General features: G+C 65.0%; 47 protein-coding genes (1 of these 47 cut by a window edge). 31 read left to right on the forward strand and 16 right to left on the reverse strand.

The features are described from left to right. Nucleotides 1–729, reverse strand: partial view of a septum site-determining protein MinC gene (gene minC, locus AC1MHZ_RS18195; protein ID WP_084854876.1) — the 5' portion only. It extends 33 nt beyond the left edge of the window; 729 of the gene's 762 nt are visible here — the first part of the coding sequence; the start codon lies at nt 727–729; its stop codon lies beyond the left edge, outside the window. A 110-nt stretch (nt 730–839) separates the two neighbouring features. Between minC and AC1MHZ_RS18200 the strand changes: the two genes are divergently transcribed. Then, nucleotides 840–1,775, forward strand: a complete 936-nt coding sequence (locus AC1MHZ_RS18200; RefSeq protein ID WP_084854877.1) for a lipid A biosynthesis lauroyl acyltransferase — start codon at nt 840–842, stop codon at nt 1,773–1,775. A 130-nt stretch (nt 1,776–1,905) separates the two neighbouring features. Further along, entirely contained in the window at nt 1,906–3,054 is a 1,149-nt protein-coding gene (locus AC1MHZ_RS18205) for a patatin-like phospholipase family protein (RefSeq protein WP_084854878.1), read from the forward strand. 156 nt (nt 3,055–3,210) lie between these two features. On the opposite strand, the gene AC1MHZ_RS18210 is transcribed toward AC1MHZ_RS18205, so the two are convergent. After that, nucleotides 3,211–4,023: an MlaA family lipoprotein gene (locus tag AC1MHZ_RS18210; protein WP_143515163.1), complete on the reverse strand. Its 813-nt coding sequence runs from the start codon at nt 4,021–4,023 to the stop codon at nt 3,211–3,213. Continuing rightward, a complete protein-coding gene (locus AC1MHZ_RS18215) occupies nt 4,016–5,314 on the reverse strand; it encodes an alpha/beta fold hydrolase family protein (protein ID WP_084854880.1) in 1,299 nt (432 codons plus the stop codon). The genes AC1MHZ_RS18210 and AC1MHZ_RS18215 overlap by 8 nt, the downstream gene beginning before the upstream one ends. A gap of 222 nt (nt 5,315–5,536) precedes the next feature. On the opposite strand from AC1MHZ_RS18215, the gene AC1MHZ_RS18220 reads away from it, so the two are divergent. Next, nucleotides 5,537–5,899 (forward strand): hypothetical protein, encoded by a 363-nt coding sequence (locus AC1MHZ_RS18220; RefSeq protein ID WP_482966748.1) that lies wholly within the window; start codon nt 5,537–5,539, stop codon nt 5,897–5,899. Between the two features lie 49 nt (nt 5,900–5,948). Here the strand turns inward: AC1MHZ_RS18220 and AC1MHZ_RS18225 are convergent, their stop codons facing one another. After that, nucleotides 5,949–7,505 (reverse strand): glycoside hydrolase family 17 protein, encoded by a 1,557-nt coding sequence (locus tag AC1MHZ_RS18225; protein WP_465002215.1) that lies wholly within the window; start codon nt 7,503–7,505, stop codon nt 5,949–5,951. A gap of 205 nt (nt 7,506–7,710) precedes the next feature. On the opposite strand from AC1MHZ_RS18225, the gene AC1MHZ_RS18230 reads away from it, so the two are divergent. The 10 genes from AC1MHZ_RS18230 to AC1MHZ_RS18275 all read left to right on the forward strand — a co-directional run bounded on the left by AC1MHZ_RS18230 (nt 7,711) and on the right by AC1MHZ_RS18275 (nt 21,549). Further along, complete coding sequence (locus AC1MHZ_RS18230; RefSeq protein WP_084854882.1) at nt 7,711–8,559, forward strand: glycine betaine ABC transporter substrate-binding protein; 849 nt, start codon at nt 7,711–7,713, stop codon at nt 8,557–8,559. 218 nt (nt 8,560–8,777) lie between these two features. Continuing rightward, entirely contained in the window at nt 8,778–9,089 is a 312-nt protein-coding gene (locus tag AC1MHZ_RS18235; RefSeq protein WP_084854883.1) for a DUF485 domain-containing protein, read from the forward strand. Further along, entirely contained in the window at nt 9,086–10,753 is a 1,668-nt protein-coding gene (locus tag AC1MHZ_RS18240; protein WP_084854884.1) for a cation acetate symporter, read from the forward strand. Before AC1MHZ_RS18235 ends, AC1MHZ_RS18240 begins: the two co-directional genes overlap by 4 nt. A gap of 292 nt (nt 10,754–11,045) precedes the next feature. Then, nucleotides 11,046–12,218 (forward strand): hypothetical protein, encoded by a 1,173-nt coding sequence (locus tag AC1MHZ_RS18245; RefSeq protein WP_465001812.1) that lies wholly within the window; start codon nt 11,046–11,048, stop codon nt 12,216–12,218. Nucleotides 12,219–12,444: 226 nt separating this feature from the next. Beyond that, entirely contained in the window at nt 12,445–13,068 is a 624-nt protein-coding gene (locus AC1MHZ_RS18250; protein WP_084854886.1) for a response regulator transcription factor, read from the forward strand. A 10-nt stretch (nt 13,069–13,078) separates the two neighbouring features. Further along, nucleotides 13,079–16,279 carry a transporter substrate-binding domain-containing protein gene (locus AC1MHZ_RS18255; RefSeq protein ID WP_482966749.1) on the forward strand — a complete coding sequence of 1,067 codons (3,201 nt, stop codon included), beginning with the start codon at nt 13,079–13,081 and terminating at the stop codon, nt 16,277–16,279. Between the two features lie 134 nt (nt 16,280–16,413). After that, on the forward strand, nt 16,414–16,896 hold the full coding sequence (locus tag AC1MHZ_RS18260) for a CS1 type fimbrial major subunit (protein ID WP_084854888.1): 483 nt from the start codon (nt 16,414–16,416) through the stop codon (nt 16,894–16,896). Nucleotides 16,897–16,995: 99 nt separating this feature from the next. After that, on the forward strand, nt 16,996–19,491 hold the full coding sequence (locus AC1MHZ_RS18265; protein ID WP_465001814.1) for a CS1-pili formation C-terminal domain-containing protein: 2,496 nt from the start codon (nt 16,996–16,998) through the stop codon (nt 19,489–19,491). A gap of 67 nt (nt 19,492–19,558) precedes the next feature. After that, nucleotides 19,559–20,293: a pilus assembly protein gene (locus AC1MHZ_RS18270; RefSeq protein WP_084854890.1), complete on the forward strand. Its 735-nt coding sequence runs from the start codon at nt 19,559–19,561 to the stop codon at nt 20,291–20,293. A 41-nt stretch (nt 20,294–20,334) separates the two neighbouring features. After that, nucleotides 20,335–21,549, forward strand: a complete 1,215-nt coding sequence (locus tag AC1MHZ_RS18275) for a hypothetical protein (RefSeq protein ID WP_143515164.1) — start codon at nt 20,335–20,337, stop codon at nt 21,547–21,549. Nucleotides 21,550–21,554: 5 nt separating this feature from the next. On the opposite strand, the gene AC1MHZ_RS18280 is transcribed toward AC1MHZ_RS18275, so the two are convergent. Continuing rightward, nucleotides 21,555–21,707, reverse strand: a complete 153-nt coding sequence (locus AC1MHZ_RS18280) for a DUF3309 family protein (protein WP_084854892.1) — start codon at nt 21,705–21,707, stop codon at nt 21,555–21,557. Between the two features lie 161 nt (nt 21,708–21,868). Between AC1MHZ_RS18280 and AC1MHZ_RS18285 the strand changes: the two genes are divergently transcribed. Further along, nucleotides 21,869–22,201 (forward strand): YnfA family protein, encoded by a 333-nt coding sequence (locus tag AC1MHZ_RS18285; RefSeq protein WP_084855136.1) that lies wholly within the window; start codon nt 21,869–21,871, stop codon nt 22,199–22,201. 117 nt (nt 22,202–22,318) lie between these two features. Continuing rightward, a complete protein-coding gene (csrA, locus tag AC1MHZ_RS18290; protein WP_084854893.1) occupies nt 22,319–22,534 on the forward strand; it encodes a carbon storage regulator CsrA in 216 nt (71 codons plus the stop codon). On the opposite strand, the gene AC1MHZ_RS18295 is transcribed toward csrA, so the two are convergent. The 5 genes from AC1MHZ_RS18295 to mnmC all read right to left on the reverse strand — a co-directional run bounded on the left by AC1MHZ_RS18295 (nt 22,531) and on the right by mnmC (nt 29,908). Beyond that, the gene (locus AC1MHZ_RS18295; RefSeq protein ID WP_084854894.1) at nt 22,531–22,758 is read right to left on the reverse strand and encodes a YheU family protein; all 228 of its coding nucleotides are present in this window, start codon (nt 22,756–22,758) and stop codon (nt 22,531–22,533) included. The genes csrA and AC1MHZ_RS18295 overlap by 4 nt on opposite strands. Before the next feature lie 136 nt (nt 22,759–22,894). After that, the gene (locus AC1MHZ_RS18300) at nt 22,895–24,076 is read right to left on the reverse strand and encodes an osmoprotectant NAGGN system M42 family peptidase (RefSeq protein ID WP_084854895.1); all 1,182 of its coding nucleotides are present in this window, start codon (nt 24,074–24,076) and stop codon (nt 22,895–22,897) included. Nucleotides 24,077–24,255: 179 nt separating this feature from the next. Beyond that, complete coding sequence (ngg, locus tag AC1MHZ_RS18305) at nt 24,256–25,998, reverse strand: N-acetylglutaminylglutamine synthetase (RefSeq protein ID WP_368829850.1); 1,743 nt, start codon at nt 25,996–25,998, stop codon at nt 24,256–24,258. A 3-nt stretch (nt 25,999–26,001) separates the two neighbouring features. After that, complete coding sequence (locus AC1MHZ_RS18310; protein WP_084854897.1) at nt 26,002–27,789, reverse strand: N-acetylglutaminylglutamine amidotransferase; 1,788 nt, start codon at nt 27,787–27,789, stop codon at nt 26,002–26,004. 142 nt (nt 27,790–27,931) lie between these two features. Continuing rightward, nucleotides 27,932–29,908 (reverse strand): bifunctional tRNA (5-methylaminomethyl-2-thiouridine)(34)-methyltransferase MnmC2/FAD-dependent 5-carboxymethylaminomethyl-2-thiouridine(34) oxidoreductase MnmC1, encoded by a 1,977-nt coding sequence (gene mnmC, locus AC1MHZ_RS18315; protein WP_482966750.1) that lies wholly within the window; start codon nt 29,906–29,908, stop codon nt 27,932–27,934. Nucleotides 29,909–30,108: 200 nt separating this feature from the next. Between mnmC and pap the strand changes: the two genes are divergently transcribed. Both pap and AC1MHZ_RS18325 read left to right on the forward strand, forming a co-directional pair. Continuing rightward, entirely contained in the window at nt 30,109–31,602 is a 1,494-nt protein-coding gene (pap, locus tag AC1MHZ_RS18320) for a polyphosphate:AMP phosphotransferase (RefSeq protein ID WP_084854899.1), read from the forward strand. 196 nt (nt 31,603–31,798) lie between these two features. Then, the gene (locus AC1MHZ_RS18325) at nt 31,799–32,767 is read left to right on the forward strand and encodes a DMT family transporter (protein ID WP_084854900.1); all 969 of its coding nucleotides are present in this window, start codon (nt 31,799–31,801) and stop codon (nt 32,765–32,767) included. 152 nt (nt 32,768–32,919) lie between these two features. On the opposite strand, the gene AC1MHZ_RS18330 is transcribed toward AC1MHZ_RS18325, so the two are convergent. Beyond that, nucleotides 32,920–34,314: a class II fumarate hydratase gene (locus tag AC1MHZ_RS18330; protein WP_084854901.1), complete on the reverse strand. Its 1,395-nt coding sequence runs from the start codon at nt 34,312–34,314 to the stop codon at nt 32,920–32,922. A gap of 154 nt (nt 34,315–34,468) precedes the next feature. Here AC1MHZ_RS18330 and AC1MHZ_RS18335 point away from each other — a divergent pair, with 154 nt between their 5' ends. The 7 genes from AC1MHZ_RS18335 to AC1MHZ_RS18365 all read left to right on the forward strand — a co-directional run bounded on the left by AC1MHZ_RS18335 (nt 34,469) and on the right by AC1MHZ_RS18365 (nt 42,351). After that, nucleotides 34,469–34,996, forward strand: coding sequence for a DUF2059 domain-containing protein (locus AC1MHZ_RS18335; protein WP_084854902.1), 528 nt, complete (start codon nt 34,469–34,471; stop codon nt 34,994–34,996). 10 nt (nt 34,997–35,006) lie between these two features. Beyond that, nucleotides 35,007–35,303: a BolA family protein gene (locus AC1MHZ_RS18340; RefSeq protein WP_196145737.1), complete on the forward strand. Its 297-nt coding sequence runs from the start codon at nt 35,007–35,009 to the stop codon at nt 35,301–35,303. 218 nt (nt 35,304–35,521) lie between these two features. Further along, the gene (gene trhO / locus AC1MHZ_RS18345) at nt 35,522–36,454 is read left to right on the forward strand and encodes an oxygen-dependent tRNA uridine(34) hydroxylase TrhO (RefSeq protein WP_084854904.1); all 933 of its coding nucleotides are present in this window, start codon (nt 35,522–35,524) and stop codon (nt 36,452–36,454) included. A gap of 4 nt (nt 36,455–36,458) precedes the next feature. Continuing rightward, nucleotides 36,459–37,091: a DsbA family protein gene (locus tag AC1MHZ_RS18350; RefSeq protein WP_416767749.1), complete on the forward strand. Its 633-nt coding sequence runs from the start codon at nt 36,459–36,461 to the stop codon at nt 37,089–37,091. Further along, nucleotides 37,084–38,916, forward strand: coding sequence for an ABC transporter ATP-binding protein (locus tag AC1MHZ_RS18355; protein WP_482966751.1), 1,833 nt, complete (start codon nt 37,084–37,086; stop codon nt 38,914–38,916). Before AC1MHZ_RS18350 ends, AC1MHZ_RS18355 begins: the two co-directional genes overlap by 8 nt. Before the next feature lie 148 nt (nt 38,917–39,064). Continuing rightward, nucleotides 39,065–41,521, forward strand: coding sequence for an EAL domain-containing protein (locus tag AC1MHZ_RS18360; protein ID WP_324816952.1), 2,457 nt, complete (start codon nt 39,065–39,067; stop codon nt 41,519–41,521). A gap of 44 nt (nt 41,522–41,565) precedes the next feature. After that, nucleotides 41,566–42,351, forward strand: a complete 786-nt coding sequence (locus AC1MHZ_RS18365) for an iron-containing redox enzyme family protein (RefSeq protein ID WP_324816950.1) — start codon at nt 41,566–41,568, stop codon at nt 42,349–42,351. A gap of 110 nt (nt 42,352–42,461) precedes the next feature. On the opposite strand, the gene AC1MHZ_RS18370 is transcribed toward AC1MHZ_RS18365, so the two are convergent. The 4 genes from AC1MHZ_RS18370 to AC1MHZ_RS18385 form a co-directional block, all read right to left on the reverse strand. Continuing rightward, nucleotides 42,462–43,202 carry a YciK family oxidoreductase gene (locus tag AC1MHZ_RS18370; protein ID WP_084854909.1) on the reverse strand — a complete coding sequence of 247 codons (741 nt, stop codon included), beginning with the start codon at nt 43,200–43,202 and terminating at the stop codon, nt 42,462–42,464. Nucleotides 43,203–43,283: 81 nt separating this feature from the next. Beyond that, nucleotides 43,284–43,955 (reverse strand): N-acetylmuramic acid 6-phosphate phosphatase MupP, encoded by a 672-nt coding sequence (gene mupP, locus AC1MHZ_RS18375; protein WP_084854910.1) that lies wholly within the window; start codon nt 43,953–43,955, stop codon nt 43,284–43,286. A gap of 2 nt (nt 43,956–43,957) precedes the next feature. Further along, nucleotides 43,958–44,656, reverse strand: coding sequence for a bifunctional 2-polyprenyl-6-hydroxyphenol methylase/3-demethylubiquinol 3-O-methyltransferase UbiG (gene ubiG, locus AC1MHZ_RS18380; protein ID WP_324816945.1), 699 nt, complete (start codon nt 44,654–44,656; stop codon nt 43,958–43,960). A 61-nt stretch (nt 44,657–44,717) separates the two neighbouring features. Next, nucleotides 44,718–46,040: a TRZ/ATZ family hydrolase gene (locus AC1MHZ_RS18385; RefSeq protein WP_482966752.1), complete on the reverse strand. Its 1,323-nt coding sequence runs from the start codon at nt 46,038–46,040 to the stop codon at nt 44,718–44,720. Nucleotides 46,041–46,149: 109 nt separating this feature from the next. Here AC1MHZ_RS18385 and mtnA point away from each other — a divergent pair, with 109 nt between their 5' ends. Further along, complete coding sequence (gene mtnA, locus AC1MHZ_RS18390; RefSeq protein ID WP_482966753.1) at nt 46,150–47,226, forward strand: S-methyl-5-thioribose-1-phosphate isomerase; 1,077 nt, start codon at nt 46,150–46,152, stop codon at nt 47,224–47,226. Between the two features lie 23 nt (nt 47,227–47,249). Here mtnA and AC1MHZ_RS18395 read toward each other — a convergent pair whose 3' ends face one another. Further along, nucleotides 47,250–47,387, reverse strand: a complete 138-nt coding sequence (locus AC1MHZ_RS18395; protein WP_172402952.1) for a hypothetical protein — start codon at nt 47,385–47,387, stop codon at nt 47,250–47,252. A gap of 117 nt (nt 47,388–47,504) precedes the next feature. Between AC1MHZ_RS18395 and gyrA the strand changes: the two genes are divergently transcribed. The 6 genes from gyrA to rpsA all read left to right on the forward strand — a co-directional run bounded on the left by gyrA (nt 47,505) and on the right by rpsA (nt 57,664). Further along, nucleotides 47,505–50,273 carry a DNA gyrase subunit A gene (gyrA, locus tag AC1MHZ_RS18400; RefSeq protein ID WP_324816939.1) on the forward strand — a complete coding sequence of 923 codons (2,769 nt, stop codon included), beginning with the start codon at nt 47,505–47,507 and terminating at the stop codon, nt 50,271–50,273. A 257-nt stretch (nt 50,274–50,530) separates the two neighbouring features. Next, the gene (gene serC / locus AC1MHZ_RS18405) at nt 50,531–51,616 is read left to right on the forward strand and encodes a 3-phosphoserine/phosphohydroxythreonine transaminase (RefSeq protein ID WP_482966754.1); all 1,086 of its coding nucleotides are present in this window, start codon (nt 50,531–50,533) and stop codon (nt 51,614–51,616) included. Further along, nucleotides 51,616–52,710, forward strand: coding sequence for a prephenate dehydratase (gene pheA, locus AC1MHZ_RS18410; protein ID WP_084854915.1), 1,095 nt, complete (start codon nt 51,616–51,618; stop codon nt 52,708–52,710). Before serC ends, pheA begins: the two co-directional genes overlap by 1 nt. 262 nt (nt 52,711–52,972) lie before the next feature. Then, entirely contained in the window at nt 52,973–55,180 is a 2,208-nt protein-coding gene (locus AC1MHZ_RS18415) for a bifunctional prephenate dehydrogenase/3-phosphoshikimate 1-carboxyvinyltransferase (protein WP_482966784.1), read from the forward strand. Beyond that, nucleotides 55,177–55,863, forward strand: a complete 687-nt coding sequence (cmk, locus tag AC1MHZ_RS18420) for a (d)CMP kinase (RefSeq protein ID WP_084854917.1) — start codon at nt 55,177–55,179, stop codon at nt 55,861–55,863. The genes AC1MHZ_RS18415 and cmk overlap by 4 nt, the downstream gene beginning before the upstream one ends. Before the next feature lie 124 nt (nt 55,864–55,987). Continuing rightward, nucleotides 55,988–57,664: a 30S ribosomal protein S1 gene (gene rpsA / locus AC1MHZ_RS18425; RefSeq protein WP_084854918.1), complete on the forward strand. Its 1,677-nt coding sequence runs from the start codon at nt 55,988–55,990 to the stop codon at nt 57,662–57,664. Nucleotides 57,665–57,671 lie beyond the last annotated feature (7 nt).

A 57,671-nucleotide genomic window follows, 5' to 3' on the forward strand; every position in this document is an offset into this window, starting at 1 on the left:
CAGGCTGATCTGCACGCCAGCCCCCCATAGCGGGTCGCGACGCAGGTCCTCGCAGACCTTGTACTGGCCGGCGATGGATACCATCTCCGCGGTCATCTGCTGGCAGAAGATGCGCGCCCGGGTATTGCCCTTGATGCCCGCCAGTGCGCGGCCACGCATGGCGCCGTACACATGGATGTTGCCATCGGCGAGAAGTTCCGCACCCGGGCTGACCGAGGCGGTCACCACCAGGTCGCCGCCCTGGGCGTAGATCTGCTGGCCGCCGCGCACCGGCGCGGTGATGATGCGGGTTGGGCGCACTTCGGGTTCGGCCGGCGTCGGTGGCGGCGCAGGGGCGGGTTCGGGCTTCTTCACCTCGGGCTCCGGTTCCAGCGGCCGCTCACGGGCACCGGAGGGGGGCAGCACCGGCAGGTCGATGGCGATCGCCGCGGCGATGTCCTCGATGCGGCTGGCGCGCACGGCCAGGGTGCGCAGGCCATGGTGGCGGCAAACGCGCATCAGCCCGGCTAGGTCAATGGCGCCGCCGTCGGCCGACAGCTTGTCCAGCGCCAGTACCAACGGCGTATTGCTGAAGAAATTGGGGGCCTGGGCCACTTTCGCCGCCAGTTGCAGGTCGAGGGCTTCGAGGTCGTTGCGCGCCAGTTCCAGCACGGTGATGGCAAGCATGCTGCCTTTGAGCTGGAATACGGGGGCGGTGTCGGAGGTCTGGTTGAGGCTCATGGTCTGCATAGACGGCTTGTTGCGAAAAAAGTGCCCTGACTTATAACGATAAGACCCGTTGGCCGCAACCGCGGGCGAACCGATGTAGAATGCCCACCTTTGTCTTTCCGGAAGCTTCAATGGAACGCCCGCGTTTTCGACTTTATTTCCTTCACCCTCGGTTCTGGGGCCTGTGGCTGGGCCTGGGCCTGCTGTGGCTGGTGTCGCAGCTGCCGTACCGTGCGTTGCTGTGCCTGGGCCGTGCCCTGGGCGCGCTGATGTACCGGGTCGCCGGTGAACGTCGGCGCATCGCCGCGCGTAATCTGGAGCTGTGTTTCCCCGAGCTTTCCGGCGACGAACGGCAGCGCCTGCTCAAGGAAAACTTCGCCTCCACTGGCATCGCCTTCTTCGAAATGGCCATGAGCTGGTGGTGGCCCAAGCCACGCCTGGCGCGCCTGGCTCACATCGAGGGCCTGGAGCACCTGCAGGCCGCCCAGCGCGAAGGCCAGGGTGCGATCCTCATGGCCGTGCACTTCACCACCCTGGAGATCGGCGCTGCACTGCTGGGCCAGGCCCATACCATCGACGGCATGTACCGTGAGCATGGCAACCCATTGTTCGACTACATCCAGCGCCGTGGTCGCGAGCGTCACAACCTCGACTCGCTGGCCGTGGAGCGTGACGACGTGCGCGGGATGCTCAAGCTGCTGCGCGGCGGTCGGGCGATCTGGTACGCCCCGGACCAGGACTACGGGGCCAAGCAGAGCCTGTTCGTGCCGCTGTTCGGCATCCCGGCGGCGACCGTCACCGCCACCACCAAGTTCGCCCGCCTGGGCAAGGCCCGGGTGATCCCCTTCACCCAGAAGCGCCTGGAGGATGGCAGCGGCTATCGTCTGGTGGTCCATCCGCCGCTCGAGGACTTCCCGGGCGAGACCGAAGAGGCCGACTGCCTGCGCATCAACCAATGGGTGGAGAGCGTGTTGCGCGAATGCCCCGAGCAATATCTGTGGGCGCACCGCCGCTTCAAGTCGCGCCCGCCAGGAGAGCCGCGGTTGTATGACAAGAAAAAGCGCTGACAGGTGATTCGTCTGCCTTGCCCCTATCGCCGGCAAGCCGGCTTCCACAGAAGCCTGGTTAAAACCCGTGGGAGCCGGCTTGCCGGCGATAGGGCCAGGGCAGGCAGCGCATCCCTTCCAGGAGAACTTCATGGCTCCACCCCGCACCACCGGCCTGATACTCTCCGGCGGCGGCGCCCGGGCCGCCTACCAGGTAGGTGTACTGGCGGGCATCGCCGAGCTGTTGCCGCCGGGTGCAGCCAACCCGTTCCCGGTGATCGTCGGCACCTCCGCCGGCGCAATCAATGCTGTCACCCTGGCCAGCGGCGCCACGCGTTTCACCGAGGCGGTGCAGCGCCTGACCACCTTCTGGCAGCACTTTCGCAGCCACCTGGTATTGCGCAGCGACTGGCCGGGGGTGATCCGCCAGGCCAGCCGTTTCGTCAGTCACAACCTGCTGGGCGTTGGCGGCCAGGTGCCGGTGGCGCTGCTGGACAGCAGCCCGCTGCGCACCCTCCTGCAGTCGCACCTGGACCTGGACGGCATTGCCCACTCCCTGGCGGCCGAGCAGTTGCGTGCGGTGGCCATCACCGCCTTCGGCTATGAGTCGGGCCAGGCGGTAACGTTCTACCAAGGGCGCGGTGCCATCGAGCCCTGGCTGCGTCATCGGCGCATTGGCGTGCCCACTTCGTTGACCATCGACCATCTGCTGGCCAGCTCGGCGATCCCGCTGCTGTTCGCCCCGGTCAAGCTCGACGAGGAGTACTTCGGCGACGGTGCGGTGCGCCAATCGGCACCGATCAGCCCGGCGCTGCATCTGGGAGCCAGCCGGGTGCTGGTGGTCGGCGTCAGCGGCAACCCCCAGCGGCCGTCGGCACCCATGCCGACCCAGCGCGTCTTCAGTGGCCAGCAGCCGAGCCTTGCGCAGATCGGCGCGCACATGCTCAACAGCACCTTCATCGATAGCCTGGAAGACGACATCGAGCTGCTCCAGCGGCTCAACCACCTGAGCCACCTGATCCCTGCGCACCTGGATGCCCGGCGCCTGGGGCTGGCGCCGATCGAGGTGCTGGTGGTGGCGCCTAGCCAACCGCTGGACGAAATCGCCGCCCGCCACCGGCGCGAACTGCCGGCGGCGCTGCGCGTGTTCCTGCGCGGCCCGGGCGCCACCCGCACCAGCGGGGCAGGGGTGCTCAGCTACCTGCTGTTCGAAGCCAGCTATTGCAGCGAGCTGATCGAGCTGGGACGCAAGGATGCCTTGGCCAAGCGACGGGAGTTGTGCCAGTTCCTGGGATTATGAGGGTGTTTTCGCGGGCCCAATCGCCGGCAAGCCGGCTCCCACAGGGATCGCGCACATTGCAAGACAGATGCTCCCACCTGCCCGGCACGGTTTTCACAGGCACCGCCGAGCCTGTGGGAGCCGGCTTGCCGGCGATTGGGGCGTAGGGCGGCCCCGTCACTCGGCAATCTGCAGCTTGCGCGCCTGGGTATACACGTACCGCACCTTCTCGTACTCGAACGGCGAATTGAGCTGCCCATAACGGAAGTTGGTGCTGTAGCGCTTGTCCACTGCCCGCAGCACGGTGATCTCCGGGTGATCGCTGCTGGCCTCGGCCACGTTGAGGAAGTTCGCCTCGCGTTCGCCCACGTAGTCCACCGCCAGCCCAGCGGTATCGCGCAGGTTCGAAGGCCCAAGGATCGGCAGCATGATGTACGGCCCATCGGGCACGCCGTAGAAGCCCAGGGTCTGGCCGAAGTCCTCGCTCTGGCGTGGTAGGCCCATCTTGGTCGCCGGGTCCCACAAACCGCCCACGCCGATGATGGTGTTGAACATCAGGCGGGCGGTGATCTCTGCCGAACGCTTGGCCTTGAGCTGCAGGATACTGTTGAACAAGTTGGGCACGTCGCCCAGGTTGTTGAAGAAGTTGGTCACCCCAGTGCGCACGAAGCGCGGGGTGACGTAGCGGTAGCCGTCGACCACTGGCAGCATCACCCATTGGTCGAAGCGGTAGTTGAAGTGGTAGATGCGCCGGTTCATCGACTCCAGCGGGTCGTACACGTTCAGGGCGGTGAGCGTCGAGCGCTCGAACTCGCGCTGGTCCAGCCCGGGGTTGAATTTCAGCTCGCGCAACGGGTCGAGAAAACCGTCGGCTTCGGCCGTAGGTGCGGGCTTGTCGGCTTCGACCACGCTGGTGCGTGGCGCGGTTTCGGCCGCCAGGGCATTGCCGGCGGCGAGCAGGGCGGTGACGAGCAGCAGTTTGTTAACCACGGAAGAACTCCAGCATCGCGTCGCTGTTGACGCGGTAGTTGAGGTTGCCGCAATGGCCGCCATGGGGATACAGGGTCAGGCGATCGCCGAACACCTTGCGCAGGAAGCCGATGTCGCCAGGGCCGAGGATCACATCGTCGGCGTTGTGCATCACGGCGACCTTCGGACTCTCGCGCAGGTAGTCGGCCAGGGCGTACAGGCTGACCTGGTCGATCAACTGCAGCACGCTGCCACCGTCGGTGCGGGCGCGCCACATGGGGATCACCTGCTCGGTGATGTAGCACTCGAAGTCGCATTGCAGGGCGCGCTTGAAGAACGGCGTGAGGCTGCTGCCTTCGGTGATCGGGTACTTGGGTGGGGTGATCAGGCCACGGTTGTTGACCAGGTCCGAGGTGAAGGCGATGTCGGCCGCCGAGAAGCGGAACGAGGTGCCGATGAGCATGGCCATCTGTTCGTTGGACAGGTGCTGGCGCGACTTCTGGAAGTCATAAAGCAACGCCTCGTTGAGGTCGATGTAGCCCTTCTGCTGGAAGTACAGGGTCAGTTTTTCCAGCATCAGTTCGTAGAACGTGGTGCTGTGGTCGATGCCCTTCACGCGGGTCTGCACCAGTTTGTCCAGGTTGCTGACCGAGGTGTAGAGGTTGACCGGCGGGTTGAGCAGCAGCACACGCTTGAAGTTGAAGCTGCGCCGGGTTTCGTCCAGGTGGCTGACGAAGGCGGCATCGAGGGCGCCGAGGCTGTAGCCGGTGAGGTGGAACTCGCTGACCGGCAGGCGTGGGTGCTGGGCGCGCACGGCCTGCATCACCCGGTACAGGTCCTCGGCATCGTCCTGGGTGATGCCGGGGGTGGCGAAGCGCGAGGCGGCGCTCATGAAGTCCCAGCTGGTGGGCGAGGACAACTGCACCACATGGAAGCCCGCCTGGTAGAACAGCTTCTTCAGGTATTCGTTGATGGTGCTGGAGTAAGGGGCTCCGGTGCCGGCGATGATGAAGATCAGCGGAGCCTCGTGGTCTTGGTAGGCCAGGCGGTACTTGAGTTTCTTCACCGGCCAGAAGTTATCGGGCAGGGTGAAGGCCCGCTCCGGGCGCAGGTTGAGGCTGTAGTCGGACTGGCTGATGTCCTCGTCGCTGGGCAGGGTAGGGCGCTGCTCCGGCGGCGTGGTGGCGATGGTCGCCTCGAACGGGTTGGTCAGCGGGTAGCCGTAGCTCGCGGCGTCAATATCCTGCGCCGAAGCGGCCGCAGCCAGGAGCAGGCCACCGAACAGGGCAGCGAGGCGCAAGGGTCGAAGCATGGGATCCCCCAAAAAGTACATAAGGCAAAGCGCTATCTAGGACCATGGTTGGCCCGGCAAAGTTGCCTGGCACCCCACTGTTTGTTGCACAAGATAGTGCCGCGACTGTCTACGGCGCGGCAATGGAGTTCATTCGAACATAGCTGCAACTCACGGATTTTGCCTTGCGTGGCGCTGCAGGCCGATTATGCTGGCGGCACGTTTCGACCTTTGGAGGCTGTCATGTCCCGTGCGTTGCCCATCGTTGTCATGCTGCTGTTCCTGGCATTGTGGCTGGCGGCCAGTTATGGCGTGCGCTATGGGTTGATGGAGGAGGGCCGTTGGGTCGGGCTGTGCAGTGTGCCGGGAGAACATTGGCAATGCCAGGCCCGTTCGCTGTTGGGCCTGGGGATCCATTATCAGGTGCTGGGGTGGGCCGCGTTGGGCGCCTCGCTCTTGGCACAGGTGATACCGGGACGCGGCGGTTGGTGGCTGGCGCTGCTGGGGCTGGTCTTCGGCCTGCCGGCGCTGGTGCTGTATACCGCGAGCCTTGCGGTGTTCGCGGTGGTGCTGTCGGGGTTGCGGTTGGTCAGGCAATCGGCCTGATACGGGGGTTGCCTGTGAGATCGAGCGCCGCGTGGGCGGCGCTCGATCCTCACGCCTTGCGCAAGCTTCGCCACAACGCCGCGACCATCATCCCGCTCACGACCGCCCAGCCCCACGCCTGCTGGCTCGTCAGCCCTTCGATGAACAACTGCGGCGCGATCCCCGCCCCGACGATGAACGCCAGCAAGGCCACCTCCGCCCGGGGCGCCGCCACCGGCCGCAGCAGGTAGACCAACGCCGGCAGCACCAGCGCTGGGGTAGGGAAGCTGCGATAACGTGCATCGAACACCATCGCCAGCATGCTCACGGCTGCCGCGAAACCTGTGGCCAGCAGCCACCAACCCGCCCGTTGCTCGAGCCAGGCGAACAAGCGTTGACGCCAGCCATCACGCGCCGCCAAGGCCAGCGCTCCATGGGCCAGCACCACCAGGTTCAACCCCGCCAATCCTGCTGCCCACGCCCATTCGGCGGCAAAACGTGCATGGGTGCGCATCAGCTCGCCCCACAACCCCAGGCTGGCTGCGCCTACTCCCGCCAGCAGCGGCAACGCCAGTGCTGCGCGTTGGTTCGCGGGCTGGCCGGCCAGCAACAAGGTGAGCACCATCAAGCCGGCGCCTGCCAGATACCATTGGCGCCAGTAGGGCAGGTTGCTCACTGGGCCTTCGAGTACGCCCTTGTCCTGTCGGTCGGCATCGTACAGCCCCCAGTAGCCGCCCACGGCACCTTCGCTGGCGCGTTTCCATGGCTGGTCGAAGGCTTCGATCAGGTTGTAGCGCCAGCCATTGGCCTCCGCCAGGGCCACGAAACCGCGGATGAACCGTGCCTCGTTGGCCCGGCTCGGCACGGCGGTCTCGCGCTGGCGGCCTTCGCTGGGCCAGCCGGTTTCACCGATGAGAATGTCCTTGGGGGCGAAGCGCTCGCCGAACACCCGACGCACCTGGGCCACGTGGGCGAGGGCGTCATCGATGCCGCGCGGGTCGTCCTCCCAGTAGGGCAGCAGGTGGATGGTCAGGAAGTCCACCGCCGGGGCCACCTGGGGATGCTGCAGCCAGAACTCCCAGACATCGGCGTAGGTCACCGGGACCTTCACCTGGCTTTTCACCCGGGCGATCAGGGCGGCCAGGCGTTCGCCGGTCACTTCCTTGCGCAGCAACGCCTCGTTGCCGACGATCACCGCAGTCACCACGTCGGGGTTGGCATTGGCCGAGGCGATCAAGGCATCGACTTCCTTGTCGGTGTCCACCGGGTTGGCGTTGACCCAGGCGCCGAGCATCACCTTCAGCCCGTGCTTGCGGGCCAGGGCAGGGATGGCCTCAAGGCCTGTCATCGAATAGGTGCGGATGCACTGGAATCGCTCGGCGAGCAGGGCCAGGTCGGCATCCATGCGCGCCGGGCGCAGGCGAAACGGCTGGTCGAACGGCGACTGGTCCTTGTCGAACGGGGTGTAGGAGGCGCACTGCAGCTTGTGTGTCGAGCTGGCCGCGTCGGGTAGGTGAACCGGCCTGCCGAGCCCGTACCAGAGCGCGCCGAGCCCGGCCAGGGCCAGCAGGCAGGCGAGCAGGTACACAGGCAGCAGGCGGGTGGCACGGGGCATCGGGCGGTCCATCATCGGCGGCAAAAGGCTAGATGATAGCTGCAAACGCTCTAGATCAGGCATCTACCATGCAAGGATCACGCAGGGTAGGGAAAAGCTGGCGCACTGATGGCGAAGTGCTGTCGCTGATCGTTCGATAAAGGTCGCGCACAGAGCAGGTCAGCTATTGTGTGAAGTTGATGATGCAACTTCCGAGACCTGACGAGGGGATGCTTTGATGAAAATGCGACGTTTCCTGGGAGTGGGTGCAGCCCTGGTATTGGCCATGAGCGCTGCGCAGGCAATGGCCAAAGAAGTAAGCATTGGTTACGTGGATGGTTGGTCCGACAGTGTGGCAACCACCTTCGTGGCCGCCGAAGTGATCAAGCAGAAACTCGGTTATGACGTGGACCTCAAGCCAGTCGCCACCGGCATCATGTGGCAGGGTGTGGCTACCGGCAAGCTCGATGCCATGCTGTCGGCCTGGCTGCCGGTGACCCACGGGGAGTACTGGGGCAAGAACAAGGACAAGGTGGTCGACTACGGCCCCAACTTCAAAGATGCGAAGATCGGCCTGATCGTGCCTGAGTATGTCAAGGCCGCGAGCATTGCCGACCTCAAGACCGATGCAAGCTTCAAGAACAAGATCGTCGGCATCGACGCCGGCTCCGGTGTGATGCTCAAGACCGACCAGGCCATCAAGGACTACGCCCTGGACGGCTACAAGCTGCAGGCGAGCTCTGGCGCGGCGATGACTGCGGAGCTGGGTCGTGCCTATGCCAAGCAGCAGTCCATTGCCGTGACCGGCTGGGTGCCGCACTGGATGTTCGCCAAGTGGAAACTCAAGTTCCTCGAGGATCCGAAAGGCGTCTATGGCGCCGCCGAAACCGTCAACAGCATCGGCAGCAAGGAGCTGGCGAGCAAGGCACCGGAAGTGGCCGAGTTCCTGAAGAACTTCCACTGGAACTCCAAGGATGAGATCGGCGAAGTCATGCTGGCCATCCAGGAAGGCGCCAAACCCGAAGCCGCCGCCAAGGACTGGGTCGCCAAGCACCCTGACCGCGTGAAGGAATGGACCGGCAAATAATTGCCCTGTAGCCCAATCGCGGGGCAAGCCCGCTCCCACAGGTCCAGCGATTGCACTGGCCCTGTGTGGGGCTTGTCCCGCGATTGGGCTACTTGGGTTGTTACCGATCCTGTAAAACACTTTCTCATCTAAGACTAAGGTCGTCTGGTTGGCAGCCTTCGGCAGCATAAAGTAAGGGCGGGTTCTCCCTTATTTGTGCTGCTGCTAGGACAACAACAATGAACGACAGCATCTACCAATCGATACAGAACAGCCCCCGCTTCAAGGAGCTTGTCACCAAGCGCGAGCGCTTCGCCTGGATTCTCTCGGCGATCATGCTCGGCCTCTACTGCGGCTTCATCCTTCTCATCGCCTATGGTCCTCAGGTACTGGGCGCCAAGCTCAGCCCCGAGTCGTCGATCACCTGGGGCATCCCCCTGGGCGTCGGCCTGATCGTCGCGGCGTTCGTCCTCACCGCCATCTACGTACGCCGTGCCAACGGCGAGTTCGATGAGTTGAACAAGGCCATCCTGAAGGAGGCGCAGCAATGATCCGCCACTCAACCAAAGCCCTGGCCGTCCTGGCCTGCGGCGCTTTCGCACCCGCCGTGTGGGCCGCCGATGCCCTGACCGGCGAGGTGCACAAGCAACCGCTCAATGTCTCCGCGATCGTCATGTTCGTGGCCTTCGTCTGCTTCACACTGGGCATCACCTACTGGGCCTCCAAGCGCAACAAGTCGGCCTCCGACTACTACGCCGCCGGTGGCCGCATCACCGGCTTCCAGAACGGCCTGGCGATTGCCGGTGACTACATGTCGGCAGCGTCCTTCCTGGGGATTTCCGCCCTGGTGTTCACCTCCGGCTATGATGGCCTGATCTACTCGATCGGCTTTCTCGTCGGCTGGCCGATCATTCTCTTCCTGATCGCCGAACGCCTGCGCAACCTGGGCAAGTACACCTTCGCCGACGTCGCCTCGTACCGTCTCGGGCAGAAAGAGATCCGCACCTTGTCGGCCTCAGGCTCCCTGGTGGTGGTGGCGTTCTACCTGATCGCCCAGATGGTCGGTGCCGGCAAGCTGATCCAGCTGCTGTTCGGCCTGGACTACCACGTCGCGGTGATCCTGGTGGGGATCCTGATGTGCCTGTACGTCCTGTTCGGCGGCATGCTGGCCACCACCTGGGTTCAGATCATCAAGGCCGTGCTGCTGCTCTCCGGCGCCAGCTTCATGGCGCTGATGGTGATGAAGCACGTAGGCTTCGACTTCAACACCCTGTTCTCCGAAGCGATCAAGGTGCACGCCAAAGGCGAGGCGATCATGAGCCCGGGCGGCCTGGTCAAGGACCCGATCTCGGCGTTCTCCCTGGGCCTGGCCCTGATGTTCGGTACCGCTGGCCTGCCGCATATCCTGATGCGCTTCTTCACCGTCAGCGACGCCAAGGAAGCGCGCAAGAGCGTGCTCTACGCCACTGGCTTCATCGGCTACTTCTACATCCTGACCTTCATCATCGGCTTCGGCGCGATCCTGCTGGTCAGCACCAACCCCGACTTCAAGGACGCCGCTGGCGCCCTGATCGGCGGCAACAACATGGCGGCGGTGCACCTGGCCGATGCCGTGGGCGGCAGCGTGTTCCTGGGCTTCATCTCGGCAGTGGCCTTTGCCACCATCCTGGCGGTGGTCGCCGGCCTGACCCTGGCCGGCGCCTCGGCGGTGTCCCATGACCTGTACGCCAGCGTGATCTGCAAGGGCAAGGCCAACGAGAAGGACGAGATCCGCGTCTCGAAGATCACCACCATCGCCCTGGGCGTGCTGGCGATCGGCCTGGGCATCCTGTTCGAGAAGCAGAACATCGCCTTCATGGTCGGCCTGGCGTTCTCCATCGCGGCCAGCTGCAACTTCCCGGTACTGCTGCTTTCGATGTACTGGAAGAAGCTGACCACCCGCGGCGCCATGATCGGCGGCTGGCTGGGCCTGGTCAGCGCGGTGGGCTTGATGATCCTCGGCCCGACCATCTGGGTGCAGATCCTTGGCCACGAGAAAGCCATCTACCCGTACGAATACCCGGCGCTGTTCTCCATGCTCATCGCCTTCGTCGGTATCTGGTTCTTCTCGGTCACCGACAAATCCAAGGCTGCTGAAGACGAGCGTGCACTGTTCTTCCCGCAGTTCGTGCGTTCGCAGACCGGCCTGGGGGCCAGTGGGGCGGTGTCGCACTGACCTGTGCTTGCTGTAAAGAAAACGCCCCGCTCGCCGGGGCGTTTTCTTTTGGCCTAGGACGTTTCGTAGCAAGGTAGGAGGTTTCGCCGATTCATTGGGAGCCGTCTCATTCACGCCAGGGCTTGGGCTCATCACGCTTTCCCATTCGGGCGCGTATAGGGCGATAGGAAATTTCATCAAGGTGCCAGGAAGCATCCTATTCGAGTAGCTCGGCGTTTTCCTCATGCTGTTGGTTTTGCTGTGTCGGGCGGTGCCCGGGGCAGGCGAACGGTCGTGAGGAGTCATGAGAAACATGAAGCGACGTGTGGGCGCCCAGGTCGCCAAGTGGTTGCGTGGCGGTTTGCTGGCCTGGCTGGCGATATTCGGTGCGGGCCTGGCCGAGGCCGCGCAGGTGCAGATCAACGTGGTCTACCGTGATGGGAAGCTGCTGTTCGATTCGCCGCCGGCACCTTATTGCAGCCTCTGGCCGGAATTGTGCACCAACGGCCAGACCGTGGCATTGCCGATCAACTACTACAAGACGCTCGATTACAGGGGAGGGCAACGGGACCAGGTGTACTACCAGTTGCCACCCAAGCAAACAGGAACGCTGACAGGCATGACGGGCGACGCCTACCCGTTCGATTTCCAGTTCCTGAACTTGGGCGTGTCGGTAGAAACATCTCGCATTGAGGATAACCCGGCCCATTTGCCTTTTTATGGTAGTTGCTCAGTACTTCGCCGGGGGCCACCCAACGTGACGTGGGCGAAGGTCGTCCTGCAGATCGATAGCAACAGTGGGGGGCCTTGTTACGCCAGCACTCCGCCGCGATCCTACACATACAGGGGGACGGTACGGGATATCGGTGCGTCCTACCACCTGGGCTTACCGCCCCTGCAGCAGCTCAAGCCCGGGCGATACAGCGGCAAGGTTTCCTATCGTGTCGGCGACCGCGGCGACATCGACTTCGGGAACCGGGTGACCATCGCTGATAGCCAGCTGGATGTCTGGGTCGAACTGACCGTCAGCCGCGATATCCAGGTGGACTTTCCGCCAGGCACCGACCGCGCGATCCTGGAACCACCTGGTGGCTGGAACAACTACCCCGGTGGCAAGCCCCCTAAGCTGCTCGCACGCGATATCCCGTTTCGTATTTCCATCGACGGTCCCGTCGGCGTGTACTTGAGTTGCCAGTACACACTCACCGCCGAAAGCTGCGGCTTGCGCAACCAGAATGACCATGAGGTGCCGGTCACGGTGCAGATGACCTTGAACGGGACGACCTCCGAGCGTCGTGGGGCGGTCAGGGTCCCGTTGCCCACTGTCGAGAGCGACAAGCGTCTGTTCGTTCCCAGTCAGCCTTTGCGCAACCAGCCCGGCACGCTGCACTTCAAGGTTGACGGCGAGGACGTATCGCGCATGCTCGAACATCCCGGCAGCACCTACAAAGGGTTCGTCAACGTGATTTTCGACGCAGCCATATAGCGTTTCGATGCTCGTACGATTCGGCACTACGCCGCTGCGACATGCACCTATTGGCTGTTCGAGTGCTGGAAGTTGTCTGACGTAATCATGGGAAATTTCTTACTTAGTTTAGGAGGTGTCCGACTATTCATGCGCATCAATCGGCGAACAATAGTTCCTTGGTAGTCAATTGGCCACTATCAGATTCCTACAAGGCCAAATGCTGATTTGTAAAGGATGACACTCCATGAAAGTTTTGATCGTGGACGACCACCCCTTCATTCGTTCCAGCGTGAGCACTCAGCTGCGCCAGGACCGTCTGGAGGTGGTCGGCCAGGCGGACAACGGCGTCGATGCCGTGCGCCTGGTTCGCGAGTGCTCGCCGGACCTTGTGGTGCTGGACCTTGTCCTGCCGGACATGGACGGGCTGCAGGTACTGGTGCGTATCCGTGAAATGCCGCGGCCGCCCAAGGTGTTGGTGCTCACCTCCCAGTTGGCCGACTACTTTTCCTTGCGCTGCATGCGCGCCGGTGCTTCGGGGTTTCTGTCCAAGAGCGACAACCTGCAGGAGTTGAGCAAGGCAGTGCGAGCCCTGCGTTCGGGCTACAGCTATTTCCCGGACGTGTCGTTCAGCTCCGTCAACCACGGCGACATGGTCGCCAGCGAGGCCCAGCTCATCGCATCGCTGAGCGATCGCGAAATGATCATCCTCCAATACCTGGCCCGTGGCATGAGCAACAAGGCTATCGGTGACCTGATGCTGCTCAGCAACAAGACCATCAGCACCTACAAGACGCGCCTGCTGGAAAAACTCAGGGTGGGCTCGGTGATCGAGCTGGCCGACCTCGCCCGTCGTAATTTCCTGATCTAGAACCCCTCCCGTGCCCTTACGTCTCTTATTGGCGGCCTTGCTCTACAGCATCGCCGTAGCGTTCGCTCATGGCGGACCACTGCTCACCCCGCCCACCCTCCCGGCGGGGGCCAGTCTCGATCTGGACAACCGGCAACTGCGTTGGCTGTGGGAGCACCGGGCCTTGCGCCTGGGCGTGATCGACCAGGAAAACCCGCCACTGGATATCCTCGGCACCGGCTTGTCATTCGAAGGCATCACCGCCGACTATGCCGGCCTTGTGGCTGCGCAGCTGCGCTTGCAGGTGCAGGTCGAGGTGTTCCGCAGCTTCGAGGATGCCGCCACGGCCTTGCGCGCCGGGCGTATCGACCTGCTCGGCTCGGTGACTGCGCAGCGCGCCCTGGAAGCCGGCCTGCGCCTGTCCCGGCCCTATGCCAGCGACCAGCCGACATTGCTTGGCCCGACGCCGAACGGCCATGCCGTGGCCAACGCCGACATGCCGTTCCGCCTGGCGATGCTGGAGGGCTATCGGCCCGTGGCGCAAGTCCGCGCCCGCTACCCCAAGGCGCAGATCCAGACGTACCCATCGCCGGCCAGCGCCCTGGCCGCGCTGGCGCTCGACCAGGCCGACCTCTACCTGGGCAGTGCCTTGGGCGTGCGCTACGTGCTGGGGCGCAACCAGTCCGGGAGCATCGAGGAAATCGGCCGGGCAGGGCTGCCTGAACAGGGCGTCGGGTTTGCCATGGCCGATGATGGCAGCCCCTTGGCGCAACTGGTCGACCTGGCCCTGGAAGGCCTCACGGTGCCCCAGCACCTGGGCGTGCGCAGGCGCTGGCGGCCCATCGTGATCGATACCCACCAACCCGAGCCGCTGCAACTGAGCGAGGCCGAGGAGCGTTGGCTGCATGACAACCCCCGTGTCACGGTGCTGGCGGACGAGCAGCTGCTGCCCTTGAGCTACCGGGATGCCAATGGCAAGTGGCGCGGCATGAGCCTGGATATCCTGCAATTGATCGGTCGCCGCACGGGCTTGCATTTCGATGTACAACCCGGTGGCACCATCGAACAGATGATCAACCGCCTGCGCCAGGGCCAGGCACAGTTGATCGCCGGCTTGCCGGACAGCCCGGGGCGCAGGCGCGAGCTGGCCTTCAGCCGTGCCTACCTGAGTGCATCGCGGGTGCTGGTCACCCGTGACGAACCCGACGCCCCGGTCGAGCTGGCGCAGCTCGAGCGCCGGCGCTTGGCCCTGGTCAAGGGCAGTGCCGTCCAGGATGAGCTGGGGCGACGCTACCCGCTGATTCGCCAAGTACCGATGGCCACGCCGCTGGAGGCCCTGCATGCGCTGGCTCGTGGCCAGGTCGAAGGTGCAGTGCTGACCTTCGATGATGCGCGCCCCTTGATCACCCGCTGGTACCCCGGGCGCCTGAAGATAAGCGCCAGCCTGGCCCTGCCGCCAGTTCACTTCGCCCTGGCCAGCGTACGCGGCGCCACCGAGCTGCAGGGGATCATCAACAAGGCCATGCTCAGCCTGGCGCCACAGGAAATCGACTCGCTGGTGCGCCGATGGCGGAATCCGATGATCGTCGCCGATGGCTTGTGGCCGCGCTATCGCGCCAAGGTCATGGTCGGTTTCGCCGTGGCGATGACCCTGTTGGTCATGGCCATGCTGTGGATCCGCTACCTGCGACGTCTACAGCTGCAACTGCGCAGGGCCAAGCAGGAGGCCGAGCAGGCCAACCAGGCCAAGACCCATTTCCTCACCACCATGAGCCACGAGATCCGTACCCCGCTGCACGCCGTGCAGGGCATGCTCGAGCTGGCCCAGCGCAAGGCCGCCCATGGCGTGCTCGACCGCCTGGCCATCGAAGTGGCCAGCGATGCCGCGCGCGGCCTGCTCGAGCTGATCGGTGACATACTCGATATCGCGCGCATCGAGGCCGGGCACCTGCAGTTGGTGCTCGAGCGCGTACGCCTGTATGACCAGGTGGCGCGGGTGGTGCAGTTGTTCGAGCAGCAGGCCAAGGGCAAGGGGCTGGAGCTGCGCTTGGAGACCCACGGGCAGGTCGACGCCCATGTCATGCTCGACCCGCTGCGTTTCAAGCAGGTGCTGGCGAACCTGCTGAGCAACGCCATCAAGTTCACCCAGCAGGGGCAGGTACGGGTCGTGCTGCAAGCCAAGGCACAGGCGCAACGGCTGCAGGTGGAGCTGCATGTGCAGGACACCGGTATCGGCATCGACGCCTCGGAGATCGAGGCGCTCGGACAATTGTTCCACCAGGCCAGCAACCAGCGCCAGTCCGCGCGCAGCAGCACCGGCCTGGGCCTGGGGATCAGCCGTAGCCTGTGCCAGATGATGGGCGGGGGGCTGCGTCTGCACAGTGTGCTGGGGCAGGGGACGCGGGTAGAAGTGAACCTCGACCTGGCGTTGTTGCCCGAAGGCGAGGCGAGTGAACCTGCCGATGCCCCCTACGTCGCTGGCACCGAGATGCGCCTGCGGATCCTGGTGGTGGACGATTATCCGGCCAACCGGCTGCTGTTGGCCCAACAGCTTGACTTCCTCGGGCACCAGGCGCGGGTGGCCGAAGATGGGTCGCAGGCGCTGCGCTTGTGGCTGAAGGAGCATTTCGACGTCGTGATCAGCGATTGCAATATGCCGCGCCTCAACGGCTATGCCCTGGCTCGGGCGATTCGCGAGCACGAGCGGCGTAGCGGCCGGCCGCGGTGTCGGTTGATCGGCCTGACGGCCAGCGCCATGACGCGCGAGCGACGACGTTGTCGTGCCGTCGGCATGGATGATTGCCTGTTCAAGCCCCTCGGGCTGGACAGCCTGCAACGCACCCTGGCCAGTTGCATGCAAGCGGCAAGCGAGGAGCAACCGATGCTCGATCTTGCGCACCTGGATCATCTGGTGGGCAAGGACCAGGCCGCACTCAAGGCCTTGCTGCGTGACCTGCGCAGCAGCAACCGGGAAGACCTGCAGCGCCTGGAGTCGCTGGGCGACGATGCGGTGGCCTTGGCGGAGTTGGCGCATCGGGTCAAGGGTGGCGCGCGAATCGCCCGGGCCGACCGTTTGTATGACCTGTGCGAGCAGCTCGAGCGCAGCTGCGCGGCCAAGCCTGTGGTCATCACCACGTTGCGTCGGGATGTGCAGGCGCTGCGACGGGTGATGATGCGCCTGGAGCGGCAGCTGGCGCGGGAGGCCGCCCGTGGCGCACCCGGCCAGGGTTGAATGATCTGGCATGGGAAATTTCCACAAAACGCTCGGAGCGGTCCTGTATTTGTGGCTGCGGCCCTTGCTGATAATTCTCTCCGTCAGCCACCAAGTGCTGATTGAAATTTTCAGTTTTTCAAGGAGATGAATGAATGAAAGCGCGTTTTCTGGCTATCCCTTTCCTGGCGTTGGCTGCGGGCTCGGCATTTGCCGCTGAAACCATCGAGAAGCAGGTCCAGGTCATCGCCACGGTTCCGACCGCGCAGTTCTATGTCGAGCCGGTCGGAGACTGGATGAACGACCCGCAGGAGCTGCGCTTCAATTCCCAGCGCGGGGACTTCGGTGAGGTACGCCGCCAGTTCCAGGCCAAGAGCACCATCGGCCCGATCAAGGCGTTCCTGACCACCCAGCCGGAAGTGGTCAGCGGTATCGACAAGTTCAGCCTGAAGGTCAGCATGGCTGGCAAGGACCTGGGCCTGACCCCGGTCGAGCTGCTCAACCAGGCCCAGGCCAGTGCAGGCACCACGATGGACTTCCTGATCAGCGCCGAGAAACCTGCAGGGGGCTATGTGCCTGGCAACTACATGGGCATGGTCAACATGATGTTCGAAAGCGCAGCACCTGGCGGCGCCTGATTCTCCTCGCTTCCATACCCCCTTCAACATCCATAGTCTCCCTTGGCTGCTCGGCACCTGCCGGGCAGTCGGGGGCGGGCATTGCCTATGGAAAAGGTCATGTTCCACTTTTCTGCACGTTACCGTCGCCTGCGCCATTGGCTGGCCTTGGGTGCTTGCCTGGCGCCCTTGCAAGGCTGGGCCCAGGCGCCAACCCCGCCGTCGGTGGTGCATCAGTTCGAAGGCCTGCCCCGGGAGTTCGAGGCGCATTTCTTCGATGTGCCATTGGCGGTCCGGGTCGAGCTGGATGGGCGTTACCTTGGGGACGCCATGGTTATCCTGACCCGTGACGAGCGTGTGCAGATGCTCGAGTTCACCGATGTCATGGACAGCCGCGAACCCCCTGCGCTGCGCCGCGTCTGGCAGGAGCGGCTGGCCGCCGGGCGCCTGTTGGGCGATTGCACGAAAAACTGCCCGGACGGGTTGCAGGCCATCCACTACAGCCTGGCCAATTCCCAGCTTTCCTTGCTGACCTCCAACGCCGAGAAGGAGGGGCAGCAGGTGCGTTATCACCGCATGCCTGAAGGCGGCAGCCTCGGGTTGTTGCTGCGCAACCAGCTCAACCTGGTGCATGACGGCACCGACACCACTGGCCGCGTCGCTTTCCAGGGCCAGGGCAGCCTGGGCAACTGGACCACCTACGCCGATGCCCAGGCCGACCGTGTCAGCCAGGGCGAGGATGGCACGCGTTATCGCATGGACCAGCTCTACGTCGAGCGCTTGCTCGAACAGCATTTCTTTCGCCTGGGCTATTTCACCCCGGGCGCGCAAGGCCTGACCCGCCAGCCCACGCTGTTGGGCGACAGCCCCGACACGACCCTTGGCGTGATGTTCGGCAGCAGCGACAGCCTGTTGATCGACAACGGCCAGCCCAGTTCCACGCCGATCTACGTCACGCCCAACCGCCAGGGCATCGCCGAGATCTACCGCAACGGCGTGCTGATCAACAGCCAGCCGGTGCAGCCGGGCCTGCAGACCCTCGACACCCGGGTATTGCCCGGCGGGATCTACCAGGTGGAGGTGCGCCTGCTGGAGGACGGCCAGGAGACCTCGCGCACCGAGGCCTTCATCTACAAGCCGTCGAACTGGAGCAACCCCGAGAGTCGCTGGCGCTACAACCTTTACCTCGGCCAGCAGACCAGCCTGCTGACCAACTGGGACTACGAGCGCCGCGATGGGCTTGGCGCCGGGGTGATGTCCAATTACCTCCTGCATCCGCGCGCCGTGCTCGGGCTTTCGGCGCAGCATGTGGACGAGAGCATGCAGTACGGTACGTCGCTGGACTGGGATGTGCTCGAACGCCTGAAGTTCTACGGCAACATCAACTACACCGAGGAGCGGGGTACCGGGTACGACCTGCAAACGATCCATACCTATGACCAGGGCTCGCTGGTAGTGAGCCATAGCCAGTCGTGGCTCGAGACCGGGCGGCGGGTGCGGGGCGAGCCGTCCGTGCAGGAACAGCGCAGCCAGTCGAGCCTTTCGCTCAACCATCGGGTCACCCAGCGCAGCAGTGCGACCCTGCGCCTGTCCCACAGCAGCGGGGCGGCCAGTGGTACGGGCATCGACCTGGGCTGGGTGTTCTACGGCAAGATGTTCGGTACCGACACCAACTGGCGGCTGTCGGTGTTCGACCGGCCGGGTACGTCCAGCAGCGGCGATGCACGCAGCCGTGGTGTCAACCTGAGCCTTAGCATGAACCTTGGCGGCCCCGGCAAACGTATCGCCGCGACCCTCGGGAGCCGTACCTCGCGCGACGGCGGCAACGACCGGCATGGGTCGCTTTCCTACCAGCAAGAGGTCGACTTCGGCCCGCTGCAAAGCGTCGGTGCCAGTACCACCTTCGACCGCTACGGCATCGGGTTCGGTGGCAATGCCCAGTTCCTGGGTGAAAGCCTGCAAGGTGATGCCTATGCCCAGACCTCGACGATCGACAACGCGCTCAGCGGAGGCCTGAACCTGCAGAGCATGGTCGCCTTCGGCGCAGGCAAGCTGGCCGTGAGCGGCCAGTACCTGTCCCATGAGGCAGGCCTGATCGTCGATGTGGATTCCGACATGCAAGGCCTGAAGCTGCGTGCCGACGACTACCAGGGCACCAGTGCCGTCCTGCATCCAGGGCGCAACATCATCCCGGTCACGGCGTTCAAGTCCGGTTACGTGCAGTTCGATTTCGAGGGCGCCGATGCCCCGGCGGCGGTGATCCAGCCTTCGAGCCTCGACTACCACCTCAACCGCGGTGGCGTGGAGTACCGCCAGGTGCACGTGATGCGCACGGTCACCGTGCTGGGCCGGTTGATCGACGAAAAAGGCCAGCCTATCCGCGGGGCCCATGTGATCAACCATGCCAGCCGAGGCGTGAGCGAAGTGGATGGCTATTTCTCGGTGGAGATGAGCCAGACGACACCCACCCTGGAGATCCGTCAGGCCGGCGCCGTCAGTTGCCTGTTGAGCCTGCCGCTGGACACCTTGGTGCATGAAGGGGATGTGGTGATGGCCGGCGACCAGGTCTGTCGAACCGCCAGCCTGGCCGACCGGGGCGATACCGGTCGAGGCTGATACGGCCGACAAGCAGATGCCCGGCCTGCAGGCCAGGGTTGGATAAACACGAATAGGGAGGTTGATGATGCAACCCTTCAAATCACTCTGCCTGGCGTTGCTGCTGGCACCGCTGGTGGCCCAGGCCGGGCCGGAGCTCAACGTTGGCGCGTTGTACGACTACCTGGATGAAGGCAAGAGCACGGTGCTCAAGCGCATCTACAACGCAGGCGATTCCACGGCCTTCGTCAAGGTCAGCGTTGCTGAGTTGATCTATGGGGCAGACGGCGAACCCCGCGAGGTGGACCTCGAAAAGCAGCCCCTCGACCAGCGCGGCGTGATCGCCAGCCCCGCGCGGCTGATCGTGCCGGCCAGGGGCATGCAGTCGGTGCGCCTGCTCTACCGGGGCGAGCGGGACAAGGAGCGCTACTTCCGCCTGCGCTTCGTGCCCGTGCTGCCGGAAACGAACGACGGTTTCGCCATCAGCGAGGAAGAAGCGAAGGACTACAGCGAGAGCCTCAAGGCGGGCGTCCAGTTGCTGGCAGGCTATGGCACGCTGCTGTTCGTGCGCCCCAAGGGTAGCCATTTCCGCACGCCGCTGCTGCGTGAAGGCGCCGATTTCGTGGTGAGCAACCAGGGCAACGCCACCGTGGTGCTGGATAACTTTCGCCACTGCGACCGTGATGGGCATGAGTGCGGGGCGGCGACCAAGTACCACCTGTTGCCAGGTGTCACCCGCAAGTTCCCCCAGCAGCCCGGGCGCGAATACCGTTTCGAGCTCCAGGAGGGCGGCCAACGCCAGGAACTGGCATTCAAGGATTGACCCGCCCAGCCATGTTTCGGCCTCTCAGGAGGGATCAGAAGATGCGATTGTGTTACCTGCCCGCAACCGTACGCGCTGCTGTCGCCTGGCTCGTACTGGGCCTGCTGCCGACGGCGCAGGCAGCCGACGTTACCATCGGCGCACGCTATCGGGCCGACGTCGGCAACCAGTATGCGCGGTTCGGCTCGTCCAATGAGTGGATATGCCGTACTTGGTCGGCATTGTGCAAAAGTGCATCGGAAAATGCAGTGGACCTGCCGTTCGGCACCTATTACAAAATCTCCAAGAAGGATGCGGGCACGCGCGATCAATACTATGTCAGGGTCCCGCCGCCACGCACCCTGCAAGTGCGACGCGAGGGAGGCAACGAGGTTTTGGACCTGGTGTTCGAGATCACCCATGTCAGCCAGTATGCAGTCGTGACGGCCGCCAGCCCGGTGCAAAACAACAGCCCGATCGCCACATACGATGTTCGTAACTGCAGCGTTGCCCGTGCTCCACTGCCGCCTGCGGGGCTTGGAGGCGTTTTTCAGTGGAAGTTCGTGAGTGGTAAATACTGCTATTCCAGCAGTTCACTGGGCAGCATCGGTGATTGGAGGGAATCGCTCGTAAGTCGAACGGGTATTGGCTACAAGCTGAGCTTGCCCTCGCCGACCAAGGTTGCGTCGGGCATATACCGAGGAAGCATGACATTCACCGTGGGGGGCGTCGGTGCCGACATTGATTTCGGCGAGGGAGTCGATCGGCTTGGCAATAGCTTGACGATCGATTTCGAGGTGGATCTGCGCCACGAGCTGAAGGTGGATTTCCCGCCCGGCTCCGACCGGGCCGTGCTCGAGCCGCCAGGCGGATGGTTGGCCTGGCCGGGTGGGCGTGTCCCACCGCAACTGGCCCGGGACCTTTCGTTTCGGTTGACCACATCCGGCCCGTTCACCGTATATGCAGCCTGCGAGTATCCGCTGGGCGGATCGGGCTTTTGCACGCTCAAGAACCATCAAAATGGGGAAGGGGTTGTGCTGGACCTGGCGATGTCGCTCCCTGCAGGTGTGAAGTACAACAATGGGCCAGTGCAGCGGATGAGAATTCACGCTAATACCGGCCGCCGCATGAGGCTTGTACCGGACTCGGCGACCAGTGCTTTGCCCGGTACAGTGCATTTCTGGATCAGGGAGTCATGGGTAGCATCCATGCTCCAGAAACCGCCGGGCACCTACCGAGGGGGCGTTACCCTGCTCTTCGATGCTGAAGTGCTCTAGCGGGCTCATATCATGCCCAGGAGCAGCAATATGAGCAGGATCACCAGTACCACACCGATGATGCCGGACGGGCCATAGCCCCAGCTGCGCGAATGGGGGAAGACCGGTAAGCCGCCGATCAGCAGCAGGATCAGGATGATGATGAGGATCGTGGTCATGGCGGAGTCCTTGCGTTGTTCGAGGGTTAAGGGCTCGGAAAGGCTGGCCTCTTGATCATTCCGACTGGCGCGCCAGGGGAAAGATTCCATCGGATGGTGCGGCGCTTGCCCCGGCGCGCCCCTCAGGTATGCTGGCGTCTTTTCGCTGGCAGGGTGCCTGGGTGATCAACTACGTCTGGTTCTTTACCGCCGCGCTGTTCGAGATCGGTGGCTGCTACGCCTTGTACCTGTGGCTGCGCCTGGGCAAGAGTGCCTGGTGGGTGGTGCCGGCGCTGGCCAGCCTGATGCTCTTCGGTTTGATCCTGACCCGTGTCGAAGCGGCCTATGCCGGCCGTGCCTATGCCGCCTACGGTGGAATCTACATCGTCGCTTCGCTGCTTTGGCTGGCGCTGGTGGAGCGTGCCAGGCCGCTGGGCAGCGACTGGCTGGGGGCGTTGTTGTGCGTGCTGGGGGCGACCCTCATCGTATTCGGTCCGCGCCTGCAACAAGGCTGAATTTGTAGGGAAAATTACCGCATTGTGTAGGAAGTATCTAAATACTGGTCGATGCATTGTGCGGCCGAATGTACCCCAGGCAGTCTCTGGTTTTCCGTTGGGTTGGAGGATCGGAGCATGCTGGTGTTCACACGCGATATTGGAGAAGGCATCGTCATTCGCGATGACATCTACATCAAGGTAGTGTCATCCAAGGACAAGGCCGTTCGCTTCGGCATCAGCGCGCCGCACGAGGTGCAGGTGCATCGGGAAGAGGTGTACCGGCGCATCAAGGCCAACCAGGCAAACGAAGAGGGCGCCTGCCGGCCTGGGCGCCGGGCCAGGAACACCTAGTCGAGCAGTTCCCGGGGCACCTCATGCCGGGCCAGCAGCTGGCATTGTTGGCTCTCCAGGTCGAAGAGGATGAACGCCTGCCCCTTGGCCAAGGCCTGGCGCACCCGCAGCACGCGGGTTTCGAGGGGGGTGTCGTCGCCATTGTCGGTACCGTCGCGGGTGACGAAGTCTTCGATCAGGCGGGTCAGGGTATCGGCTTCGAGTTGGTCGTAGGGGATCAGCATGGTCGCACGGTCTTGGCTGGGAAGCGGCATGCTCCCATAGATTGATGCAAAGCTGTAGCGGGTTTAAGGTGTCCGGCGCAGTTGCTTTAGCGCCTGGGAGACCGAGCGCCGCCCGTTCTCCCAGGCGCCTCTCTTCTCAAGACCTCCCCACCAAACTGTCCACCGGCGGCACGCGCGTCTCGCTTTCCATCTGCGCCTCGTGCTCCAGCTGGTGGCTGAAGCGCTCCAGGGAGGCGTTGGCCGGGTGCGAGTCGCTGGCGAACACAGGCGGGCTCAGCAGGTAGCTGGCCAGCAGCTTGCTCAGGGCCGCCAGGCTGTCGATATGGGTACGCTCATAGCCGTGGGTGGCATCGCAACCGAAGGCCACCAGCGCGGTGCGGATATCGTGGCCTGCGGTCACGGCCGAATGGGCATCGCTGAAGTAGTAGCGGAACAGGTCGCGGCGCACCGGCAGGTCGTGGTCACCGGCCAGTTTCAGCAAGTGGCGCGAGAGGTGGTAGTCGTAAGGGCCGGAGGAGTCCTGCATGGCCACGCTCACCGCATGTTCGCTGGACGCCTGGCCCGGCGCCACCGGCGCGATATCGATTCCAACGAACTCGCTGACATCCCAGGGCAGGGCCCCGGCGGCGCCGGAACCGGTTTCCTCGGTGATGGTGAACAGCGGGTGGCAGTCGATCAGCGGCTGGCGGCCGCTTTCCACCACGGCCTTGAGTGCGGCCAGCAGCGCCGCCACGCCGGCCTTGTCGTCCAGGTGACGAGCGCTGATATGGCCGCTTTCGGTGAACTCCGGCAGCGGGTCGAAGGCCACGAAGTCACCGATGGCCAGCCCCAGGGCCTCGCAGTCGGCGCGGGTGGTGCAGTAGGCGTCCAGGCGCACTTCCACATGCTCCCAGGTGATCGGCATCTGGTCGATCGCGGTGTTATAGGCGTGCCCGCTGGCCATCAGCGGCAACACGCTGCCACGGAACACGCCGGTGTCGGTGAACACGCTCACCCGGCTCCCCTCGGCGAAGCGGCTGGACCAGCAGCCCACCGGGGCCAGGGCAAGGCGGCCGTTGTCCAGCAACTGGCGCACGCTGGCGCCGATGGTGTCGACATGCGCCGAGACGGCGCGGTCCGGCGAGTTCTGTCGGCCCTTGAGGGTGGCGCGGATGGTGCCGCGGCGGGTCAGCTCGAAGGGGATGCCCAGCTCTTCCAGGCGCTCGGCCACGTAGCGCACGATGGTGTCGGTGAAGCCGGTGGGGCTGGGGATGGCGAGCATTTCCAGGAGCACGCGCTTGAGGTAGTCGAGATCGGGTTCGGGATGTCGGTCGGACATGTCCTGGCCTCCGTTCTGGGTCAGTGAATGGGGTGGTGCCCCATCGCCGGCAAGCCGGCTCCCACCTGGGCTGCGTTGTTTCAGAGACATCGCGATACCAGTGGGAGCAATTGTTTCCGAGCGCTGGCGTGCGCCCTGTGGGAGCCGGCTTGCCAGCGATTGGGCCGGTACGGCGTCGCTCAGACCAGCGCCCGGCTATGGGGGAACAACAGGTCAATGAAACGCTCGGCCGTGGGTTGCGGTTCGTGGTTGGCCAGGCCGACCCGTTCGTTGGCCTCGATGATCACGTAGTCCGGGTGCTCGGCATCGCGCACCATCAGGTCCAGGCCCACCACCGGGATATCCAGGGCCCGGGCCGCGCGCACCGCTGCATCGGCGAGCACGGGGTGCAGGCGCTCGGTGACGTCTTCCAGGGTGCCGCCGGTGTGCAGGTTGGCGGTACGCCGCACTGCCAGGCGCTGGCCGGCCGGCAGCACACTGTCGTACCCCAGGCCTGCGGCGCGCAGGGTGCGCTCGGTTTCCTCGTCCAGCGGGATACGGCTTTCCCCGCCCGTGGCGGCCTGGCGCCGACGGCTCTGGGCCTCGATCAGTGCCTTGATGCTGTGCTCGCCGTCACCCACCACCTGGGCGGGGTGGCGGATCGCCGCTGCCACCACTTCGAAGCCGATGACCACGATGCGCAGGTCCAGCCCCGGGTGGAAGCTTTCCAGCAGCACTCGGCTGTCGAAGCGGCGGGCCTGCTCGATCGCCTGGCTGATCTCTTCGTGGGTGGTCAGGTTGACCGCCACGCCCTGGCCTTGCTCGCCATCGACCGGCTTGACCACCACCGCGCCGTGCTCTTCGAGAAACGCCAGGTTGTCGTCGGCATTGCCGGCCAGCTGCTGCACCGGCACCCTCAGCCCGGCATTGTGCAGGACATGCTGGGTGAGGCGCTTGTCCTGGCACAAGGTCATGGTCACGGCGCTGGTCAGGTCGCTCAGCGACTCGCGACAACGCACCCGCCGCCCGCCCAGGCTGAGGGTGAACAGACCCACGGCGGCATCGTCCACCTGCACCTCGATGCCACGCCGGAAGGCCTCGTCGACGATGATGCGGGCATAAGGGTTGAGCTTGGCCTCCGGGCCAGGGCCAAGGAACAGCTGCTGGTTGATGCCGTTCTTGCGCTTGACGGCGAAGGTGGGCAGGTTGCGAAAGCCCAGCTTCTTGTACAAGCGCTTGGCCTGGCGGTTGTCGTGCAGCACCGACAGGTCCAGGTAGGCCAGGCCACGGCTCATGAAGTGTTCGATCAGGTGGCGCACCAGCACCTCGCCAACGCCTGGGCGGCTGCATTGCGGGTCCACCGCCAGGCACCACAGGCTGCTGCCGTGTTCGGGGTCGTCGAAGGCCTTGCTGTGGTTCAGGCCCATGACGCTGCCGATCACCGCGTTGGTGTCTTCGTCCTCGGCTAACCAGTACACCGGGCCACCCAGGTGGTGCGGTGTGAGCAGGTCAGGGTTGACCGGCAGCATGCCGCGGGCCTGGTAGAGTGCGTTGATCGCCTGCCAGTCGGCTTCGGCCTGGGCGCGGCGGATACGAAAGCCGCGGAATACCCGTTGCGCCGGGCGGTAGTCGGTGAACCACAGGCGCAAGGTGTCCGAGGGGTCGAGGAACAATTGTTGCGGCGCTTGCGCCAGCAACTGTTGCGGGGCCGCCACGTAGAGGGCGATGTCACGTTCGCCGGGGTGCTCGTCCAGCAGCGCCTCGGCCAGCACCGCCGGGTCCGGGTAGGTGTGGCCGATCAACAGGCGACCCCAGCCGCAGTGCACAGCGCGCGGCTGGTCGTGGGGTTCGCTGCCGTCGCCTGCCAGGCGCGCCTGCAGGCGCTCGTAGGAGGGCGCTTGTCCGCGGAGCAGGCGTTGGCCATAGGCTGTTTGGGCTTTCATCGGTCAGATTCCTTGTTCGCTGAGCCACAGGTTCAGGGCCGCCAGCTGCCACAGCTTCGAGCCGCGCAGCGGCGTCAGCTGGCCATGTGGGTTGCTCAGCAGGCGGTCGAGCATCGCTGGGTTGAACAGGCCACGGTCCTGGCTCGGGTCGGTCAGCAGTTCGCGCACCCAGTCCAGGGTGGCGCCTTGCAGGTGCTTGAGGCCGGGCACCGGGAAATAGCCCTTCTTGCGGTCGATCACCTCATGGGGGATGACCCGCCGCGCCGCAGCCTTGAGCACCTGCTTGCCGCCGTCGGGCAGCTTGAAGCGGGCCGGGATACGTGCCGACAGCTCCACCAGGCGGTAGTCCAGGAACGGCGTACGCGCTTCCAGGCCCCAGGCCATGGTCATGTTGTCGACGCGCTTGACCGGGTCGTCCACCAGCATCACCGTGCTGTCCAGGCGTAGGGCCTTGTCCACCGCCTCGCTGGCGCCGGGGCGGGCGAAGTGCTCGCGGACGAACTCGCCGGCCACGTCGGTCTCCAGCAGCCAAGGGGCCTGGACGGTGTCGCGGTATTCGGCGTGGCTGCGGTCGAAGAAGGCTTCGCGGTAGGCGGTGTAGGCATCCTCGGCGCCGTCGACCTGTGGGTACCAGTGGTAGCCGGCGAACAGCTCGTCGGCGCCTTGGCCGCTCTGCACACCCTTGCAGTGCTTGGCCACTTCCCGCGAGAGCAGGTAGAAGGCGATGCAGTCATGGCTGACCATCGGCTCGCTCATGGCACGGAACGCCGCGGGCAGCTGTTCGATGATCTCGCGCTCGTCGATGCGCAACTGGTGGTGGCGGGTGCCGTAGTGGCGGGCGATCAGGTCAGAGTACTGGAACTCGTCGCCGCGCTCGCCTCCGGCGTCCTCGAAACCGATGGAGAAGGTCGAAAGGTCGTCCACGCCGACGTCGCGTAACAAGCCCACCAGCAGGCTCGAGTCGACGCCGCCGGAGAGCAGCACGCCGACATCCACTGCCGCACGCTGGCGAATGGCGACGGCGTCGCGGGTGGCGTCGAGCACGCGGGTGGTCCAGTCATCCAGGTCCAGCTGCTGTTCGTCGGGGTGCGGGCCGTAGTGCAGTTGCCACCAGGTCTCGCGCTGCACTTCGCCATGGCGGTCGATGCGCATCCAGGTGCCGGGCTCGAGCTTCTGCACGTTGGCCAACAGGGTGCGCGGCGCGGGGACCACGGCATGGAAGTTGAGGTAGTGGTTGAGCGCCACCGGGTCGATAACCGGGTCGATGTCGCCGCCCTTGAGCAGGGCCGGCAGGCTCGAGGCGAAGCGCAGGCGCTCGCCGTTGCGCGACAGGTATAGCGGCTTGACCCCGAGGCGGTCGCGGGCCAGGAACAGGCGCTGGTTGTCGCGCTCCCAGATGGCCAGGGCGAACATGCCGTTGAGCTTGGGCAGCAGTGCCGCGCCCCAGGCATGGTAGCCCTTGAGCAGCACTTCGGTGTCGCCGTCGGAGAAGAAGCTGTAGCCCAGGCCTTGCAGCTCTTCGCGCAGCTCGGGGAAGTTGTAGATGGCGCCGTTGAAGGCCAGCGACAGGCCCAGGGTGTTGTCGATCATCGGCTGGGCCGAGCCGTCGGACAGGTCCATGATCTTCAGGCGTCGATGGCCGAGGGCGATCGGGCCCTGGCTATGGAAGCCCCAGGCGTCGGGGCCTCGGGGTGCCAGGTGGTGGGTGATGCGCTCCACCGCGGCGAGGTCCGCCGGGCGAGGGGCTTGGTCGATGGGGGTGAAACGTAACTCTCCTGCTAATCCGCACATAGGTCCTTACCGGTTTTGCCGTTGGGGAATATGTGCCTCCGAAATGAGGCACATAAGGAACTGACCCATGGGGATTGTGAGAGTTTTAGATCGATCTGTTATATAGGCTGTGAGATCGTGCGCCGCCGATCTCAAACTTGGATTATCGACCGCGAATCAACCGGCGTAACGCAAACCGGTTCGGATGGCATGCTTCTGCCACTGCCCGAGGCACTGGCAACGGTTCGCCGCACACCCAGGCCGCGACCAGTTCGCCGCAGAGCGGTGCGGTGATCAAACCCCGCGACCCATGGCCGCTGTTCACATACAGCCCATCCAGCCACGGGCAGGGTGTGTCTGGCACCTGGCGGGCATCCTTGGCCAGCACCGCATACGCCTCGGCGAACGCTTGCGCTTCCGCCACCGGCCCGACGATCGGCAGGTAGTCGGGGCTGGTGCAGCGAAACGCCGCCCGGCCTTGCAGCTGCTCAGGGTCAAGCTCAGCGGTGTGCAGCCGCTGCGCCAGGTCGGTGGAGATCTCGTCCAGCAGCGCCAGGTTGCCCTGGTGCTCGGCGGTGGTCGGGGTCAGGTCGTCGTTATGGAAGTCGAAGCTTGCGCCCAACGTGTGCTCGTCGCCCCGTGGCGGTGCCACGTAGCCCTCGGCGCAGACCACGGTGCGCAGCGCTCGGCTGGCCTCGGTAGCCGGCAGCCGGGTGATCTGCCCACGAATGCGCTTGAGCGGCAGCGCGCTACAGGCGTCGAAGCGGCGCACCTCGGCGGCGCCGGCCAGCACCACCACCGGTGCGCTGGCCAGCAGGCGTTGGCCATCCCAGGCTTGCCACTGGCCATCGACCTTGCGCAGCTCGATCACCTCGCGGTGCGTCAGCAAGCGGATGTTCGGGTGGCGCAACTGCGCCTGGCACAGCGCGGGTGGATGGACCCAGCCACCTTCGGGGTAGAACAGCCCGCCGGTCGGCAATGCCACGCCGGCCACGGCTTCGGCCTGGGCCTGGTCGAGTACCTGCAGCAGGCTGCTGTCGAAGGCTTCGGCTAGCTTGGCCTGGCGCTGGGCTTCCTGGTCGTCGAAGGCCAGCTGCAGTACACCGCAGGCGTCCCAGTCCTGGCCGGGCTGCAAGCGTTGCAGCCAGCGCCGGGTGTAGCCGAAGCCGGCGAGGATCATCTGCGACAGCGCCGTGCCATGGGCCGAAAGCTTCAGGTACAGCACGCCCTGGGGGTTGCCCGAGGCTTCACGGGCCGGCGCGTCGTGGCGCTCCAGCACGCTGACCTGCCAGCCACGGGCGGCCAGGCTCGCGGCCGTGGCGCTACCGGCCAGGCCTGCGCCGATCACCAGGGCCTGGCGTGGGCCCTGGGGCAGGGTGGGGCGGGCGTACCAGGGTGCAATGCCCGGAGGCAGCGGTTGCTCGGCCGGCCAACCCTGGAACTCGCCGTGCATCACCTCCCACTTCTTGCCGATACCGGGCACCTTGCGCATGGCAAAGCCGGCAGCGATCAGGGCGCGGCGTACCCAGCCGGTGGTGGTGAAGGTGGCGAGGGTGGTGCCCGGGCGGGAAAGCCGGGCCAGTTGCGCGAACAGCTCCGGCGTCCACATGTCGGGGTTCTTGGCCGGAGCGAAGCCGTCGAGGAACCAGGCATCGACTGGCGCATCGAGCTGGGGCAGCTGTTCGAGCACATCGCCGACCAGCAGGGTGAGGGTGACGCGGCCGTCTTCGAAGCTGAACGGCTGGAAACCGCCATGTACCGCCACGTATTGCTCCAGCAGTGGCCGCCAATAGGGCGCCAGGTGCGGCCACAACTGCACGGCACGGGCCAGGTCATCACGGGTCAGCGGGTATTTCTCGACGCTGACGAAGTGCAGGCGCGCTTCGGGGGGCGCGTGTTCGGCGAACAGCTGCCAGGCGCTGTAGAAGTTCATGCCGGTGCCAAAGCCCGTTTCGCCGATTACCAGGCAGGTGCCGGGCGCGAGGTTGGCGAAGCGCTCGCGCAGGCGATTCTGTTCGAGGAACACATGCTCGGTTTCCTCCACGCCTTCGTTCTTCGAGAAGTAGACGTCGTCGTACTGGCGCGAATGGGGGCGGCCCTGGTCGTCCCAGTCGATCTGGGCGTGGGTGATGTCAGGCATGGGTGGCTCGGGTTGCGGTGAAAGGCGGCGATTTTAAGGCATCTGGCGGTTTTTCGCTGGCTGTACCGGCCCAATCGCCGGAGCAAGCAACTCAAGACAGTTGCGCCCACACATTCAGCGCTTATGGGGGCGATTGATACCTGAAGCCTGGCGCGCAATCCGCTAGTCTTGCTTATCCATTGAAGGAGCCAAGGCCACCCATGTTCGAATCCGCCGAAATAGGACACAGCATCGACAAGGAGGCGTACGACGCCGAAGTGCCCGCGTTGCGCGAGGCGCTGCTCGAGGCCCAGTACGAACTCAAGCAGCAGGCGCGCTTCCCGGTGATCGTGCTGATCAACGGCATCGAAGGTGCCGGCAAAGGCGAGACGGTCAAGTTGCTCAATGAATGGATGGACCCGCGCCTGATCGAGGTGCGCACCTTCGACCAGCAGACCGACGAAGAACTGGCCCGCCCCCCGGCCTGGCGCTACTGGCGGGCCCTGCCGCCGAAAGGGCGGATGGGCGTGTTCTTCGGCAACTGGTACAGCCAGATGCTCCAGGGGCGGGTGCACGGCCTGTTCAAGGACGCCGTGCTCGACCAGGCCATCACCGGTGCCGAGCGCCTGGAGCAGATGCTCTGCGATGAAGGTGCGCTGATCATCAAGTTCTGGTTCCACCTGTCCAAGAAGCAGATGAAGGCCCGGCTCAAGGCGCTCAAGGACGACCCGCTGCACAGCTGGCGCATCAGCCCACTGGACTGGCAACAGTCGCAGACCTACGACCGTTTCGTGCGTTTCGGCGAGCGCGTGCTGCGCCGCACCAGCCGTGACTATGCGCCCTGGCACGTGATCGAGGGCGTCGACCCGTACTACCGCAGCCTGGCGGTGGGGCGCATTCTGCTGGAGAGCCTGCAGGCCGCGCTGGCCAGCGCACCGAGCACCAAGCACCAGGGCAACGTGGCCCCGCTGGGCCGCAGCATCGACCAGAAGAGCCTGCTCGGTGCCCTGGACCTGAGCCGGCGCCTGGACAAGGCCGACTACCAAGAACAACTGGTGACCGAGCAGGCGCGCCTGGCCGGCCTGCTGCGCCACAAGCAGATGCGTCGGCACGCCCTGGTGGCGGTATTCGAAGGCAACGACGCGGCAGGCAAGGGTGGGGCGATCCGCCGCGTGGCGGCCGCGCTCGACCCCCGCCAGTACCGCATCGTACCGGTGGCCGCGCCCACCGAGGAGGAACGCGCCCAGCCGTACCTATGGCGTTTCTGGCGCCATATCCCGGCGCGCGGCAAGTTCACTATCTTCGACCGCTCCTGGTATGGCCGGGTGCTGGTGGAGCGGGTCGAGGGGTTCTGCACGCCGGCCGACTGGATGCGTGCCTACGGCGAGATCAACGACTTCGAGGAACAGCTGACCAATGCCGGCGTGGTGGTGGTCAAGTTCTGGCTGGCGATCGACCCGCAGACCCAGTTGGAGCGCTTCGAGGAGCGCGAGCAGATCCCCTTCAAGCGCTACAAGATCACCGAGGAGGACTGGCGCAACCGCGACAAATGGGAGGTGTATGCCGAGGCGGTGGGGGACATGGTCGACCGGACCAGCACCGAGATCGCGCCATGGACGTTGGTGGAAGCCAACGACAAGCGTTGGGCGCGGGTGAAGGTGCTCAGGACGATCAACCAGGCGCTGGAGGCGGCGTTCGCCAAAGACAAGAAGTAGGCCCAATCGCCGGCAAGCCGGCTCCTACAGGTACTACGGTGCCTCTAGCCGGCTTGCCGGCGATTGGGGCATGACAGGCACCCATGCCTCCCCGGAATAACCCGATGAATTATTTTCCCGCCACTTTTCCCCAGCCCGATACTCCAAACCCCGTAGAATTTCCGCACCCTTCCCATGGGCCTGATTCGAGGACGCTATGCACATTTCTTCCGGACGCTGGGTCTATGGCCTGTTCCTGGCACTTCTGACCGCGCTGCTCTGGGGCATCCTGCCGATCAAGCTCAAGCAGGTCCTGCAGGTGATGGACCCGATGACCGTCACCTGGTACCGCCTGCTGGTGTCGGGCGGCCTGCTGTTCGCCTGGCTCGCGGCCAACCGGCGCCTGCCCTCGTTCGACAAGCTGGGGCGCAAGGGCTATGGCCTGGTGGCGGTGGCCGTGTGCGGGCTGGTGGGCAACTACGTTCTGTACTTGGTCGGGCTCAACCTGCTCAGTCCCGGTACCGCGCAACTGGTGGTACAGCTCGGCCCGGTATTGCTGCTGGTGGCCAGTGTGTTCGTGTTCAAGGAGCGCTTCAGCCTGGGGCAGGGCATGGGCTTGCTGGTACTGCTGGCCGGTTTCGGCCTGTTCTTCAACCAACGCCTGGAAGAACTGCTGACCTCGCTGGGCACCTACACCACCGGCGTGCTGACCATCATCCTGGCCACCAGCATCTGGGTGTTCTACGCCCTGAGCCAGAAGCAACTGCTGACGGTATGGCATTCGCAGCAGGTGATGATGGTGATCTATCTGTGCTGCGCGGTGCTGCTCACGCCCTGGGTGCATCCACTGGAAGCACTGCAGTTGAGCCCGCTGCAGGGGTGGTTGTTGCTGGCGTGCTGCCTCAACACCCTGGTGGCCTATGGCGCCTTCGCCGAGGCGCTGGCCCATTGGGAAGCTTCGCGGGTGAGCGCGACCTTGGCGCTGACGCCGCTGGTGACCTTCGTCGCAGTGGCGCTGGCGGCCTGGTTGTGGCCGGCGTATGTGCATGCCGAAGACATCAATGCCCTGGGATATGTGGGGGCGGTGACGGTGGTGCTGGGCTCGGCGCTGGTGGCCCTGGGACCTTCCTTGGTGGCCGGGTGGCGTGCGCGACGGGCCAGAATGCGCGCACGCGCCCTCTTGTAGGAGCGGCCTTGTGCCGCGATCGGGCGCGAAGCGGCCGTAAAACCTGCGACCCGCGTTCTGCCAGGAGTGCCGTGCAAGCAGGGTCTATGGCCGCTTCGCGCCCGATCGCGGCACAAGGCCGCTCCTACAGGGGGCATGCGTGTATTTGAGGATCAGCCTTTGGCCCCCGGAGCCAGCATGTTCTCCGGCCTCACCCACTGGTCGAATTGCTCGTTGGTCAGGTACTTCAGCTCCAGCGCCGCCTCACGCAACGTCTTGCCTTCGCTATAGGCCTTCTTGGCGATCTCCGCGGCCTTGTCGTAGCCGATATGCGGGTTCAGCGCCGTCACCAGCATCAGCCCCCGCTCCAGGTGCGCGGCCATCTGCTCGGCGTCCGGTTCGATGCCCGCCACGCAGTGCTGCTGGAAGTTGTGGCAGCCATCGGCCAGCAGCTCGATCGACTGCAGCAGGTTATGAATGATCACCGGCTTGAACACGTTCAGTTGCAAGTGCCCCTGGCTGGCGGCAAAGCCGATGGCGGCATCGTTGCCCAGCACCTGGCAGGCCAGCATCGACAGCGCCTCGCACTGGGTCGGGTTGACCTTGCCCGGCATGATCGAGCTGCCCGGCTCGTTGGCCGGCAGGCGTACCTCGGCCAGCCCCGCCCGGGGGCCCGAGCCGAGCAGGCGCAGGTCGTTGGCGATCTTCATCAGGGCCACGGCGAGGGTCTTGAGGGCGCCGGCCAGGGTGGTCAGCGGCTCATGGCCGGCGAGGGCGGCGAACTTGTTCGGTGCGGTGACGAAGGGCAGGCCCGACAGCGCTGCCAACTCCGCGGCGATGGCCTCGGCGAACCCGTGCGGGGCATTCAAGCCTGTGCCCACCGCAGTCCCGCCCTGGGCCAGTTCGCACACCGCCGGCAGGCTGGCGCGGATCGCCCGCTGGGCGTAGTCGAGCTGGGCGACGAACGCCGACAGCTCCTGGCCGAAGGTGATGGGGGTGGCGTCCATCATGTGGGTGCGGCCGGTCTTGACCAGGTGCTGGTGACGCGCCGACAGTTCCGCCAGCCCTGCCGACAGCTCGGCGATCGCCGGCAGCAGCTTGTGGTGCACCGCCTGGGCGGCGGCGATGTGCATGGCGGTGGGGAAGCAGTCGTTGGAGCTCTGGGAGCGGTTGACGTGGTCGTTCGGGTGCACCGGCGTCTTGCCGCCTCGACCCTTGCCGGCCAGCTCGTTGGCGCGGCCGGCGATCACCTCGTTGACGTTCATGTTGCTCTGGGTGCCGCTGCCGGTCTGCCAGACGACGAGCGGGAACTGGTCGTCATGTTCACCGGCGAGCACTTCGTCGGCAGCCTGCTCGATGAGCCGGGCGATGTCCGCCGGCAGGTCGCCGTTGCGGTCGTTGACGCGCGCGGCGGCCTTCTTGACCAGGGCCAGGGCGTGCAGCACGGCCAGGGGCATGCGCTCCTTGCCGATGGCGAAGTTGATCAGCGAACGCTGGGTCTGCGCGCCCCAGTAGGCGTCCTCTGGAACTTCGACCGGGCCCAGGCTGTCTGTCTCGATACGGCTCATACTGCGTTCACTCCTTTGTCTGTCCGAAACCGCAGTTTAGGCCTTGAATCGACAGAGCGGTTCCGTCGCTCGTCGCGCCACTTGAGCACTGTGCCCGCTGCGGCGCAGAATGCTCTTCTCTGAGGTAACCCCTCCCTCTCTTGAAGGAAATGCAATGACCCGTCTCCGTGCCCTTTGCGCCGCCGCTGCCGTTACCCTGGCCTTCGCCAGTGGCCAGGTCCTGGCCGCCACCGCCAGCCACAACGCCGCCGCGGAAAAATTCCTGACCCTGGCCAACGCCGACAAGCTGGGCACCCCGGTCTACATGCAGGTCCAGCAGATGTTCGCCCAGCGCTTCGCCCAGACCAAGGCGCCGACCTCCAAGCAAGCCGTGCTGGAGAGCTACCAGGCCAAGGCCAACGCCGCCCTGGACAACGCCATCGGCTGGAACAAGATCAAGCCGGACATGGTCAAGTTGTACACCGACACCTTCACCGAGGCCGAGCTCAAGGACCTGGTCAAGTTCTACGAGTCGCCGCTGGGCCGCAAGGTCATGCGCGAGATGCCCAAGGTCACCCAGCAGTCGGCCCAGATGACCCAGGCCAAGCTCGAGCCTGCGGTGCCTGTGGTCAACAAGCTGCTCGACGACATGACCAAGGAACTGGACCCCAACGCCGGCAAGGCCGCACCCGCGAAGAAGTGAGTAACGCCCGATGAGCATGCAGCAACGCATCGAACAGCAGCTGGCGCCGCTGGCCACGCAGCACCTTGAAGTGCACAACGAAAGCCACATGCACAGCCGTGGCCAGGAGACCCACTACAAGGCGGTGCTGGTCAGCGAGCAGTTCGCCGGGTTGAACAGCGTCAAGCGCCACCAGAAGGTCTACGCCACCATGGGTGAGCTGATGGGACAGATCCATGCCCTGGCCATCCACACCTATACCCCGGAGGAATGGGCGGCGGTCGGTGTCGCACCGGCCTCGCCGGTGTGCGCCGGCGGCGGGCACTGAATCCTTTCGGTCGTTCTGATACAATCCGCGACATTCCCTGGGGGCCGCTGCGCGGCCCATCGCCGGCAAGCCGGCTCCCACAGGTACAGTGCAGCGCTTGATGGCTGCGCCGAACCTGTGGGAGCCGGCTTGCCGGCGATGGGCTGCGCAGCAGCCCCCATGCTTTGTGTAGAACCCGGTCCGCCCCTTACGAGGGCGACCACCTGGAGAATCGATTCATGACCCAAGCTATCGTCGTGGCGGCGCTGTACAAGTTCGTCACCCTGGAAGACTACGTCGAGCTGCGCGAGCCGCTGCTCAAGACCATGGTCGACAACGGCGTCAAAGGCACCTTGCTGCTGGCCCTCGAAGGCATCAACGGCACCGTCTCGGGCACCCGTGAAGGCATCGATGGTCTGCTCGCCTGGCTGCGCAACGACCCGCGCCTGGTGGACATCGACCACAAGGAATCCTACTGCGACGAACAGCCGTTCTACCGCACCAAGGTCAAGCTCAAGAAAGAGATCGTCACCCTGGGCGTGCCGGGCGTGGACCCGAACCACAAGGTCGGCACCTACGTCGAGCCCAAGGACTGGAATGCCCTGATCAGCGACCCCGAGGTGCTGCTGATCGACACCCGCAACGACTACGAAGTGGCCATCGGCACCTTCAAGGGCGCCATCGACCCCAAGACCGAGACCTTCCGCCAGTTCCCCGAGTACATCAAGGCCAACTTCGACCCCAGCCGGCACAAGAAGGTTGCGATGTTCTGCACCGGCGGTATCCGCTGTGAAAAAGCCTCCAGCTACATGCTCGGTGAAGGCTTCGAGGAGGTCTATCATCTTAAGGGCGGCATCCTGAAATACTTCGAGGAAGTGCCTCAGGAAGAAAGCCTCTGGGACGGCGACTGCTTCGTCTTCGACAACCGCGTCACGGTGCGCCATGACCTGACCGAGGGCGAGTACGACCAGTGCCATGCCTGCCGCCACCCGATCAGCGTGGAGGACCGTGCGTCCGAACACTATTCGCCAGGCATCAGCTGCCCGCATTGCTGGGACAGCCTGAGCGAGAAGACCCGGCGCAGCGCCATCGACCGGCAGAAGCAGATCGAGCTGGCCAAGGCGCGCAACCTGCCTCACCCGATCGGTTACAACTACAAAGCCGAGGCTTGACTGCATGTCCGCACGCCTGCTGTATGTGATGGACCCGATGTGCTCCTGGTGCTGGGGCTTCGCCCCGGTGGCCGAGGCGCTGATCGCCCAGGCCCGTGCGGCCGGCGTGCCGACGCGCCTGGTGCCCGGCGGGCTGCGCTCGGGCAGCAGTGCCCTGGACGCCTCGACTCGCCGCTACATCCTCGAGCACTGGCAGGCGGTCGCCGAGGCCACCGGCCAGGCTTTTCGCTTCGAGGGCGCCATGCCTGACGGCTTCGTCTACGACACCGAGCCTGCCTGCCGCGCCCTGGTGGCTGCCCGCGAGCTCGATGCCGAGCGTGCCTGGCCATTGCTGGCAGCGATCCAGCAGGCCTTCTACGAGCAGGGCGTGGACGTCACCCGTGCCCCGCAGTTGGTGGAACTGGCCGAGCAGGTCGGTTTCGACCGTGCACGTTTCGCCGAAGCGTTCTCCAGCCCCGATACCCGTGCCGCCACCGCGGCCGACTTCAGTTGGGTGCAAGACCTCGGTATCGCCGGCTTCCCGACCCTGCTGGCCGAGCGCAATGGCCAGCTGGCCCTGCTGACCAACGGCTACCAGCCGCTGGAGCGTCTGCAACCCTTGCTCGGCCGCTGGCTGCAGCAGGCCGCTTGTGCTTGACCTGCCGGGGTCGTCCGACCCTGTGCCGGGGAAGGCCCCCGCTGTGCCCGATCGCTTGAGCTGGGCGGAAATCCGCCGCCTGGCCCTGCACCACAAGAAAGCCCTGTGGACCGCCAACCTGGTGGCCGTGCTCGCCGCCTTGTGCAGTGTGCCGATCCCGTTGCTGCTGCCGTTGCTGGTGGACGAGGTGCTGCTGGGCCATGGCGACGCCGCGCTCAAGTGGATGAACCACTTCCTGCCCGGCAGCTGGCAAGTGGCGGCCGGCTACATCGGCCTGATGCTGTTCGCCACCCTTGGCCTGCGCCTGGCCGCGCTGGCCTTCAACGTGGTCCAGGCCAAGCTGTTCGCGGGCCTGGCCAAGGACATCGTGTACCGTTTGCGCATCCGCCTGATCGAGCGGCTCAAGCGGATCTCCCTCAAGGAGTACGAAAGCCTGGGCAGCGGGACGGTGACCACGCACCTGGTCACCGACCTGGACACCCTGGACAAATTCGTCGGCGAGACCCTGAGCCGCTTCCTGGTGGCCGTGCTCACCCTCACCGGCACCGCCGCCATCCTGATCTGGATGCACTGGCAGCTGGCCATGCTGATCCTGCTGTTCAACCCGCTGGTGATCTACTTCACCGTGCAGTTGGGCAAGCGGGTCAAGCACCTGAAGAAGCTGGAGAACGACAGTACCGCGCGCTTCACCCAGGCCCTGGCCGAGACCCTGGATGCCATCCAGGAGGTGCGCGCCGGCAACCGCCAGGGCTATTTCCTCGGCCGCCTTGGCCTGCGGGCCCGGGAGGTGCGCGATTATGCCGTGGCCTCGCAGTGGAAAAGCGACGCCAGCGGCCGTGCCAGTGGATTGTTGTTCCAGTTCGGCATCGATATCTTCCGTGCTGCGGCCATGCTCACGGTGCTGTTCTCCGACCTGTCCATCGGCCAGATGCTGGCGGTGTTCAGCTACCTGTGGTTCATGATCGGGCCGGTGGAGCAGTTGCTCAACCTGCAGTACGCCTATTATGCCGCCGGCGGCGCCCTGAGCCGGCTCAACGAGCTGCTGGCACGGGCCGACGAGCCCCAGTACCCGGCGGCCGTCGACCCCTTCGCCGGGCGCGACACGGTCGGCATCGAGGTGCGTGACCTGCGTTTCGCCTATGCCGAGGAGCCGGTGCTGGAACACCTGGACCTGTCCATCGCCGCCGGCGAGAAGGTGGCGATCGTGGGGGCCAGCGGCGGCGGCAAGAGCACCCTGGTGCAGCTGCTGCTGGGCCTGTACAGCGCCCAGGGCGGTACCATCCGCTTCGGCGGTGCGAGCCTTCAGGAAATCGGCTACGAGACCCTGCGCGAGAATGTCGCGGTGGTGTTGCAGCACCCTTCGCTGTTCAACGACAGCGTGCGCGCCAACCTCACCCTGGGTCGCGACTGCAGCGACGAGGCCTGCTGGCAGGCCCTGCGCATCGCCCAACTGGATGCCACCATCGCCGCCTTGCCCCAGGGCCTGGACAGCGTGGTGGGGCGCTCCGGCGTGCGCCTGTCGGGCGGCCAGCGCCAGCGCCTGGCGATCGCCCGCATGATCCTGGCCGAGCCCAAGGTGGTGATCCTCGACGAAGCCACCTCGGCCCTGGACGCCGCCACCGAGTACAACCTGCACCAGGCCATGGCGTGTTTCCTGAGCGGGCGTACCACCTTGATCATCGCCCACCGCTTGTCTGCGGTTAAGCAGGCGGACCGGGTACTGGTGTTCGACGGTGGGCACGTGGCCGAGGATGGCGATCACCAGCAGTTGATCGCCGAGGGTGGCCTGTATGCCAAACTGTATGGGCATTTGCAGCAGACTTGAACACCCCTGTGGGAGCGGGCTTGCCCCGCGATTGGGCCGGGCAGCGGCCCCTTCCAGGCTCTAAAATACCCGTCGAATCCCTGGCAAATGGCCTACGCTGTGCTTGTCTGGGTCGACATGCGCCTACCTGTTCGGTGACAAGGATTACATGAAGGGAAATCGGACTCTCGAAGCGCCGAAGTTGCTGGGCATCACCTGGCCGTTCGTCGCTGTTGTGATTTTCCAGGTGCTGCTGGGCAGCATGAGCCTTTATGCCATGTCCGCCGTGCGCGCCTATGTCGCGGGCGAAAGCCTGTGGTCCAAAGCCCAGAAGGACGCCATCTACTACCTCAGCCTGTATGCCGACACCCGCGACGAGCGCACCTACCAGCGCTACCTGCAGGCCACCGAGGTGCCCAAGGGCGACCGCGAGTTGCGCCTGGCGCTGGACCAGTCCAACCCGGACGTGGAGGCCGCGCGCAAGGGCATCCTGCAAGGCGGCAACCACCCCGACGACGTCGCCCGGATCATCTGGTTCTATCGCAACTTTCGCCATATCAGCTACATGGAAACGGCCATCGCCTACTGGGACATCGGCGACGACTACCTGCGTCAACTGGACGTGGTGGCCAATGAAATGCGTGCAGGTTTCACCCAGGGCCAGGTCACCCCGGCGCAAGTCAACGCCTGGCGGGCCCGCATCGTTGCCATCAATGAAGGCGTGACGCCGGCCGCCAGGGCCTTCAGCGATGCCCTGGGGGAAGGTTCGCGCATGCTGTTGCGCGTGCTGCTGATCACCAACCTGGCCACGGCCTTGTTCCTGATCACCATCGCCTGGCGCCGTTCGAGCAAGCTGCTGGGTCAGCGCCAGGCCTTCGCCCAGGCCTTGCAGGCCGAGCGCGAGCGCGCGCAGATCACCTTGCAGTCGATCGGCGATGCGGTGATCACCACCGACGTCGACGGCCTCATCGTCTACATGAACCCCGCTGCCGAACTGCTCACCCACTGGCCGGCCGGCCAGGCCCAGGGGATGCCCCTGGCGGCGTTGTTCAGCCTGGTGGACGAGCATGCCGAGCATGACAACCGCACCTTGGTCGAGCAGGTGCTCAGCGGCAGCCTCAAGGGGGGCTCCGAGCATGCCCGGCTGATCCAGCGCCTGGATGGCAGCACGGTGTCGATCAGCCTGGTGGGTTCGCCGATCTACAGCGACAACCAGGTGACCGGCCTGGTGCTGGCGCTGCACGACATGACCCAGGAACGCCAGTACATCGCCAACCTGTCCTGGCAGGCGACTCACGATGCCTTGACCGGCCTCGCCAACCGTCGCGAGTTCGAATATCGCCTGGAACAGGCGCTCAACGGCCTGACCCGTCAGGCCGGGCGACATTCATTGATGTTCCTGGACCTGGACCAGTTCAAGCTGGTCAATGACACCAGTGGCCATGCCGCGGGCGATGAGCTGTTGCGGCATATCTGTGCGGTGCTGCAGGCGGGCCTGCGTGAAGGCGATACCCTGGCGCGCCTGGGCGGCGACGAATTCGGTGTGTTGCTGGAAAACTGCCCGCCGGAGCAGGCCGAGCGCATCGCCGAGCAGCTGCGCCAGGCCGTGCAGACCCTGCACTTCGTGTGGAAGGGGCGGCCCTTCGTCACCACCGTGAGCATCGGCCTTGTGCACATCGCCCAGCCGGCCGGCACCCTGGAGGCGTCTCTGCGCGCCGCCGACATGGCCTGCTACATGGCCAAGGAAAAGGGGCGCAACCGGGTGCAGGTGTACCACCCCGACGACAGCGAACTGTCGCTGCGCTTCGGCGAAATGGCCTGGATCCAGCGCCTGCATGTGGCCCTGGAGGAAAACCGCTTCTGCCTGTATGCCCAGGAAATCGCCCCGCTGACTGCTATCGAGGGGCCGGGGCATCTGGAGATCCTGCTGCGCCTGCATGACGAAAGCGGCCGCACCATCCTGCCCAGCACCTTCATTCCTGCCGCCGAACGCTACGGCATGATGACTGCCCTGGATCGCTGGGTGGTGCGCAACGTGTTCCAGGTCATCCGCCAAAGCCTGGACGAAGGCCGGGATGGCCCGCTGGCCATGTGCGCCATCAACCTGTCGGGCTCGAGCATCGGCGATGACAAGTTCCTGGAGTACCTGCACCGCTTGTTCGAGGAGTTCCGCATACCGCCGCGGCTGGTCTGTTTCGAAATTACCGAGACCAGCGCTATCGCCAATCTCGGCAGTGCCATTCGCTTCATCAATGAATTGAAAGGCCTGGGCTGCAAGTTCTCCCTGGACGACTTCTGTGCCGGGATGTCGTCATTCGCGTACTTGAAACATCTGCCTGTAGACTTCCTGAAGATCGACGGAAGTTTCGTCAAAGACATGCTCGATGACCCCATCAACCGTGCCATGGTCGAGGTGATCAATCACATCGGCCATGTCATGGGCAAGCGGACCATCGCCGAGTTCGTCGAGACGCCGTTGATCGAGCAGGCGTTGCAGGAAATCGGCGTGGATTATGCCCAGGGTTACCTCATCGAGCGGCCGCAGGTATTCACCTGCGACAGCCTGCAACGCCAACGAATAGCCGCAAGGCCCCTGTTGCACCGGGCGCCTGGGACCTTTCGTTAAAAAAGGAGCCGTCCGGATGATCACATGATTCAAGGAGCTGGAAAGTGATTGATACATTCGTTCGGATCGGTCCTCTGATGGACCCTGCAAGCTACCCCACCTGGGCCCAGCAACTGCTCGAAGACTGCCGTGAAAGCAAGCGGCGGGTGGTGGAGCATGAGTTCTACCAGCGCCTGCGCGATGGCGAGCTCAAGCAGCAAACCATCCGCCAGTACCTGATCGGTGGCTGGCCGGTGGTCGAGCAGTTCTCGCTGTACATGGCCCACAACATCACCAAGACCCGCTACGCCCGCCACCCCGGCGAGGACATGGCGCGGCGCTGGCTGATGCGCAACATCCGCGTCGAGCTCAACCATGCCGACTACTGGTTGCACTGGTGCCAGGCCCATGGCGTGAGCCTGGCCGACCTGCAGGCCCAGGAGGTGCCACCGGAGCTCAATGGCCTCAACGACTGGTGCTGGCGGGTATGCGCCACCGAGTCGTTGGCGCTGTCGATGGCTGCCACCAACTATGCCATCGAAGGCGCCACCGGTGAGTGGGCGGCGCTGGTGTGCTCGACCGATACCTATGCCCAGGGCTTCCCTGACGCGATTCGCAAGCGGGCGATGAAGTGGCTGAAGTTGCATGCGCAGTACGATGATGCGCACCCCTGGGAGGCGCTGGAGATCATCTGTACGCTGGCCGGGGAGAACCCGACCCAAGGGCTCAGGAGCGAACTGCGCAGGACCATCTGCAAGAGCTATGACTGCATGTTCCTGTTCCTGGAGCGGTGCATGCAGCTGGAGAATCGCCAGCAAGAGCGGATGAGGCCGGCACTGGCGGCCGGCTGACAGGCCCTATCGCCGGCAAGCCGGCTCCCACTTGTCCTGCGCTGTTTTCAGAGACACCGCAATACCTGTGGGAGCCGGCTTGCCGGCGATTACGTCAGCCCAGGCAGCTCTTATTGAGCGTTGAACGCCTGCCCGTTCACCCCAGCGCTGTCCGGCCCCATCAGGTACAGGTACACCGGCATGATCTCTTCGGGCAGCGGGTTGTTCTGCGGATTTTCGCTCGGGTAGGCCTGGGCGCGCATGGCGGTGCGGGTCGCGCCCGGGTTGATGCTGTTGGCACGCACCGGCGCTACGCCTTCCAGCTCGTCGGCCAGGGTCTGCATCAGGCCCTCGGTGGCGAACTTCGACACCCCATAGGCACCCCAGTACGCCCGGCCCTTGCGCCCGACGCTGCTGGAGGTGAACACCACCGAGGCGTCCTCGGACAGCTTGAGCAGCGGCAGCAGGGTGCTGGTCAACATGAAGGTGGCGTTGACGTTGATGTGCATCACCCGCATGAAGTTGTCGCCCGAGAGCTGCTCCAGCGGCGTGCGCGGGCCGATGATCGAGGCGTTGTTGAGCAGCCCGTCGAGGCGCCCGAACTGGTCCTCGATCATCACCGCCAGCTCGTTGTACTGGTGGGGCAGGGCGGTTTCCAGGTTGAACGGGATCACCACCGGCTGCGGGTGGCCGGCGGCCTCGATCTGGTCGTAGACCTCGTTGAGGTTGGCCTCGGTCTTGCCCAGCAGCAGCACCGTGGCGCCCAGGGCGGCATAGGCCTTGGCGGCGGCGGCACCGATGCCACGGCCGGCGCCGGTGACCAGGATGATCCGGCCTTTGAGCAGGTCCGGGCGGGCGGTGTAGTCGAACATGTCAGGTGTCCTTGTTCATAAATCTTGCGCGAAGCCTTGTGGGGGCAAACCCGCTCCCACAGGAATTGCGGTGCCAGATGTTCAGCAGCCGCACAGCGCGCTGTCGATCACCTTGCGCAGGTCCAACGGGTGGTCCACCACCACATCGGCCCCCCAGTTGTTGGGGTTGTCCTGAGGATGAATATAGCCATAACGCACCGCCGCCGTGCGGGTGCCGGCGTCGCGGCCGGACTCGATGTCGCGCAGGTCGTCGCCCACGAACAGGACGCTGGCCGGGTCCAGGTCGAGGGTCTTGCAGGCCAGGATCAGCGGCTCGGGGTCGGGCTTGCTGTTCTTGACGTGGTCCGGGCAGATCAGCAGGGCCGAGCGCTCGGCCAGGCCCAGGCGCTGCATGATGGGTTCGGCGAAACGCACCGGCTTGTTGGTCACCACGCCCCACAGCAGGTTGCCTTTCTCGATGTCCTCGAGCAGCTCGGCCATGCCGTCGAACAGCTTGCTGTGCACGGCGCAGTCGCGCTGGTAGCGCTCCAGGAACTCCAGGCGCAGGGCCTCGAAGCCTTCGGCGTCCGGGTCCAGGGCGAAGGTGGCCGCGACCATGGCGCGGGCGCCGCCGGAGATCACGTCGCGGATGCGCTGGTCGTCGATGGCCGGCAGGCCGCGGTCAGCCAGCATGCCCTGGCAGATGGCGATGAAGTCTGGCGCGGTGTCCAGCAGAGTGCCATCCATGTCGAAGAGTACGGCTCGCAAACGCATGCTCATTCCTCGCGCAGGGTCTGGATCATGTAGTTGACGTCCACGTCGCTGCAGAGCTTGTAGTGCTTGGTCAGCGGGTTGTAGGTCAGGCCGATGATGTCCTTGACCTCCAGGCCTGCGGTACGGCTCCAGGCACCCAGCTCGGACGGGCGGATGAACTTCTTGAAGTCGTGGGTGCCGCGCGGCAGCATCTTGAGGATGTACTCGGCGCCGACGATGGCCAGCAGGTAGGCCTTGGGGTTGCGGTTGATGGTGGAGAAGAACACCTGGCCGCCGGGCTTGACCAGGCGGTGGCAGGCGCGGATCACCGAGGATGGATCCGGCACGTGTTCGAGCATCTCGAGGCAGGTGACCACGTCGAACTGGCCGGCCATCTCCTCGGCCATGTCCTCGGCGGTGATGCGCCGGTATTGCACTTCGACACCTGACTCCAGCTGGTGCAGTTGGGCCACCGCCAGCGGCGCCTCGCCCATGTCGATGCCGGTGACGCTGGCGCCACGCAGGGCCATGGCCTCACTGAGGATGCCGCCGCCGCAGCCGACGTCCAGTACCTTCTTGCCGGCCAGGCCCACGCGCTCGTCGATCCAGTTGACCCGCAGCGGGTTGATGTCGTGCAGCGGCTTGAACTCGCTCTCGCGGTCCCACCAACGGTGGGCCAGGGCTTCGAACTTGGCGATTTCGGCGTGGTCGACGTTGCTCATGGAACAATCCTCTGAATCTTCGATAAAAGTGCTACTGGCGCAAGCCTTGGCTGGCAGCCGGTCATTCGTTGCCTGCGATGCGCGCGCCCCAGGCGCGGGCGGTGGCCGTCAGGGCCTGTTCGTCCATCTGCACCAGGCGGCGCTCGTCGAGCAGTTGCCGGCCGGCGACCCAGACGTGCCGCGCGCAGTCGCGGCCGGTGGCGTAGATCAGTTGTGAAACCGGGTCGTGGACCGGCTGCTGCGCCAGCCCCGACAGGTCGAAGGCCACCAGGTCGGCCGCTTTGCCCAGCTCCAGCGAACCGGTGACGGCCTCAAGGCCCAGGGCGCGGGCGCCGTTGAGCGTGGCCATGCGCAGCGCTCGGTGGGCGTCCAGTGCCGTGGCCGAACCTGCCACCGCCTTGGCCAGCAGGGCTGCGGTGCGGGTTTCGCCGAGCAGGTCCAGGTCGTTGTTGCTGGCTGCGCCATCGGTGCCCACTGCCACATTGACGCCGGCTTGCCACAGGCGTTCCACCGGGCAGAAGCCGCTGGCCAGCTTGAGGTTGGATTCGGGGCAGTGCACCACGCTGGTGTCGCTTTCTACCAGCAGGGCCAGGTCGTCGTCGCTGACCTGGGTCATGTGCACCGCCTGCAGGCGCGGGCCCAGCAGGCCCAGGCGGGCCAGGCGCGCCAGCGGCCGCTCGCCGCTGTCGGCCAGGGCCTGTTCGACTTCGCCGGCGGTCTCGTGGATGTGCATGTGCAGCGGCGCGTCCAGCTGGTCGGCGATGACGCGGATCTTCTCCAGGTTCTCGTCGCTGACCGTGTAGGGCGCGTGCGGCCCGAGGGCGATGCTGATGCGCGGGTGGTGGCGCAGGTCATCGAACAGCTCGATGGCCTGGTGCAGGCCTTCGTCCGGCGTGCGGGCGCCGGGGATGGAGACGTCCAGCAACGGCACGGCGATTTGCGCGCGAATACCGCTGCGGTGCACCCGGTCGCAGGCCTCCCGGGGGAAGAAATACATGTCGGCGAAGCAGGTGATGCCGCCCTTGAGCATTTCGGCGATGGCCAGGTCCGTGCCGTCGCGCACGAAGGCTTCATCGACCCAGCGGCCCTCGGCCGGCCAGATGTGCGCCTTGAGCCAGGTCATCAGCGGCAGGTCGTCGGCCAGGCCGCGCAGCAGGGTCATGGCCGCATGGCCGTGAGCGTTGATCAGCCCCGGACACAGCAGGCAATCGGGCAACTCGCGCACCTCATGCGCCGCGGGCGCCCGGTCGCGCGGGCCGAGCCAGGCGATCAGGCCGTCGCGGATGCCCAGCGCGTGTTCCACGAGCACCACCCCGGCCGGCTCCACGGGGACCAGCCAGCCCGGCACGAGCAGCAGGTCGAGGGGGGAGGGGGCTGTGGGCATGCGTGGGGCACCTGGTTCTGATAGATAGAACGCGCAGTATACCCGAGCGCCCGTGACAGAGGCTCGCTATAATCGGCCGCTTTTGATCAGCGAACGACGGGGAGAGGCGATGCGCGAGCGACTTTTGGCGGCGGAGAAGGTGACCGGCATCCAGTGGCGGGATGGCACCTTGCATCTGCTCGACCAGCGCCTGCTGCCTGCGCGTGAGCACTGGCTGGCCTGCACCGACGTGGCTTCGGTAGTGCAGGCGATCCGCCAGATGGCCGTGCGCGGGGCCTCGGCCATCGGTATCAGCGCCGCCTACGGCCTGGTGCTCGCCGTGCGCCAGCGCCTGGCCGAGGGCGAGGACTGGGAGCATGCGCTGGAAGAGGACTTCCTCGCCCTGGCCGAGGCCCGACCCACCGCCGCCAACCTGTTCTGGTCGCTCAACCGCATGCGTGAACGCCTGCAGCGGCTGCGCGCCGACGAAGACGTGCTGGCGGCGATGGAGGCCGAGGCGATGGCCATCCACGAAAGCGACCGCGAAGCCAACCTGACCATGGCCCAGCATGGCATCGAGCTGATCCGCCGGCAGCAGGGCAACGCCCAGGCCCTGCTCACCTACGGCAATGCCGGCGCCCTGGCCAGCGGCGGTTTCGGCAGCGCGCTGGGGGTGATCCGGGCGGCCTACCTGGAGGGTATGGTCGAGCGGGTGTACGCCGGCGAGACCCGCCCCTGGCTGCACGGCTCGCGCCTGACCGCCTGGGAGCTGGCCCATGAAGGCATCCCGGCGACGCTGTGCGCCGACTCGGCCATGACGCACCTGATGAAGACCAAGGGCATCACCTGGGTGGTGGTGGGCGCGGACTGCATCGCCGCCAACGGCGATGTGGCCGGCAAGATCGGCACCTACCAGCTGGCGGTGGCCGCCATGCACCATGGCGTGCGTTTCATGGTGGTGGCGCCGAGTACCACCATCGACCTCAACCTGGCCACCGGCGAGGATATCCCGCTGGAAGAGCGTGAGGCCGACGAGTTGCTGGATGTGGGCGGCAATCGGGTCGCTGCCGAGGTCGAGGTGTACAACCCGGTATTCGATGTGACGCCAGCGGACCTGGTCGATGTGATCGTGACCGAGCGGGGCGTGGTCGAACGGCCCGATACGGCCAAGATTGCGCAGTTGATTTGTCGCAAGCGTTTGCACTGACCGCTCAGGACTTTACGATGGCCTCATCGTGGGGCAGGAAAAACGGCGTTTTTACGGGCGCAGCGGCAACCTGCCATATCTCCCACGCCCCACGCCTTTGTGATACCATCCGGCAGTTTCCAGGCCCGCTCGTTGAAGCGGCCTTCATTGCGCAGATCCATGGCTCAACTCATTGATTTGTCGTAAGTCGTCGCACCACTGTGCGTTGCGGCGGCGAGCTTCGTTCGTCCTACGAGGGAAACGACGAAGTTTCACCAGAAAAAGGAATCAGGCTTCTCATGGGCGAACTGGCCAAAGAAATCCTCCCGGTCAATATCGAAGACGAACTGAGACAGTCTTACCTCGACTACGCGATGAGCGTGATTGTCGGGCGTGCACTGCCCGATGCGCGTGACGGCTTGAAGCCCGTGCATCGCCGCGTTCTCTACGCGATGAGCGAACTGGGCAACGACTGGAACAAGCCGTACAAGAAGTCCGCCCGTGTGGTCGGTGACGTCATCGGTAAGTACCACCCCCACGGCGACACCGCGGTCTATGACACCATCGTGCGCATGGCGCAGCCGTTCTCGCTGCGCTACCTGCTGGTCGATGGCCAGGGCAACTTCGGTTCGGTGGACGGCGACAACGCCGCGGCCATGCGATACACCGAAGTGCGCATGGCCAAGCTGGCCCACGAGCTGCTGGCCGACCTGCACAAGGAAACCGTCGACTGGGTGCCCAACTACGACGGCACCGAACAGATCCCGGCGGTCATGCCGACCAAGATCCCCAACCTGCTGGTCAACGGTTCCAGCGGTATCGCCGTGGGCATGGCGACCAACATCCCGCCGCACAACCTGGGCGAGGTCATCGACGGCTGCCTCGCACTGATCGACAACCCCGAGGTGTCGGTCGATGAGCTGATGCAGTTCATTCCCGGCCCCGACTTCCCCACCGCCGGCCTGATCAACGGTCGCCAGGGCATCATCGAGGCCTACCGCACCGGCCGTGGCCGCATCTATATGCGTGCCCGCTCCGAAATCGAGGACATCGACAAGGACAAGACCGGCGGTCGCCAGCAGATCGTCGTCACCGAGCTGCCGTACCAGTTGAACAAGGCGCGGCTGATCGAGAAGATCGCCGAGCTGGTCAAAGAGAAGAAGATCGAAGGCATCACCGAGCTGCGCGACGAGTCCGATAAGGACGGCATGCGCATCGTCATCGAGCTGCGTCGCGGCGAGGTGCCGGAGGTGGTGCTCAACAACCTTTATGCGCAGACCCAGCTGCAGAGCGTGTTCGGCATCAACATGGTCGCCCTGATCGACGGCCGCCCACGCCTGCTCAACCTCAAGGACCTGCTCGAAGCGTTCGTCCGTCACCGCCGCGAAGTGGTGACCCGCCGTACCGTGTTCGAGCTGCGCAAGGCCCGCGAGCGTGGCCATATCCTCGAAGGCCAGGCGGTCGCGCTGTCCAACATCGACCCGGTGATCGCCCTGATCAAGGCTTCGCCGACCCCGTCCGAGGCGAAGGAAGCCCTGGTCAGCACCGCCTGGGAGTCCAGTGCCGTGCAGGTCATGGTCGAGCGCGCCGGCGCCGACTCCTGCCGCCCGGAAGACCTGCCAGAGCAGTACGGCCTGCGTGACGGCAAGTACTACCTGTCGCCGGAACAGGCCCAGGCCATCCTGGACCTGCGCCTGCACCGCCTGACCGGCCTGGAGCACGAGAAGCTGCTGGCCGAGTACCAGGAGATCCTCGAACAGATCGGCGAGCTGATCCGCATCCTGAGCAGCGCCGAGCGCCTGATGGAAGTGATCCGCGAGGAGCTCGAAGCGGTCCGCGCCGAATACGGCGATGCCCGTCGCACCGAGATCCTCAACGCCACCCACGACCTCAGCTACGGCGACATGATCCCCGAAGAAGAGCGCGTGGTGACCATTTCCCACGGCGGCTATGCCAAGACTCAGCCGCTGTCCGCCTACCAGGCCCAGCGCCGCGGCGGCAAGGGCAAGTCGGCCACCGGCGTGAAGGACGAGGACTACATCGAGCACCTGCTGGTCGCCAACAGCCACGCCACCCTGTTGCTGTTCTCCAGCAAGGGCAAGGTGTACTGGCTCAAGACCTACGAAATCCCCGAGGCGTCCCGTGCCGCCCGTGGTCGCCCGCTGGTCAACCTGTTGCCGCTGGAGGAAGGTGAGCGCATCACCGCCATGCTGCAGATCGACCTGGAGGCCCTGCAGCAGAACGCCGACGGCGACGAAGAGCTGGAGGACGCCGACGACACCGTGCTCGAAGGGGAAGTGGTCGAGGCCGAGGAAGTCGACGAGGAAGACGGCGACACCCCTGAGTGGGTGGCCGAGCCGACCGGTGCGTACATCTTCATGGCCACCGCCTTCGGTACCGTCAAGAAGACCCCGCTGGCCCAGTTCGCCCGTCCGCGTACCAGCGGCCTGATCGCGCTGAAGCTCAAGGAAGGTGACACCCTGATCGCCGCGGCCATCACCGACGGCGCCAAGGAAGTCATGATGTTCTCCGACGCCGGCAAGGTGATCCGCTTCGCCGAGAGCGTGGTGCGTGAGATGGGCCGTACCGCCCGTGGCGTACGTGGCATGAAGCTGGGCAAGGGCCAGCAGGTGATCTCCATGCTGATCCCGGAGTCCGGCGCGCAGATCCTCACCGCCTCCGAGCGCGGCTTCGGCAAGCGGACCCCGCTGTCCAAGTTCCCGCGTCGCGGCCGGGGTGGCCAGGGCGTCATCGCCATGGGCACCAAGGGGCGCAACGGCCTGCTGATCGGCGCCATCCAGGTGCAGGAAGGCGAGGAGATCATGCTGATCTCCGACCAGGGCACCCTGGTGCGGACCCGCGTCGGCGAGGTGTCCAGCTTGGGCCGTAACACCCAGGGTGTGACGCTGATCAAGCTGGCCAGCGACGAGACGCTGGTGGGCCTGGAGCGTATCCAGGAGCCTTCCGAGGAAGAACTCGACGAGCTGCTCGACGGGGACGAGGAGGGCGTCGAGGTCGACGCACCGGATGACGACCTGGCCGGCGCCGAAGAGGCGCCACAGGAATAAACCAACGCAACACCCCGAGCGGGGCGACCAAGGTCGCCCCGTTTGACTGATTACAGCAGGCTGCGCTGTAGCGGCGCGTCTCGTTGTAGGAGCGGCCTTGTGCCGTGAAAGGGCTACAGGGCAGCCCCAAGGTTTCAGCGGCGCTGCAACACGCTGGGGCCGCTTTGCGGCCCTTTCGCGGCACAAGGCCGCTCCTACAGGGACCCGTGCGTGGTCTGCAAGAACGATTTGTACTATTTGGCAGAGCGAGAGTGGATGTGAGCAAACGAGCCTTTAACTTCTGCGCAGGCCCTGCCGCGCTTCCTGACGCTGTCCTGGAGCGTGCCCAGGCCGAAATGCTGGACTGGCGTGGCAAGGGCTTGTCGGTGATGGAGATGAGCCATCGCAGCGACGACTACGTGGCCATCGTCGAAAAGGCCGAGCAGGACCTGCGCGACCTGCTGTCCATCCCCTCCAACTACAAGGTGCTGTTCCTCCAGGGCGGCGCGAGCCAGCAGTTCGCCGAGATCCCGTTGAACCTGCTGCCTGAAAGCGGCACTGCCGACTACATCGAGACCGGGATCTGGTCGAAGAAGGCCATCGAGGAAGCGCGTCGTTTCGGCCACGTCAACGTCGCCGCCAGCGCCAAGCCCTACGACTACCTGGCCATCCCAGGCCAGAACGAGTGGAACCTGACCAAGAACGCGGCCTACGTCCACTATGCGTCCAACGAGACCATCGGTGGCCTGCAGTTCGACTGGGTGCCGGAAACCGGCGACGTGCCCCTGGTGGTCGACATGTCCTCCGACATCCTCTCGCGCCCGATCGATGTGTCCCAGTACGGCCTGATCTACGCCGGCGCCCAGAAGAACATCGGCCCCAGCGGCCTGGTGGTGGTGATCGTGCGCGAAGACCTGCTCGGCCACGCCCGCAGCAGCTGCCCGACCATGCTCGACTACAAGGTCGCCGCCGACAACGGCTCGATGTACAACACCCCGGCCACCTATTCCTGGTACCTCTCGGGCCTGGTGTTCGAATGGCTGAAGGAGCAGGGCGGCGTCGAGGCCATGGAGCAGCGCAACCGCGCCAAGAAAGACCGCCTGTACAGCTTCATCGACGCCAGCGAGTTCTACACCAACCCGATCAGCCACAACGCCCGTTCGTGGATGAACGTGCCGTTCCGCCTGGCCGACGAGCGCCTGGACAAAGCCTTCCTGGCCGGCGCCGACGCCCGTGGCCTGCTCAACCTCAAGGGCCATCGCTCAGTCGGCGGCATGCGCGCCTCCATCTACAACGCCCTGGGCCTGGAGGCGGTCGACGCCCTGGTGGCCTACATGGCTGAATTCGAGAAGGAGCACGCCTGATGTCCGAACAGGAGCTCAAGGCGCTGCGCGTGCGCATCGACAGCCTCGACGAGAAGATCCTCGAGCTGATCAGCGAGCGCGCCCGTTGCGCCCAGGAAGTGGCCAAGGTCAAGACCGCCTCCCTGGCCGAAGGCGAGAAGCCGGTGTTCTACCGCCCCGAGCGCGAGGCTGCGGTGCTCAAGCGCGTCATGGAGCGCAACAAGGGCCCGCTGGACAACGAAGAGATGGCGCGGTTGTTCCGCGAGATCATGTCGTCCTGCCTGGCCTTGGAAGAGCCACTCAAGGTCGCCTACCTCGGCCCTGAGGGCACCTTCACCCAGGCTGCCGCCATGAAGCACTTCGGCCATGCCGTGGTCAGCCGCCCGATGGCGGCCATCGACGAAGTGTTCCGTGAAGTGGCCGCCGGTGCCGTCAACTTTGGCGTGGTGCCTGTGGAAAACTCCACCGAAGGTGCGGTCAGCCACACCCTGGACAGCTTCCTCGAGCATGACATGGTGATCTGCGGCGAAGTCGAGCTGCGCATCCACCACCACCTGCTGGTGGGCGAGAACACCAAGACCAACAGCATCACCCGCATCTACTCCCACGCCCAGTCCCTGGCCCAGTGCCGCAAATGGCTGGACGCCCATTACCCGAATGTCGAGCGCGTGGCGGTGTCCAGCAACGCCGAGGCGGCCAAGCGGGTCAAGGGCGAGTGGAATTCGGCGGCCATCGCCGGCGACATGGCGGCGAACCTGTACGGCCTGACCCGTCTGGCCGAGAAGATCGAGGACCGCCCGGACAACTCCACGCGCTTCCTGATGATCGGCAACCAGGAAGTGCCGCCGACCGGCGACGACAAGACCTCGATCATCGTCTCTATGAGCAACAAACCGGGGGCGCTGCACGAGCTGCTGGTGCCGTTCCACGAGAACGGCATCGACCTGACCCGCATCGAGACCCGCCCGTCGCGCAGCGGCAAGTGGACGTACGTGTTCTTCATCGACTTCGTCGGCCACCACCGCGACCCGTTGATCAAGGCGGTGCTGGAGCAGATCAGCCAGGAAGCCGTGGCGCTCAAGGTGCTGGGGTCCTATCCGAAGGCGGTGCTTTGATCGAGATCGCCGGGGCCGCGTCGCGCCCCATCGCGGGGCAAGCCCGCTCCTACAGGCCACGCGGTGCCCACCCGGCCCGCACACCTCCGGTAGGAGCGGCCTTGCGCCGCGAAGGGCTGCAAAGCAGCCCCGCCTCCCACAGGGCGCACACGCCCTCTGTAGGAGCGGGCTTGCCCCGCGATGGGCTGCAAAGCAGCCCCAACAATCGCCGTACTGAGGATTCGCGCTAGTGGTTGATGTAACAGCAAGCAAATCCGGCCCCATCATCGGCCGCCTGGTGGTCGTGGGCCTCGGCCTGATCGGCGGTTCCTTCGCCAAGGGCCTGCGCGAAAGCGGCCTGTGCCGGGAAGTGGTCGGCGTCGACCTGGATGCCCAGTCGCGCAAGTTGGCCGTGTCCCTGGGCGTGGTCGACCGCTGCGAAGCGGACCTGGCCGCCGCCTGCGTCGGCGCCGACGTCATCCAGCTGGCCGTGCCCATCCTGGCCATGGAAAAGGTGCTCGCCCACCTGGCCCGCCTGGACCTGGGCGACGCCATCATCACCGATGTCGGCAGCGCCAAGGGCAATGTCGTGCGTGCCGCCCGCGAAGCCTTCGCCGAGCGCCTGCCGCGCTTCGTCCCAGGCCACCCGATCGCCGGTTCCGAGCAGAGCGGGGTAGAGGCCTCCAACGCCACCCTGTTCCGCCGCCACAAGGTCATCCTCACGCCGCTGCCGGAAACCGACCCCGCCGCCCTGGCCCTGGTCGACCGCCTGTGGCGCGCGCTGGACGCCGATGTGGAGCACATGCCGGTGGAGCGCCACGACGAAGTCCTGGCCGCCACCAGCCACCTGCCGCACCTGCTGGCGTTCGGTTTGGTCGATTCCCTGGCCAAGCGCAATGAAAACCTGGAGATCTTCCGGTACGCTGCGGGAGGCTTCCGCGATTTCACGAGAATCGCCGGCAGCGACCCGATCATGTGGCACGACATCTTCCTCGCCAACCGCGAGGCTGTCCTGCGCACCCTGGATACATTTCGCAGCGACCTCGACGCCTTGCGCGACGCGGTCGATGCAGGGGACGGGCACCAGCTGCTGGGTGTGTTCACCCGCGCCCGGGTTGCCCGCGAGCATTTCAGTAAAATCCTGGCCCGCCGGGCCTATGTGGACGCTATGAACGCCAACGATCTGATTTTCCTGGCCCAACCTGGTGGCCGCCTGTCCGGACGGATCCGCGTTCCGGGCGACAAGTCGATTTCCCACCGCTCGATCATGCTTGGCTCGCTGGCCGAAGGCACCACCGAGGTCGAAGGCTTCCTCGAAGGCGAGGATGCCCTGGCGACCCTGCAAGCCTTCCGCGACATGGGCGTGGTCATCGAAGGCCCGCACCATGGCCGCGTGACCATCCACGGCGTCGGCCTGCACGGCCTCAAGCCGCCACCCGGGCCGATCTACCTCGGCAACTCCGGCACCTCCATGCGCCTGCTCTCGGGCCTGCTGGCCGGCCAGCCGTTCGACGTGACCATGACCGGCGACGCGTCGCTGTCCAAGCGCCCGATGAACCGCGTGGCCAACCCGCTGCGTGAAATGGGGGCCGTGGTCGAGACCGGCCCTGAAGGTCGCCCGCCGCTGACCATCCGCGGTGGCCATAAGCTCAAGGCCCTGGACTACACCCTGCCGATGGCCAGTGCCCAGGTCAAATCCTGCCTGCTGCTGGCCGGCCTGTATGCCGAAGGCACCACCACCGTCACCGAGCCGGCGCCGACCCGCGACCACACCGAGCGCATGCTGCGTGGTTTTGGCTACGACGTGCAGACCAATGGCCCGGTGGCCTCGCTCAAGGCCGGCGGCAAGCTCAGCGCCACCCGCATCGAAGTACCGGCCGACATTTCCTCGGCCGCCTTCTTCCTGGTCGCGGCCTCCATCGCCGAAGGCTCGGAGCTGGTGCTCGAGCACGTGGGCATCAACCCGACCCGTACCGGCGTGATCGACATCCTGCGCCTGATGGGCGGCGACATCACCCTGGAAAACCAGCGTGAAGTCGGCGGCGAGCCGGTGGCCGACCTGCGCGTGCGCGGTGCCAAGCTCAAGGGTATCGACATTCCCGAAGAACTCGTGCCACTGGCCATCGACGAATTCCCGGTGCTGTTCGTCGCCGCGGCCTGCGCCGAAGGGCGCACCGTGCTGCGTGGCGCCGAGGAGCTGCGGGTCAAGGAGTCGGACCGCATCCAGGTCATGGCCGATGGCCTGCTGACCCTGGGTGTGAAGTGCCAGCCGACCCCGGACGGCATCATCATCGACGGCGGCCAGATCGGCGGCGGCGAAGTGCATGGCCACGGCGACCACCGCATCGCCATGGCCTTCAGCGTCGCTTCGCTGCGTGCCAGCGCACCGATCCGCATCCATGACTGCGCCAACGTCGCCACCTCGTTCCCCAACTTCCTGGCGCTGTGCGCCGAAGTCGGTATCCGCGTCGCAGAAGAGGGCAAGCCGTGAATTCCCAAGCGCCGGTCATCACCATCGATGGGCCAAGCGGCTCGGGCAAGGGCACCGTCGCCGGCATCCTCGCCCGCGAGCTGGGCTGGAGGCTGCTGGACTCCGGCGCCCTGTACCGCCTGCTGGCCTTCAACGCCACCAACCACGGCGTCGACCTGACCAACGAAGAGCTGCTCAAGGCCCTGGCCGCCCATCTGGATGTGCAGTTCATCGCTGCCGAACCGGGTAAGCTTCAACAGATCATCCTCGAGGGTGAGGATGTCAGCAACGTGATCCGCACCGAAACAGTCGGCGCCGGCGCCTCTATGGTCGCCTCCCTGCCGGCGGTGCGCGAAGCGCTGCTGCAGCGCCAGCGCGCCTTCCGCGAAGCCCCCGGGCTGATCGCCGATGGTCGCGACATGGGCACCGTGGTGTTCCCGGACGCGCCCTTGAAAGTGTTCCTCACCGCCAGTGCGGAGGAACGCGCACGACGTCGTTATTTGCAGTTGAAGGGCAAGGGCGATGATGTTAGTCTGGCGAGTCTGCTGGATGAGATCCGTGCGCGCGATGAACGCGACACCCAGCGTGCGGTGGCCCCGTTGAAACCAGCGGCCGATGCCATCCAGCTGGACTCCACCGAGTTGTCCATCGAGCAGGTGTTGCAACGTATCAGGAGCGAGCTCGCCCAGCGCGATCTGCTCTGATAACCAGGGAAGCAGGCAGGGTCACCAGTCAACGTCCTGCCGGCTTTCCTTTATATGAACGAAACCCACATTGTCTGGAATGTGGCTATGGGCGTCTGTTTCGCCCGAATCTACAGGAATTAAAATGAGCGAAAGCTTTGCAGAACTCTTTGAAGAAAGCCTGAAAACCCTCAATCTTCAGCCGGGCGCGATCATCACCGGTATCGTTGTCGACATCGACGGCGACTGGGTTACCGTTCACGCTGGCCTGAAGTCCGAGGGCGTCATCCCGCTCGAGCAGTTCATCAACGAAGCTGGCGAGCTGACCATCAAGGTCGGTGACGAAGTTCACGTTGCGCTGGACGCGGTCGAAGACGGCTTTGGCGAAACCAAGCTGTCCCGTGAAAAAGCCAAGCGCGCCGAGTGCTGGATTGTTCTGGAAGCAGCTTTCGCCGCCGAAGAAGTGGTCAAGGGCGTTATCAACGGTAAGGTTAAGGGCGGCTTCACTGTCGACGTTAACGGCATCCGTGCGTTCCTGCCGGGCTCCCTGGTCGATGTCCGCCCTGTGCGCGACACCACCCACCTGGAAGGCAAAGAGCTGGAGTTCAAGGTCATCAAGCTGGACCAGAAGCGCAACAACGTTGTCGTTTCCCGTCGCAGCGTGCTGGAAGCCGAGAACAGCGCCGAGCGCGAAGCCCTGCTGGAAACCCTGCAGGAAGGCCAACAGGTCAAGGGTATCGTCAAGAACCTCACCGACTACGGCGCCTTCGTGGACCTGGGCGGCATCGACGGCCTGCTGCACATCACCGACATGGCTTGGAAGCGCATCAAGCACCCGTCGGAAATCGTCAACGTTGGTGACGAAGTCGACGTTCGCGTCCTGAAGTTCGACCGTGAGCGCAACCGCGTTTCCCTGGGTCTGAAGCAGATGGGCGAAGATCCGTGGGTAGCTATCACTGCCCGCTACCCAGAAGGTACCCGCGTACAGGCTCGCGTGACCAACCTGACCGACTACGGCTGCTTCGCTGAGCTGGAAGAAGGCGTTGAAGGTCTGGTACACGTTTCCGAAATGGACTGGACCAACAAGAACATCCACCCGTCGAAAGTCGTTCAGGTTGGCGACGAAGTGGAAGTCATGGTTCTGGACATCGACGAAGAGCGTCGTCGTATCTCCCTGGGCATCAAGCAGTGCAAGTCCAACCCATGGGAAGACTTCTCCAGCCAGTTCAACAAGGGTGACAAGATCACCGGTACCATCAAGTCGATCACCGACTTCGGTATCTTCATTGGCCTGGACGGCGGCATCGACGGCCTGGTTCACCTGTCCGACATCTCCTGGAACGAGTCCGGCGAAGAAGCCGTACGTCGCTTCAAGAAGGGCGACGAGCTGGAAACCGTCATCCTGTCGGTCGACCCAGAGCGCGAGCGTATCTCCCTGGGTATCAAGCAACTGGAAGACGATCCGTTCTCCAACTTCGTTGCTCTGAACGACAAGGGCGCTATCGTCAAGGGTACCGTCAAGGAAGTTGACGCCAAAGGCGCCATCGTCACCCTGGCCGACGACATCGAAGCTACTCTGAAGGCTTCCGAAATCAGCCGTGACCGCGTTGAAGACGCGCGTAACGTCCTGAAGGAAGGCGACGAGATCGAAGCCAAGATCATCAGCGTTGACCGCAAGTCCCGCGTCATCAGCCTGTCCATCAAGTCGAAGGACGACGCTGAAGAGCGCGAAGCTATCCAGAGCCTGAAAAACGCTCCGGAAGCTGCTGCCGACACCACCATGGCCGCGCTGCTGCGCGAAGCTATGGCCAAGCAGAACTGAGTTCTGT

It is taken from the genome of Pseudomonas sp. FA-1 (assembly GCF_056856075.1).

Bases quoted from the DNA above. Each gene is read 5' to 3' on its own strand.
- AC1MHZ_RS18260 (WP_084854888.1), top strand. From the start codon at position 16,414: ATGAAAGCGCGTTTTCTGGCTATCCCTTTCCTGGCGTTGGCTGCGGGC.
- AC1MHZ_RS18330 (WP_084854901.1), bottom strand. From the start codon at position 34,314: ATGAGCCGTATCGAGACAGACAGCCTGGGCCCGGTCGAAGTTCCAGAG.
- AC1MHZ_RS18230 (WP_084854882.1), top strand. From the start codon at position 7,711: ATGAAAATGCGACGTTTCCTGGGAGTGGGTGCAGCCCTGGTATTGGCC.
- AC1MHZ_RS18215 (WP_084854880.1), bottom strand. From the start codon at position 5,314: ATGCTTCGACCCTTGCGCCTCGCTGCCCTGTTCGGTGGCCTGCTCCTG.
- pheA (WP_084854915.1), top strand. From the start codon at position 51,616: ATGTCCGAACAGGAGCTCAAGGCGCTGCGCGTGCGCATCGACAGCCTC.
- AC1MHZ_RS18275 (WP_143515164.1), top strand. From the start codon at position 20,335: ATGCGATTGTGTTACCTGCCCGCAACCGTACGCGCTGCTGTCGCCTGG.
- AC1MHZ_RS18200 (WP_084854877.1), top strand. From the start codon at position 840: ATGGAACGCCCGCGTTTTCGACTTTATTTCCTTCACCCTCGGTTCTGG.
- AC1MHZ_RS18340 (WP_196145737.1), top strand. From the start codon at position 35,007: ATGAGCATGCAGCAACGCATCGAACAGCAGCTGGCGCCGCTGGCCACG.
- AC1MHZ_RS18395 (WP_172402952.1), bottom strand. From the start codon at position 47,387: ATGGATCTGCGCAATGAAGGCCGCTTCAACGAGCGGGCCTGGAAACTG.
- AC1MHZ_RS18295 (WP_084854894.1), bottom strand. From the start codon at position 22,758: ATGCTGATCCCCTACGACCAACTCGAAGCCGATACCCTGACCCGCCTG.
- AC1MHZ_RS18225 (WP_465002215.1), bottom strand. From the start codon at position 7,505: ATGGACCGCCCGATGCCCCGTGCCACCCGCCTGCTGCCTGTGTACCTG.
- csrA (WP_084854893.1), top strand. From the start codon at position 22,319: ATGCTGGTGTTCACACGCGATATTGGAGAAGGCATCGTCATTCGCGAT.
- AC1MHZ_RS18205 (WP_084854878.1), top strand. From the start codon at position 1,906: ATGGCTCCACCCCGCACCACCGGCCTGATACTCTCCGGCGGCGGCGCC.
- AC1MHZ_RS18250 (WP_084854886.1), top strand. From the start codon at position 12,445: ATGAAAGTTTTGATCGTGGACGACCACCCCTTCATTCGTTCCAGCGTG.
- AC1MHZ_RS18335 (WP_084854902.1), top strand. From the start codon at position 34,469: ATGACCCGTCTCCGTGCCCTTTGCGCCGCCGCTGCCGTTACCCTGGCC.
- mnmC (WP_482966750.1), bottom strand. From the start codon at position 29,908: ATGCCTGACATCACCCACGCCCAGATCGACTGGGACGACCAGGGCCGC.
- mtnA (WP_482966753.1), top strand. From the start codon at position 46,150: ATGCGCGAGCGACTTTTGGCGGCGGAGAAGGTGACCGGCATCCAGTGG.
- trhO (WP_084854904.1), top strand. From the start codon at position 35,522: ATGACCCAAGCTATCGTCGTGGCGGCGCTGTACAAGTTCGTCACCCTG.
- gyrA (WP_324816939.1), top strand. From the start codon at position 47,505: ATGGGCGAACTGGCCAAAGAAATCCTCCCGGTCAATATCGAAGACGAA.
- AC1MHZ_RS18360 (WP_324816952.1), top strand. From the start codon at position 39,065: ATGAAGGGAAATCGGACTCTCGAAGCGCCGAAGTTGCTGGGCATCACC.
- mupP (WP_084854910.1), bottom strand. From the start codon at position 43,955: ATGCGTTTGCGAGCCGTACTCTTCGACATGGATGGCACTCTGCTGGAC.
- AC1MHZ_RS18280 (WP_084854892.1), bottom strand. From the start codon at position 21,707: ATGACCACGATCCTCATCATCATCCTGATCCTGCTGCTGATCGGCGGC.
- AC1MHZ_RS18245 (WP_465001812.1), top strand. From the start codon at position 11,046: ATGAAGCGACGTGTGGGCGCCCAGGTCGCCAAGTGGTTGCGTGGCGGT.
- AC1MHZ_RS18265 (WP_465001814.1), top strand. From the start codon at position 16,996: ATGTTCCACTTTTCTGCACGTTACCGTCGCCTGCGCCATTGGCTGGCC.
- AC1MHZ_RS18235 (WP_084854883.1), top strand. From the start codon at position 8,778: ATGAACGACAGCATCTACCAATCGATACAGAACAGCCCCCGCTTCAAG.
- AC1MHZ_RS18310 (WP_084854897.1), bottom strand. From the start codon at position 27,789: ATGTGCGGATTAGCAGGAGAGTTACGTTTCACCCCCATCGACCAAGCC.
- AC1MHZ_RS18350 (WP_416767749.1), top strand. From the start codon at position 36,459: ATGTCCGCACGCCTGCTGTATGTGATGGACCCGATGTGCTCCTGGTGC.
- AC1MHZ_RS18270 (WP_084854890.1), top strand. From the start codon at position 19,559: ATGCAACCCTTCAAATCACTCTGCCTGGCGTTGCTGCTGGCACCGCTG.
- AC1MHZ_RS18385 (WP_482966752.1), bottom strand. From the start codon at position 46,040: ATGCCCACAGCCCCCTCCCCCCTCGACCTGCTGCTCGTGCCGGGCTGG.
- ngg (WP_368829850.1), bottom strand. From the start codon at position 25,998: ATGAAAGCCCAAACAGCCTATGGCCAACGCCTGCTCCGCGGACAAGCG.
- pap (WP_084854899.1), top strand. From the start codon at position 30,109: ATGTTCGAATCCGCCGAAATAGGACACAGCATCGACAAGGAGGCGTAC.
- AC1MHZ_RS18240 (WP_084854884.1), top strand. From the start codon at position 9,086: ATGATCCGCCACTCAACCAAAGCCCTGGCCGTCCTGGCCTGCGGCGCT.
- AC1MHZ_RS18220 (WP_482966748.1), top strand. From the start codon at position 5,537: ATGTCCCGTGCGTTGCCCATCGTTGTCATGCTGCTGTTCCTGGCATTG.
- rpsA (WP_084854918.1), top strand. From the start codon at position 55,988: ATGAGCGAAAGCTTTGCAGAACTCTTTGAAGAAAGCCTGAAAACCCTC.
- AC1MHZ_RS18300 (WP_084854895.1), bottom strand. From the start codon at position 24,076: ATGTCCGACCGACATCCCGAACCCGATCTCGACTACCTCAAGCGCGTG.
- ubiG (WP_324816945.1), bottom strand. From the start codon at position 44,656: ATGAGCAACGTCGACCACGCCGAAATCGCCAAGTTCGAAGCCCTGGCC.
- AC1MHZ_RS18325 (WP_084854900.1), top strand. From the start codon at position 31,799: ATGCACATTTCTTCCGGACGCTGGGTCTATGGCCTGTTCCTGGCACTT.
- AC1MHZ_RS18370 (WP_084854909.1), bottom strand. From the start codon at position 43,202: ATGTTCGACTACACCGCCCGCCCGGACCTGCTCAAAGGCCGGATCATC.